We start from the raw sequence: 43,607 nt of genomic DNA, 5'->3' as shown, positions 1-43,607 counted from the left end.
GCAAGAAAAAACACAATAACTGAAAAGGATTTTAAAACCTTCAAAGAGTATAACAATATTGAAGATTATGAAAAAGAAGCAAAGCAAGCTGTTTATGCAACAACAATAAGCAAAACTCTTTTTGAAAAATGCCAATGTCTCATAACATTAAGAACAATGCTTGAATCCCTACACACTGATTATGAAAAATATGAAAAAGTAAATCCGTTATTAATGGAGCTATTACGCAAAAAATTTACTTTTACATACTCCGCTTTCATTACTATCTATCCAGAACCCATCGAAGAAAGCGGGCTAGAACGATTTAGTTTAATTAATACAAAAAAATACTGTCCAGAACATGTATGGAAACATATTCTCAAATCCGCTATTTATACCAATGAAGAATTGGATGACTATTTTGGGTCGCAGGAATTACCCCCACTGGAGCGGATGTGTACAGATATGGATTTATATAACGAGTTTAAAGGCACGGTTTTATTTGATGAAGTGATCGGGTGCTATGTTAATGAAGAAAACGAAGGATCTCAAATTTTTGATAATGAGGTTTATTCTGTTACCGAAGAACAGTTACGCCAGTGGCTAGATGAAGAGCTTGCATTTCTGAGTTATGTCACTGAAGGTCTTTTGAATATTTGTATTGAATACATAAGAAAAGAGAATGGAATTATAAGGGTTTGAAGTGATGGACAAAAACAAACTTAAAAATCTTAAGTTTTTTTGAAAATACCCCATTGGTTCAGCATTTGAATTATTCCCTTTCTGAAGATGAGGAAAGAAATTAAGTGTATTATGAAAGTCTGAACTTTCGGGCTGGGCTATATCAACTATATTGTTGATATAACAACCTTAATCTTTCAATAGAATTAATTAGATTATTATTTATTTTATTGCGATAATAACTTAACAAACTTTCTTTTTATATCACTACTATTATGGTCATACGTCCTAATCAACACTGGTTTTTTCGGTTATTTGATTGGCACGGTTCAGTGCTATCAAAAATAATCTTTCGCTTATGTCTTAATATTGCAATGTCTATTATCGCTATTTTGGTTTATCAATAGTATGAATTATTAGGTATTCATTTAACTGTTGCCCCATTTAGTTTATTAGGTATTGCTATCGCAATATTTCTTGGTTTTAGAAATAATGCAAGTTATAGCCGACTTGTGGAGGCAAGGACATTATGGGGAAATATGTTAATTACCCATCGCAACATATTAAGAAATATAAAAGCCTTATTACCGGAAGATAAACAATTTAATCGTGACTTTTCCAATCTACTTATTGCTTTTAGTTGGAGTCTAAAACATGAGCTAAGAAAAACAAACCCAATGGTCGATCTCTATCGCCTCTTACCCCGACCTTTATTTGATGAGATAATGAATAGCCCTTACCCCACTAATCGGATTTTATTACATATTGGCCTAAAAATTGGCGAATTGCGAGATAACAAAGTAATAAGTGATGTTATCTTTCAATCAATTAATAAAGATATTAATAACTTATCTGATGTATTGGGTGGCTGTGAACGTATTTCAAATACTCCTGTACCTTTTGCCTATACGCTCATATTGCAACGTACGGTATATCTATTCTGTGCTCTGCTACCTTTTGCATTGGTTGCCGATCTCCACTATATGACGCCATTTGTTTCCGTATTTATCTCTTATACTTTTTTATCTTGGGACTCATTAGCTGAAGAGTTAGAAGATCCATTCGGTGTTTCTGCCAATGACTTACCATTAAATGCAATATGTAACACCATAGAAAGGAATTTATTAGAGATGCAAGATATCACCCCACTCCCCATCAAAGTTAAACCCGACCAATATTATAATTTATTGTAATTAATAAAATAAAAACAAATAAAAAAGACAGTGTTAATTAATAACACTGTCTTTTTTATTAATAATACATCTTTTATGTTATTAATGCGCTCTCATTCCTGCGCTGTACATTAATAATTTAAATAATGAGGCGATAATCGCAAGACTTAATACACTTAAAGACCAAATAATTATCATCCATCCGATTTGTTGATACCAACGAGTTTTCTTTTTCGTTGGTTTTATTGTTAAAAAATGACTAATGATAACTTTCATTGGCATTTACCTTTCCACGAAATACATAATAACTCCAACTGGTATAGGCTAATATCACAGGAATAATTATAACCGCCCCAACTAACATAAATTGCTGACTTAAAACAGGAGCTGCCGCCTGCCAAATCGAAATAGAAGGTGGAATAATATAAGGAAAGATACTGATCCCTAATCCTGCAAAACCAATAAGTACCAATAAAAGTGATAATAGAAAAGGCTGATAATGACCATAGTTATAGGCACTACGAACAATGCCCCAAGCACAAGCCAATACGAGCAACGGAACAGGTAATAAAAAGTATAAATTAGGTAAACTAAACCAGCGTTGTGCAATATCTGCATGTGTAAGTGGTGTCCATAAGCTTACTATTGCAATCACCACCAGCAATATAATAGCCAGATACACCGTTATAGTGCACATTTTACGATGCAGTTGATGCTCTGTTTTCATAATCAACCATGAACTGCCTAACAATGCATAAGTGACTAACAAAGCAAAACCACAGAAAATAGGGAATGGTGTTAACCAATCCAATGCCGAGCCACTGAAATGGCGCTCTGTCACATTAAAACCATTAATAACTGCACCTACTGTGATCCCTTGGCAAAAAGTAGCAAGAAAAGAGCCACCAATAAAAGCTGAATCCCAAAATAGGCGATGTTTAGGAAGTGCATTAACGCGAAATTCAAATGCCACACCACGGAAAATAAGCCCAATAAGCATCAATGTCAGTGGTATTGTTAACGCATCAATAATAACTGCGTAGGCAAGAGGAAAAGCACCATAGAGCGCAGCCCCTCCTAATACTAACCATGTTTCATTGCCGTCCCAAACCGGTGCCACACTATTAATCATGGTATCTCTTTGTATTTTATCTCGGGTAAAAGGTAAAATAATGCCAATCCCCAGATCAAATCCATCTGCGATAATATACATAAGCGTGGCAAAAATAATGATCGCAAACCAAATCATCGAAAAATCAATATTCATTATTTTTCACCCTGTGTTAATTGGTCGGATTTAAGCACTACAGGGCCTTTTTTCATCAGATGCACCATATAAAAATACCCGATGCCAAATACTGAAAAATAAACCAAAATAAAGGCCAATAAGCTCAAACTCATTTGAATATCACCATGAGCAGAAACGGCATCTTTGGTACGTTGTAGACCATAAACAACCCAAGGCTGACGGCCAATTTCTGTGGTAAACCACCCCGCAAGGATCGCAATCAGCCCTGTAGGCCCCATTAATAAAGCAAAGCGTAAGAAAAAGGGTGAGTGATAGAGTCTTTTCTTCTTACGTAAAATAATACTCAACAAACCTAAACAAATCATCAGCATACCTAATCCTGCCATGACTCTAAATGACCAAAATATAATGGTAGAATTAGGTCTATCTTCCGGTGCAAAACTTTTTAATGCCGGAATTTGCTTATCTAAACTATGGGTAAGGATCAGGCTACCTAAATAAGGAATTTCAATCGCATATTTTGTTTTTTCTTCTGCCATATCTGGGATGCCAAATAAAATCAGCGGAGTCGCTTCTTTCGTTGCATTATCCCAATGCCCTTCTATAGCTGCGATTTTAGCCGGTTGATGTTCTAGTGTATTTAATCCATGAGCATCACCTACAAACGCTTGTATGGGGGCAATAATTAGTACTAACCATAAGGCCATAGAAAACATTTTTCGTACAGGTGCTGTATTTTGTCCTTTTAATAATAACCACGCGGCACAAGAGGCGATAAATAAAGCACTGGCTAAAAAAGCCCCAATAGACATATGCAATAAACGATAAGGGAAGGAAGGATTAAACACGACCTGTAGCCAATCAACAGGCACGACAACACCATTTTCAATAGCATAGCCTTGTGGTGTTTGCATCCAACTATTGGATGACAAGATCCAAAAAGTAGAAATCAATGTGCCAAGCGCTACCATACAAGTTGCAAAGAAGTGAAGTTTTCGCCCCACTTTATTCCAACCAAACAACATAATGCCAAGAAATCCCGCTTCTAAGAAAAAGGCGGTCAAGACTTCATAAGTTAGCATCGGCCCTGTGATACTACCGGCAAATTGTGAAAAACCACTCCAGTTAGTCCCGAATTGATATGCCATCACTAACCCTGATACCACACCCATACCAAAGTTTACGGCAAAAATTTTTATCCAAAACTGATATAAAGAAAGGTAACTTGGTTCTTTTGTTTTTAACCATAAGCCTTCTAATAGGGCTAGAAAGCTAGCTAATCCTATGGTGATAGCAGGGAATATAATATGAAATGAAACGGTAAACGCGAATTGTATTCTTGCTAGGTGAAAAGCATCTAATCCAAACATAATGCCTCTCTCGATATAAATCTATATTCTATAAATTTATTCATTTTCTATTATCCTAATTATATTTTTCTCACAAAAATCTTATTTATTTTTTATTATGAATGCTGATTAATTTCACTTTATGTTCAGAAAGTAAAAACTGAAAATAGTGAATTTATATAGATATACTATTTAAATTCCCCTCTCTTAATTACTAAAAAAGAGAACAACAAAAAATCATTACGCAATAAATCACATAACGATACCATGGTAGCCAACAAACTGTTATTTCGTCATTTTTTCAATAAATCAAGTTTAAAAAACTTGTCCATTAGCGTATTAACATTTTTAACCAAGTAATAACAGAGAGTCAAATAAATTGATTTTATCACACGATAGATATGCTCTATCATCATATAAAATAAAGTTATAAAGCGTCATTTAGCCTATTTTACTCATTGACAATATAATTACATTATTTTAACTTCTTAAGTAACAGAAGAATTGCAGATTATATAACTTTAATACCAATAAATTATTATTTATCGGTATTAATAAGTCTAAATATATCCTTTATTTCTAGTAAGAAATATATTTTAAATTATATAACCTTATTGCTTTTTATATTCACCTGCCAACTATTCATCATTAAATATTATTATTAACGTTTTAGGAATGTCTATATGAGTAAGAAAAAATCACCTATTCCTGGAGTGAAACCCTATAATGGACCCGCAGGAGGATGGGGGGCATTAAAAGCAACAGCAATCGCGGTACGCACTCAAATGGATGCTTTTATTGCACCTAAAACATTGCTTAATACTAATCAGCCTGATGGTTTTGATTGCCCCGGCTGTGCATGGCCAGACAAAGAGCATCATTCTACTTTCCAATTTTGTGAAAATGGAGCTAAAGCGGTCACATGGGAAGCAACAAAAAAAAGAGTCACACCTGAATTTTTAGCACAACATACCGTAACAGAATTGCTGACAAAGTCAGACTTCGAATTAGAAGGCTACGGTCGTTTAACCCATCCTCTCGCTTATGATGCAGATACTGACACTCTTCGTCCTGTGACTTGGGAGCAAGCATTTACTCGTATTGGTGAACTATTAAGAAATATGCCATCACCTGATAGTGTTGAATTCTACACCTCAGGTAGAGCTTCCAACGAAGCCGCGTATCTATTCCAACTGTTTGCGCGAGAATATGGCACCAATAATTTTCCTGATTGCTCAAATATGTGTCATGAACCGACTAGTGTAGGCTTACCTCAATCGATTGGCATAGGTAAAGGCACAGTTTCTTTAGATGACTTTGATAATACTCAACTCATTATTGCCATTGGACATAACCCTGGAACTAATCACCCAAGAATGATGGGAACACTGCATGAAGTAGCTCGTCGTGGTGTACCTATTGTTGTATTTAATCCATTGAAAGAACGTGCTTTAGAGCGATTTACCGACCCTCAAAGTGTTATTGAGATGGCGACTTATAGCTCAACCAATATCGCCTCATCTTATTATCAAGTCAAAGCCGGTGGTGATGCTGCGGCGTTAAAAGGCATTATGAAAACCTTAATTGAGTGGGATAATGAGCGTGGAAACATTCTCGACCACGATTTTATTGCTGAGCATACACTAGGTTTTGAAGCCGTAGTTGAAGATCTTAAACAAACTTCTTGGCAAGATATTGAAAGTGAAAGTGGCCTTTCGCAAGCAGATATTGAGAGTGTCGCACTCCTTTATGCCAATTCTCCGGCCACCATTATTACCTATGGTATGGGGATCACCCAACATAACAAAGGTACAGCGAATGTGCGTCTGATTGCTGATTTGTTATTAATGAAAGGGAATATTGGTAAGCCGGGTGCTGGCATATGCCCATTACGTGGGCATTCTAATGTGCAAGGTAACCGAACTGTTGGGATCACAGAAAAGCCATCTGTCGAATTTTTACAAAAAATAGAACAAACTTTTGGTTTTAAACCACCTTATAAACATGGTCACGATGCAGTTAACGCAATGCAAGCGATGGTTGATGGCAAAGCAAAAGCGTTAATTTGTTTAGGGGGTAATTTTGCCGTGGCATTACCCGACCCTCAACAGTCATTTGCTGCAATGAGAAAGCTTGATTTAAGTGTACACATCGGCACTAAATTAAATCGCTCACATTTATTAACGGCAAAAAATACCTTTATATTACCTTGCTTGGGGAGAACAGAATTAGATGTACAAGCATTAGGTCGTCAATCCATCACGGTCGAAGACTCAATGTCAATGGTGCATGCCTCTTCTGGTAAATTAACACCCGCTTCACCATTATTAAAATCAGAGCCTGTCATTGTTGCAAAAATGGCTGCTACAACACTGACAGATAGCAAAACCCCATGGCTAAGATTTACGGAAAGTTATGATCTTATTCGCGATATGATTGAAAAAACCATTCCCGGATTTGATAATTACAACCAACGAATTCGTATCCCCGGTGGTTTCCGTATGCCACTCCCTGCCGTTGAGAGAGTTTGGAATACCCCCACAGGTAAAGCCATGTTCTCGGTATTTAAAGGTGTGAAAGAGAATAAAATGGTCATGGGTGATGATGTTCTTCGTTTAGTCACTATTCGTAGTCATGACCAATATAATACGACCATTTATGCACTTGATGATCGCTATCGTGGCATCTTTGGTAGACGCGATATACTGTTTATGAATAATGTCGATATGATAGCAAGAGGCTTAAACGAAGGTGATAAAGTCACCATTGAAACGGTCAGCGAAAATAGAAAACTACAGCTTGATAATATAACTGTTGTTTCATTTAGCATTGCTCCTGGCACAGTGGCCGCTTATTACCCAGAAGCCAATGTCCTTGTACCATTAGATTATATTGATAAAGAGAGTGGAACCCCCTCTTATAAAGCAATACCTGTCAGAATTTATGATAAAAAAATACAAGTCGCTTAATCATAATTCATACGCAAAACAAAAAACAAAGGCGAGCTATTTATTAATACTCGCCTTTTTATCTCTATCCATCTATAGACCTGTACTTTCTAAGTAAGTACGCATTTGTGCAAAGCATTTTTCAATTAATATAGAGCGCGGCTCTTCTTTGCGGATCACAATCCCCAATGGGGCATTAATGGTTGCATCAACAATAGGTACAACATCTAGATCTTGGCTGAGATTTTCCATACCTTTAGCAATAGGGACAATCGAGGCGCAAAACCCTGCATTAACTGATTGTATAAGATGTAATGTAGAACTACTTTCGACCAACACCTTGGGGTGTAAGTTATAACGCTGAAAAGCTAAATCCACGGATTGCCTAAAGTGATTCTCTTTATTTAATAAAGCCAATGGTTGTTTAACCGCTTCATGCCACGAGATAGTTCTTGTTGAAGGCATAAAGTGATTGCGATGAAATAAAAGCCCTAACTCCGTTTGTTTTAATGCATAAATTTCATGCTGTTGAGTATTCGCTTTTTCCAAATAGCAGATACCAATATCAAGACTATTACTATTAAGTCGATCTATAATATTTTCACTATTCGTTGAGAGCACTTGAAAACTTATCTCAGGGAATAGTGCCGATATTTTCTGCAACATCAGCATAGGATTTAAATTGGTTAAAGGCACAATACCTATACGCAGTTGCCCAAATAGTTGCTGTCGAAAGTTAGCGGCTTCTGCTTGTAATCCATCGTAAGCAGATTGCATAGTTTTCGCCCATTTTAATATTTTCTCACCTTCTTCGGTAAATCCCTCAAAGCGAGAACTACGCTTGATAAGAACCACATCAAGCTCTTTTTCTAAATTACGTAATCGCATTGATAAGGTAGGTTGTGTAACATGGCACATCTCGGCAGCTTGACCAAAATGTTGCGTTTTATCCAAAGCGATTAAATAAAATAACTGTTTAATATCGATACGCAATAACCTCGTCATTTGCAGGTGAAGGGAATAGTTATCTGTTTTTATATTGCACTATTAACAACACTAAAGTTTGCGCTGTCTATAATTATTTTTCAATAATAAACGAAGAGAAAAGAAATAATCGCCTTATCGATTAGCCATAAAATAAAAAAACTCACCCTAATATTTCAACTAAGGTGAGTTTATTTTTACTAAAATATTAATGTATTAATTAAAGATAAGCTTATTCTTTGATTTGAAAAACTGATACTTTATCGGTCAGATTTTGTGCTTTTTCATCTAACATCATGGTTGAGGTGGCTCCTTGTTCTACTAAAGCCGCATTTTGCTGAACCACAGAATCCATTTGGTTTATCGCGACGGCTATTTGTTCAATTCCCACTTTTTGCTCTTCCGATGCAATGCTAATTCCCTGCATAATATCGCTTACTTTGGTAATTGAGGTGACAATTTCTTGTATATGCTCACCGGTTTTATTAACCAGTTCACGACCATGTGCGACATCCGCCACAGAAGCTCGAATAATCTGATTAATTTCACGAGCGGCTTCCGCACTTCTGGCCGCTAAATTGCGAACCTCTGTTGCAACAACTGTAAAACCCCGCCCTTGCTCCCCTGCACGAGCGGCTTCCACTGCCGCATTCAACGCAAGAATATTGGTTTGACTGGCAATATTGTTTACCACATCATTGATTTCAGCGACTTTTAACGTACCGACTTCAATTTTTTTCATCGAAGTAATAGCATCATTCATAATGCTAGCGCCATCGATAGCCAAATCACGCGTTTGTGCTGTGATAGAGTTTGCTAATACGGCATTATTAGTATTATTCACTACCGCAATTTTTATCTCTTCCATGCTGGCTGCGGTTTGTTGCAATGCACTCGCTTGCTCCTCTGTACGAGAAGAGAGATCTTGATTACCCGCTGCGATTTCTGCTGAACCGCTTTTGATCACTAATGCTTCTTCTTTCACCAAACCAATAGTCGATGTCAGTGCATTTTGCATATCACCGACATGAGAAAATAGTGTACCAAACTCATCTTTTCTATTTTTGGGTAACGAGAAGTTTAAATTCCCTTCTCCCACTTTTTGCAAAATGGCAGAGAGCGTATTGAGGTTAAAGAGAAAGGTTTTATTAACCCAACGGATCACTAAATAAAGCAGTCCAATCAGTATCACTAAAGCAATACATGTAGTGTAAATAAAGAGTTGAAACATCCATTTTTGTTCGTCTTCAATTTGATCATTAACATTTTGAGTTATCACTAAGTATTCATCAAACAACTCAGCAAGTTTTGAAAAATCTTTCGATAAATCAATATTTTCATAAGCTAGCGTATCAATAGGCGCAATAATAGTATCGACGAGTTTGATAAATAGTGCCGATAATTGTTCTGAGTTTCTTTGTGCGTCAGCACTGATTTTGCTTTCCCTTTCCCAAGCGTTAATTGTCGCTTTTGATTTAGCCGCTAATGTTTTAGCTTCAGAAACTAATCGAGCTTTGGTTTCTTGCATATCTAAATTTTCATGACCAATATTGACTAAAAAGTTAACATGAGAGCGTATGGTTGCTAGTTCATATCTTGCCTCTTGTACATTATTTAATCTCGTGGTTAACGAGTTTAATGAAGCAAAATTATCCTGCATTTGATAAATAAAAAACGATGATAAAGCTGATGTCACTAAGAAAATAGCTAATAGTATAATAGAGCCTACTTTCGCTGTTCTTTCAATACTCATGAAATAATCCACCCCGGTAATTAAATAACATAAATGTATTCATATATCGGCAGTGGATAGATTTTATTTACTCATTAATCAGAATTATCGACACAAATGTTTTACACACACCACCCTCAGTGATAAAAGATGATGTTTTATACTATTATGGTAGTTTATTCTTGTTCATTGATTAACTCTTGTTTCTGCTCTGGCTCTTTTTCAAGATCGTCAATATTAAAGACTGCGACATTATCCATCAGTACTTGTGCTTTATCGTTTAACATCATGGTAGAAGAGGCGGCGAGATCGACCAAAGAGGCATTTTGTTGTACTACCGTATCCATTTGATTAATTGCTACTGCAATTTGTTCGACACCAAGACGTTGCTCTTCAGACGCTAAACTAATCCCTTGCATGATTTTGTTTACTTTTGAAATGGAAGAGACAATCTCTTGCATGCACTCACCGCTTTTATTCACTAAATTTGTACCATAGGTAACATCATTGATAGATGCTTTAAGAACTTGGCTAATCTCTTTTGCTGCTTCAGCACTTTTTGCGGCTAAGTTCCGTACCTCAGCTGCCACAACGGTGAACCCACGCCCTTGTTCGCCTGCTCTTGCTGCTTCTACGGCGGCATTTAAGGCCAAAATATTAGTTTGATTGGCTAATTTATTAATAACATCATTAATTTCCCCAACTTTCACTGCACCTTGTTCTATTTTCTTCATCGATAACACGGCTTCTTTCATGACATTAGCGCCATCCATAACAATGTCAGTAGATTGATTAATAATATTATTTGCTTCAATTGTGTTATCGGTATTGTTAGCAACGGCTATTTTGATCTGCTCCATACTGGCAGCGGTTTGTTGTAACGCACTGGATTGTTCTTCTGTACGAGATGAAAGCTCTTGATTACCAGAAGCAATTTTAAATGCGCCCCCTTTTATATCCATAGCCTCTTTTTTGACAGAAAAGATTGTCGAGGTTAATGCTTTTTGCATATCACTGACACGGGAAAAAAGTTTACCAAACTCATCATTTTTTACTTGTGGTACAGAAAAAACCAAGTCTGCATTACCTACTTTATTTAATATCTCAGACAATGTATTAAGATTAGAGACAAAGGTTTTATTGATCCAATGAAGCACAAAGTACAAAACAATTAATAAAATAATTAATGAGATAATTGTTGAGTAGATAGAAAACTCAACCATTGAATCTTGTTTATGAGTAAGGTAGAGACTATTTTTATTTCTAGTCTGAATATATTTTTCAAATAATTGATCAAGATGTTCAAAATCTTGATCAAATTGATTAGCTTTTATCTTTATTGTCGCTAATTTATTAGGATCTAAAACTAATTTATCTATCAGATTATAAAATAACGTCGAAATATCATCAGCATTTTTTTGTGCTGCAACAGTCATTTTCTTCTCTTTCACCCATGTTTCCATGGTGTTTTTAGCCATGATAGCTAGCTTTTTATTTTGCTGAATAATTTTGTTACGATCTGCGACACGACTATCTTTGTCTTGTAATAGATAATTGACATTAGAACGCATAATAGCCAGTTGATAACGAGCCATCAACACATCGTCATAACGTGCAGATAAGACATCAACTTGAGTAAAATTGTTTTGCATTTTATAAATAAAAAATGAAGATAAGGCAGACGATAGAATAAAAATCAATAACAGTAAAGAAGAGCCTAATTTTACGGTTCGTTTAATACTCATGATAAAAATACCTATATGCGCATATCGATAAGATTTATTTTTTATCGACACAATGATATTTTTATTTAATTATTAGAGATAACACTAGGTCATTGATTTTTATTTTAAATAAATTTTTATATCATAAACAAAATAAGTTATTTTTAATAACTGCTATAATTATTGGTATATTATAAAATAAAACAAACCAATTCTTTTAAAACATAATCCGCTATCAATTAGTGCATTCTTCTTTATGCTCAATATCAATTTTCATTTTATATGACTAATATCATCAACGATTAAAAATAAAAACCTTATTTTTTCAATAAGATACTGATGATACTATCTCATTTTGAGAACAATGATATAATAGGCGCTTTACCTCATAAACTCTGATGATTTACGGAGCTCAATATTTATGCAACCACAATTTGAAAACGCAAAAAACACCGTAAAAACATTATCAGTGTTTGATTTTGATGGTACTTTAACCTATCACGATAGCTTTATCCCTTTTCTAAAGTTTGCCTTTGGGCGTCGTAAATTTGCTCGTCGTATTATCAAAATGGTATTCCCCACATTACGTTGTTTTAGACGTAAACTGACTCGTGATGAATTAAAAGAAGTGCTGATTAAAACTTTTTTAACCGATATCAAAGAAGAATGGCTCAAAGAAAAAGCCGAAGCCTTTTGTAAAGCTTACTGGACTAAGTTAATGCGTCCTGCAGGTTTATTAGCCGTTGCTGAAGAGATTAACCGTCATGCTGAAGTGACCATTTGTTCAGCTTCTCCGGCTATGGTGTTGCAACCTTTTGCGGATCGACTCGGTATAAAGTTAATAGGAACAACACTTGAAGTGGTTGATGGTGTGCTGACAGGAAGAATCATTGGCAATAACTGTCGTTGTGGCGAAAAAATCAAACGATTAGAGCGTGTCTATGGCGATCTTACTCAATACCACTTAAGGGCGTGGGGCGATTCACGTGGTGATCATGAATTACTCTATGCTGCACAAGATCCACATTGGCGCTATTTCCACACAGGAAGTAATAAGTCAAAAAAATCACCTATTAAAATAACGCTTAAAAAAGACTCATAAGTGATTATATAAAAATAAAGCGGGAAACGTATTTTCCCGCTTTATCCATAAACTAACTATTTATCTAGCCATCTTGGCGCTTTTATTAGCGAAAGATTAAATATTGACGCCATGTTGTGCGGCTAGTGCGCCTAAACCACCCGCAAAACCTTGGCCTACTGCTTTAAATTTCCAATCTGAACCATGACGATAGAGTTCACCAAAGATCATCGCCGTCTCCGTAGAGGCATCTTCAGAAAGATCAAAACGTGCAATTTCAGTGTTATTGTCGTTATTATAAACGCGCATAAAACTGTTGCTCACCATACCAAAGTTTTGTTTGCGGTTTTCAGCATCGTAAATAGTGACAGCAAAAACCAGTTTTTTCACTTCAGCAGGAACTTTGGATAAAGTGATTTTGACTTGTTCATCATCACCTTCGCCTTCTCCAGTACGATTATCGCCTTGGTGTTCAACACTACCACATTGGCTCACTTTATTATTAAAGAAGATAAAACTTGCATCTGAAAGCACTTTTCCATCTTCACCGACCATGAATACTGACGCATCTAAATCAAATTCAGCGCCATCTGTCACGCGGGCATCCCATCCTAAACCAACCATAGCCACCGTCATGGTTGGTGCTTCTTTAGTTAGCGAAACATTACCACCTTTAACAAGGGAAACAGCCATATCAAAGCTCCTACTGTGTTGAATAAACTGACAATTAGGAATAACTGCCAGTAATTTGTGATTTCATAACATACGATTAAGAGGCGTTAATACCATATTGCGCACATACTGAGCCTAAGCCCCCTGCATATCCTTGGCCTACAGCACGGAATTTCCACTCACCGTTATGACGATATAACTCACCAAATAACATCGCCGTTTCCGTTGATGCATCTTCCGTTAAATCATAACGAGCAACTTCAATTTGGTTGTCATCATTAACTAAACGAATAAACGCACCAGATACCTGACCAAAGCTTTGACGACGCGCTTGCGCTTCATGGATAGTTACTACAAAGATAATTTTTTCGACATCACTGGGGATGGTATCTAGTTTGATTTTTAGTGCTTCATCATCACCATCACCTTCACCTGTTCGGTTATCACCAGTGTGAACAACAGAGCCGTCGGCAGATCTTAAGTTGTTATAAAAAATGAAATCGGCATCGCTACGTACTTTTCCATTAGCGGCTAACAGAAATGCAGATGCATCTAAGTCAAAATCTTGACCATCTGTAGAACGGGCATCCCAACCAAGTCCGACTAGGACGTTTTTCATCGTTGGGGCTGCTTTGCTTAAAGAAACATTACCACCTTTAGAAAGAGAAACGCTCATCTTCAACCTCTTCAATTTATGTTGCGATATTCTAATTTCCCAAGAATATCGGTTATCATTATTTACCTTATTTATTCTTTTTTTCTGGGAATACAAAACTTGCCAGAATACCCAGAGCAAGAACACCAAGCACTACGAATAGGCTGGTTGTCGCGGAAATGCTATATCCATGCTGCCAAATATGATCTGTTGCATTAAGCCCCAGCTTTACAGCAATAAAGAACAGCAATGCAATAACCGCTTTTTCAAGGTGAATCAGATACTGTTTTAATGCCTCTAACACAAAGTAGAGAGTACGTAAGCCCAAAATAGCGAACATCATTGCACTATAAACAATCAGTGGCTCACGACTAACGGCAATGATTGCAGGCACCGAATCGAAAGCAAACATCACATCAGAAAGCTCTACCACCGCCACACACAACATAAGCGGTGTCGCATATAACGCAGCTTTTGTACCTCGCCCGATAGTTATGTCTTTGTTTTCCGGTTTTGCTAACTCTGCATCAACCTCTTTTTGTGTTAATAAGAAGGCATGTCCAGTAATTTTTGGCCATATAGGGAAAAATCGTTTTACTAAGCGATAAGCAAGATGCTGTGAATAGTCTTCAATTTCTTCACTATCATTCCCACTTCTCAGCATCATTACGGCTGTCCAAGCAACAATCAGAGCAAAGACTATCTCAACGTAAGGCCCTAAACTTAATAAGCCGGTACCAATAGCAACAAAGATCGCACGGAATACAATGGCACCAATGATCCCCCAATACAGAATGCGGTGACGGAAACGATCAGGAACCGCAAACCAAGAGAAAATCGCCATCATGACAAATAGGTTATCGACAGACAGTACTTTCTCTAATGCATAACCCGTCACGAATAAGCTTGCAACTTCTGCACCATGGTGGACGTATAAAAAACCCGCGAATGCCATGGCAACGACTACCCAGAATATTGACCAAAAAACAGCATTCTTTAACGTTATCGGCTTATCTGCACGATGCATAAATAAATCGATAAAAATAGCGCCTATCGCAAGTACAACAAAAACAATGACAGTTTCTGTCGGAAAACCAATATGTGTGGATACCATAATTATTCCTAAACGGTTCCCTATATAAAATTAATTACAAATCAAACTCTGCGGGCTCAAAGCCTAATGCAACGGCAATAGCACGCACCGCCTCTTTTTCGTCATTGTCAAAATCACCATCACTTTTCGCAACAGCAATACCGACACGGATCGCTAATTGTGCAGCTTCTGGCTGATCTTTCATTGCCAGAATATACTTCATCGTTTCACCTTTACCGACTTCAGTATCAAATTCAAAACTGCTAATTAGCTTATTAAAGAATTCGATCACCTCGGAGGTATCAAAGACTTTAAGCTCTTCTGATGCTTTTAAAAAACCGAGCATCTTCTGCTTTTCTTCAGAACTCACACCATCGCTGGCAATAGCGATACGAGCACAAACTGCGACCGTACCTTGCATAAATTTTTTGTTTTTAAAACGACTGACTTGCTTAGTTAACTCCGCTCGCCCGGAATTAAAACCTTCTTTTAATTTATTGAAAAAACTCATTTTTATTCTCCTTATTTCGTGTATTCACTTAGATCCAGCAGTCCAGCGAAATCCCCATCCGTAGGCATTATCCATATCGCGATGGCCTTTAAAAAATTCATTGAGACGTTCAACTTTGATTGATCCGTTTTCATTAACAAGTCGTGCGATGGCACACATAGCTCGACCATTATTACCATCCGTTAAACGTGTTTCGATAGGTGGTTGCTCGGGAACATGAATAGTGACCACACCATCTGTTTTACTCCAGTTAGGAACCCCTTCATAAATAAAAGTAAAAATAAGCACTTGCTTGATATTTTTCCATTCACGTCCATTGATAAAAATCCACTCGCCACCCGCTACATCACCAGTGCGATCATCACCTTGTAACTCAACATAAGGCATGCGATTAAAATCACCGAATCCATTTCCTAAGGCTTGGATCACTGACTTATAACCATCTTGTAGTTCAACAAAGGCGCCAATATCTAAATCAATACCTTTGTTACCACCAAATAATCCACCTAATAACCCGGAACCACCGCTTTTACTTTCTCGATGCCAATCGAGGTTAATGCGGATTTTGCCGAAATCATCCTTTTTAGTTAAGCTAATTGCCGGTTTCTCTTTAGTTAGCGAAACCTTGCTTAAGTTCACTGAGCTCGGTGCTGGTGCTGGTGCTGGTGCTGGTGCTGGTGCTGGTTCAGGATCAGCAATATCAACACCAAAATATTCCGCCAATGGTTTTAATCCACCGTTAAATCCTTGTGCAATAAACCGAAATTTCCAGCTTCCATTGCGACGGTATAGCTCACCTAAAATTAATGCCGCTTCAGTGCGTCCATCGATATCAACATGGCCGTTCGCAACGACATTATTGTTAGCATCAACTTGAATAGACAAATGTTGTAGATGAGCAATGGTTTGTTGCCCCTCACAAGTAGCTGTAAAAGCAATTCTATCGACATCAGGACGTAAGCGAGTTAAGTCAACCGTAAACGACGTGCTATTACCTGCTGTTGCATAAATAATAGTACGATCATCATTAGTGGTTTGACCATAAAACACCATATCAGCATCACCGTTCACTTTTCCTGAGGCATAAAGCCTAAATGCAGATACATCAACAAGTGAGCCTGAGTGAATACGCACCATTAACGTTTGATCAGGTACGGATATATTTCCGCCAGGTGTTAGGGTCATTTATCGCACCACCGTCGCCAAAATATCTGGCATCATCTCGTCAATGACAAGCCCTTTACAAGGTGAGCCAAAAGCCGTGAAATCCCATTGTCCGTGATTACGTTGTAAAGCGGCAATCACGATCCCTGTATGAGCGCCTTGTTCCGTTAATTTGTAATGAGCAAGCTCTTTATTGGTTGTTTTATCGACAACTCGACAAAACGCATTTTCAACTTCATTAAAAGTCTGCCCACGGAAACTATTGACAGTGAAAACCAAATATTCAACCAATGAAGGAAGACGATTTAAATCAACAAAAATAGTTTCATCATCACCATCACCCTCTCCTGTTAAGTTATCTCCTGAGTGAATAACGGACTGACAAGTTGATTTTAGTTTACGAAACCAAATAGTATCGATTTGTTTACCATTTACATCGAGTAATACACAACTTGCATCTAAATCTATCGAATTATTACCACCAAAGAGTCCACCGAGAAATCCCTTTTTCTTAATAGGATCCCAGCCTAAACCAAACATTAGGTGACTCAGTGCAGGGGCTTGTTTACTGAGAGAGACTGTCTGATCCTTGCGTAATGAAACCATAATTAACTCCCTTCAAAGGTAGAATGAAACAACAATATCACTTGCATATAAATACAAATTATAAATCATCATATCATGATGAAGTAGTTCGGCAAGTCTATTTTTATCAACTTACTTCAATAGATTGTAAACATATTGAAATAAAAGAAATTTTTATAGACAAACACAATTAAAACTTAAGTTAAAAACAAAAAATACCGCATTAACCTAATTATTTTAAATTAAAGTAAAATAGATCACATTATGATTGACATGATTAAATAGAAACTTCATGATGAGGAAACAGGTTTTAGCTTAAACATTCACAGTATGTGACGTTATGTTCAACACGGCTTAGCTTATACCCAGATAAATGCACTTAAAAAACTAATTAGTACGGATAATAAAGAATAATGAATAGTTTGATTGGCTCTTCTGTTTATCGTCGCCAACTCACTTGTGGCACATTAAGCGTAACGCCAAATTGCTCATTAGAACATCTTGATGAACTTTTTGATATTGCGGAAAGACGCAACCCTAAGCGCGCTTTTTTGTTTGTCAGTAAAGTATTAGGGCGCCATATTCCTGTTTCACCGAAGAAAATGCGTGAAACTTATCAACAAATGGCCAAACAATTTCCTCAATCACTCGAAGGCCCTATTCTTTTTATTGGTATGGCAGAAACTGCGGTCGGTTTAGGTGCGGGGATTTTTGATGAAGTAAGAGATCGCTATCCTCAAGCGCTCTATCTTACTTCAACGCGCCATCCTATTGCTGATAGTGAATTATTCTGTAAATTTAAAGAAAATCACAGTCATGCAACTGATCACCTACTTTATTTGCCTCATAACCTAGAACAACGCCAATGGATCCAGCAAGCGAAAACCATTGTGTTAATTGATGATGAAGCAACCACAGGTAATACCTTTCTTAACTTGCTGTCTGCATTACGTGAAGAAGGTAAGTTAACACAAATTAAGCAGATTATTGCTGTCACATTAACCGATTGGAGTGGTGATGCTCTGCAAAAGCGTTCACCATTACCCATAACAACCTTCTCTTTAGTGCAGGGAAAATGGCAATGGCAAGCCAATCCCGATGCACCATTACCTGTTATGCCAAATGTCAATATTACTGCTTCAGGACAGGTTGCTATCACAGGGAAACAAAGCTGGGGACGCTTAGGCATGACAACCCCTGCTAATGATCTTGGCCTATTTATTCATGTTTCTGAGGGTGAAAAAATATTGGTTTTAGGCTCTGGTGAATTTGTCTGGGAACCCTTTTTATTAGCAGAACGCTTAGAAAAACAAGGGGCTATTGTAAAATATAGCTCGACGACTCGCTCACCTATTGCCACTAATTTTGCTATCCAATCAGCGATAACTTTTACTGACAATTACGGATTAGGCATTCCTAACTTTGTCTATAACGTGGCTCATCAGCAATTTGATCGCATTCTGCTTTGTTGTGAAACCCCTGCCGAAAGTATTGATAGTCAACTTATTAAGGCTCTCTATAAAGTTGCCCCTATTGTTGAAGTAATTAGCTATGACTAACCCTGTTATTTTAGCCGATCTTGACGATACCTTATTTCAAACTCGTCGCAAAATGGTGGATGAGTTAGCGCTTGCACCCTATAAAACTGGTGCGTTGGATAGAAGTTTAGCGCCACGTAGCTTTATGACTCAAGAGCAAGCTATGCTGGTTGATTGGATGCTAGAACATGCTGATTTAATTCCAGTCACAGCACGTGGAACGGAAGAAATGAGCCGTGTCACTATTCCTTTTCATTCATGGGCTATTACCACACACGGTGCTGTTATCTTAACCCCAGAAAAAGTCGCAGATGAACAATGGCAACACCATATCACACAAAGCTTAACACCTTATAAGCAACCTTTACTTAGGTTACAGCAATCTATTACCCAATTAATGGCTGAACGTAATATTGATGGTTGGGCGAGAATTAACTATGAATATGATGATTTACCCATTTATTTAGTGATGAAGCATAACGATAGCGCTCGATTAGATGAGCTATATGCTATCGGTGATGAGATAGAAAAAATATTCTCAACCAAAGGTTTTTATATTCATCGTAACAGTAACAATATTGCTTGGTTACCTGAGCCAATTGAAAAAGGTAAAGCCGTCACTTATTTGCTTAATAAATTAAAAGCAGAACGTGGCGTTTTTCCTGTAATTGGTTTCGGCGATAGCCTAAGTGATCATCGCTTTATGAAATTATGCAATTGGTATGCTATCCCCCGCCAAAGCCAATTCGCGAATGCGATCAACACAAAAATTTTTGGAGAATAAACATGATGGATCATCAGCCTTTTTCAGGCTCTTATCTACTGGGTGATGTTGATTTTTTACTGCAACCCGTCAAGATTGAAATGACACCTGTTGAGTTAAAAGAAGAACTTATACAGTCTGGTAAACGTCACTATTCTGATATGTTAAGCCAAGAGCCAGAACCCACAACCTGGCATCTTGAACTGTTTGAAAAAGCACTGGCTGCTGGCGCAACACGTTTAGCAACACAAGTAATTATGCTAGCAAAATCACTTATTGCGCATTTTGGTGACACCCCTATTATTCTGACAAGTCTTGTGCGTGCGGGTGTTCCACTTGGCGTGATGTTACAACAGACCTTGCGCAAAATGGGAAAAACGTCTTATCACTATGGTATTAGCATTATTCGTGATAGGGGTATTGATAACGAAGCGCTTTCATGGATTGAGCAACGCCATGGGACAGAAGGTATTGTATTTGTTGATGGGTGGACAGGAAAAGGCGCTATCACAAATGAGTTAATTCGTTCATTGGCGGGACGTGAAGGTTTTCCTGCACAACCCCATCTTGTCGTCCTTGCTGATCCTTGTGGTTGCGCTTGGTTAAGTGCCAGTGATGAAGATTGGCTAATCCCTTTTGGGATTATGGGAGCGCCCGTTTCAGGATTAATTTCACGTTCAATTTGGACAGAGCAAGGCTTCCATGGTTTTGTCGATTGCCAACATTTAAAACAATATGAATGTAGTCGCTATCTTGTTGATACTGTGGGAAAAATAGTTGACGCCTTAATAGATAACGATATTCCACTCGCCACATTTAAACATCAACCGTCAGACTTAAAAAAACTGAGCGAAAATGTCGTTAGTTTACTTGCCAACAAATATGACATTTCAAATATCAATCGTATAAAACCCGGTATTGCTGAAGCAACTCGCGCCGTTTTACGCCGTGTACCTGAGCATATTCTGGTAAAAGAAATTGCAGATCCTGATGTTGCATTACTGATTTATCTTGCTAAACAAAAAAATATTACTGTAACCGAGGCAGATAAAGCATTAGGACAATATCGTGCCGTTACTATCATTAAAAAGGTGCAATAATGATTGAACGATTATCCCCTTGGAATTTAGGGGCAACGCTGTATATGCCCGCAACACGAACCGATATCGCCGCAACAATTATTGATCAAAAAATTGATGGATTACGTTCATTAATTATTTGTTTAGAAGATGCCGTCAGTGATACTGATATTCCACAAGCATTACAAAATCTAGCAACATTATTAACCACATTATCAGACTATAAAAAGCATCATGATTGTACTGAATGGCCGTTGCTATTTATACGCCCCCGCCATACAGAAATGGCGCAATGGCTGGTTGAGCATGTAGATTTAACCGTGATTGACGGCTTAGTATTACCTAAATTTACCCAAGCTTCATTACCCCTTTGGTGGCGTATCATCAAACCCACCCATTTATGTATGATGCCAACATTGGAAACAGAAGAAGTGTTCGACGTTCTTCAAATGACCTCACTGGCAGACTTGCTACTAGCCCACCCTTGCCATAAGAGAATTATTGCCTTACGTATCGGTGGAAATGATTTAATGAATGTTATTTCTCTTAGACGTAATCGCCATTTAACACTCTATGATGGACCTATGGGATACGTGATAAAAATGTTGGTTGCTGTATTTGGTGCTCGTCAGTTTGCGCTTACCGCTCCTGTTTGTGAGCATATTGATGATCAACAAATTATGGATAGAGAATTAGCCCTCGATATTGCCAATGGTTTAGTGGGTAAAACCGCTATTCATCCCAAGCAGATAGACAAAATAGAACAGGCATTAATGGTATCTCAGTCTGACCATTCCGATGCGTTGCGCATCTTAAATTCAACACAAGCCGTATTTAAATCTCATGGTGCCATGTGTGAACCGGCAACACATCGCCGTTGGGCATTAAGTATTTTAACTAGAGCAAAACTGTATGGCATTATTCCCAATTCAAAAAATAGTGTTCAACGATTTAATACACCATAAGTTTAAATATTCGTTTTTATATTTACTATAAGCATTTTTTTATTTATTAATATTTTAAACTTAGTCTCTAGTTGAAGAATAATATCTTTAACTAGAACTTCTATTTATAAAACTTTAACATATTATTTAACAATATTTTTATTTCGGTTGTTATTTTATAAAATCTTTAATATTTGACATTATTTCAGATATACTTGTAGAAAAATAATACAGACACAATAAAAGCTGGGTCTAATTTCTTAACACACAATTGACAGATACGTGGTAACCAAACATGCAATTGAGCTCTCGCCAAATCAGAGTTTTTAAGCTGGCTATACTTTTAAGTACAGGGAAAAAAGTCCCCACGATTAAGATTATTTCTGCTCTTGAATGCTCGGAGCCAACGCTCACCCGTGTTTTAAAAGAAATAAGAGAGTCTTATAGTGCTGAAATTAAGTACAGTAAATCATCCAGATCGTATCAAATGACTGAACGAGGTCAGCTTGATAATAAAACATTACGTCGTATGCGAGAGGCATTATCTTCGAATGAAGAACTACAACATAGTGGCACAACGAGTCGTGTTTATTTAGATAAAGATAAGAAAAAATCAGTATCACTATCTTTAAAAATGTCAGCACTACGAAAAATAGATAAACTTTCGTTTTTAAGAAGTACAACCCGAAGTCAGACGGTTGAGTTTCTTGTTGATAATTATGTAGAACATTTAATTCAAGTTGCTCTCCAAGATAAAAAATAAATAGGGTAATTATATGAAATAACTTGGTATTTAATATCGAGTTATTTCATTGATATTTTTCAATAATCCTGTACGGATAATTGTCATTCCCCCTAATGGTAAAATAATGTTTATACATTATTTATTTTATTCATTTAATGTGATTGATTAAATCCGTTATGTTTCACATTTTCTAATCTGAATTGTATAACCACTTTTAAATCTTTAGCCGGTTTACCTGATTCGTATCGCCAATGCTTCATCGCCAGTGAAACAGAAGGAGCAAATATCGCTGCAATAGGATCATCTGATATCCTAATATTTTGTACGTTACCATTTTTATCCACATCAAACCTAACCTCTACATCGCCTTCAATATTAGCGGTTTTAGCTCCTGTAGGATAATAAGGAAATTGTCGTGATACTATTTTCGGTTTTTCGACAGAAACTACAGTAGCTTCTTTTTGCATATCCAAAGGTATCGTTTTTATTGCATGAGCAACAAACCCAATTAATAAAAGAATACCGCCAAATACCCCCAAAAGAATAAATTTTATTTTCATAATTGTTATCAGAGTAATTTTTAAGACATTAATAATTCTAATGATAATTTGCTAACTTAAAAAGAGTATAGCGATTTTAAAAAAATACTCTACATATTAAAATTCAAGATTACGAATAAAACGATAATCCGCAGACGACTTCTTAAGTCGATAGAGACTAGCAGGGCGTCCCTTCTCAGCACGTTTTTCTCCGGTATCAATTAATAAGTCGGCTTGTTCAATCCGTCGTCTAAAAGATTTTTTCTGGATCTCTTTACCTATCAATATCTCATGCACATGCTGCAATTCAGGCAAAGTAAACACTTCAGGTAACGCAAATCCTGGCACAATAGAATAAAGCGATTTTTGCTTTAATCGCTCTCTCGCTTGCGCAATCAGTTCATTATGATCAAATGCCAGATTTTTCTGTGCTACTTCATCAATAGGTAACCACATCACATGATCCACACTATCAATATGCGCTTTACATGCTTGGTGAGCAATTAACGCCGTGTAACATACAGTAACAGACCAACCTCTTACATCGCGCTGATTATTTCCCACTGAGCAGAGTTGTTCAATGTACGGCGGGATCACCCCTGTTTTCTCTTTTAATTTTCTAAGCACAGTATCTTCTAGGCAGCTGTCTTGTGTTTCATCAACAAAGCCACCAGGTAATCCCCATTTTCCTTTTTCAGGATGATTAGCTCTTTCCACCAAGAGCACTTTTAACTGCCCTTCATGGTAAGTGAATAGTACTGAATCAACAGTAATAAGCGGCGATAAAAAATCACGGCGATTGTAATTTGCTAAAAAATTTTGTTCGTTCATGGTCTGCACTTTGTAAAAAGATAATGAGTTTATTTTAATGTTAAACACATGAAAATCAAATTTTGTCATAAAGACACTAAATGACTTGACACCAATAGTGTCCATAAGACAATATATAGTTAATGTCATAAAGACACTAACTGGAGAAGACTATGTTTAACTTAAATTATTTCAAAGCAGACTCATCAACATTTATTATTAAATCGGTCAACGGGAAAGTGCGCCAACAAGGTAAAGGCTTAAGTTTTTGGTATAATTCGGCGACAACATCTATTGCAGCACTGCCGTTAAATGCACAAGAAGCCCCTTTTATCTTTAACTTCCAAACTGCTGATTTTCAGGCACTACGTATTCAAGGACAAATTTCATTCCAAGTCACATCACCTGAAAAAGCCGCTGAAGTCCTCAACTTTAATTTAAGTAAGAATGGCAAATCTTACGCCAGTGAAGATCCCCTAAAGCTCAACGATCGCGTGGTGCGTATTGCTCAAACCCTGATCCAAGCCAAGATCCAAAGTACCCCTTTACGAGAAGCACTACAACTTAGCCAATCCTTGGTTACTTTAGTGATGAAACAACTTACTGAACACCCTTCATTAGAGGCCTTAGGTATTACTATTTTAGATGTTTCTATTGCGGCCATCTCACCCTCTCCCGAAACGCTTAAAGCATTAGAAGCTGAGGCGCGGGAATCCTTACTCAAAGAGGCTGATGATGCAATTTATGCACGTCGTAAATTCTCAGTAGAGCAAGAGCGCACCATTAAAGAAGCTGAATTAGAAACAGACTTATCTATACAGCGTAAACGACAAGAAATTGAAGAAGCTCGTTTAGAAAATGAACGTACCCTATTACGTGAACAAGCCGAAATAGAAAAAGAGCGTCTTGAAGCCAAAGTCAATGCCGAAGCAAAACGTAAAGAATTAGTCGCGTTAAGTGCGGAAAATCAACGCATACAATCTGATGCTGATGCTTATGCTATTGAAGCAACTATGCGAGCTTACCGTGAGTTGCCCGTTGAAAATCTCAAAGCAATGGCTCTAGCAAAAATGGACTCACAACAATTAATGGCAATGGCATTTGAAACTTTAGCGCTTAATTCAGGAAAAATTGGTGAATTAAATATCACTCCTGATTTATTTAGCCAATTTATGAAAAAAAGAGGATAACCTATGAAAAATAATACCGATTTTCGTTTCATATTAGTGATGCGAAAAAGTCGCCTACAAGAATTAATTGAGCGTTTTAACACTTGGTCACAAGCCAAATTCTATTTAGAACATAACCATGTTGAGGTAACAGATTATCTTAATGAACATAATCTCTATCAAAAACAACTCACAGAAGCTGAGCTTATTTTAAAATCATTTGGACGTTTTCAGCTCTTGGAAAGAGGATTATTGCCTAGTTATCAATTTTCCTCTCATGATATTGTAGTGGTAATAGGTCAAGATGGCCTCGTCGCTAATACTCTGAAATATCTTAATCAACAACCCGTTATTGCCATCAATCCAGATCCTTCAAGATGGGATGGTAAGCTCTTGCCCTTTGAAATAGGGCAATTGAAAGAGATTATAATTAATACAATAAATCACAAAATGCCTTTTAATTCGGTCACTTTTGCACAAGCAAAAACCAATGATGGTCAATCACTGTTAGCGGTTAATGACTTATTTATTGGCCCTAAAAGCCACACTTCCGCACGTTATATCTTACAATGGGGAGACTCTCAAGAAGTGCAATCCTCATCAGGCATTATTGTATCAACGGGACTTGGCTCTACAGGGTGGTTTCAATCTATTCTTGCTGGAGCCATGGCCATCACCGGAAAAGCATCACACCCTCTTTTACAAGGGTTTAGCTGGAGTGATAAAAAATTACAATTTAGTGTAAGAGAGCCATTTCCTAGTAGAACAACAGGCACCGCTTTAACTTTTGGCACGATTGAGCCGGACTCTCCATTGCAATTAGGATCTTTAATGCCCGAAAATGGTGTTATTTTCTCAGACGGCATTGAAGAGGATTATTTACATTTTAATGCTGGCTGTATTGTGCAAATCAATATCGCAGATAGACAAGGGCAACTCATCGCCCCTAAGGGGCGTCAGCCTATTCAATGATGATTATTTAGCACTGTTTCTAGCCCTGAAATCATCACATCGAGCACAAAAAGGAATGCAGCTTCACCATTATCACTATCCATAATATCAATAGCTTGTGTTAATAATGGTGGGTAATTTATCTCTGTTTTTGGCACTTTTTCTCGCTCTTTTTGGCTCTCTTGATGTTCTTGGGTTTCAAGCACTGAACCAAGTGTAAAATGCGCGATGGAACTTAATGCATAAACAGCTTGCGTTAACGTAAAGCCAGCATCGCACAAAAATTGCAATTGTTGCTCTGATGTCTCAAATTGATTGGCTGATGGTCGTGTGCCTGCATGGATCTTTCCACCATCACGATACATTAATAGCGCCTGACGAAAACTTTTTGCGTTATTACGCAAAAAATCCTGCCAACTTTCATTCGCTAATGGCAAAACATGATGATGATGCTTTTGTAAAATAGTCTCAGCTAAAGCATCTAATAACGCACGTTTATTCTTTACATGCCAATAAAGTGTCGGTTGCTCTACCCCTAGTTTTTGCGCCAACTTACGTGTTGTTAACCCTTCCATACCGACTTCATTTAATAAAATCAATGCGTTATCAATAACCTGTTCTTTATCTAATTTTGCCATTTGCGTCCTCATAATAAAATATTCTTGACAATCTATCACTGATAGAGATATTTTTCACCTCTCTATCAGTGATAGATTTTTAGGATACTTATGAATAAATCAATTATTATCATACTGCTTGTCACAGTATTAGATGCCATTGGTATTGGCCTTATCATGCCAGTACTACCAACACTATTAAACGAGTTTGTGAGCGAAAACAGACTCGCCAATCATTACGGTATATTATTAGCACTCTATGCGACGATGCAGGTGATCTTCGCACCTATTTTAGGAAAATTATCAGATAAATATGGCAGAAAACCTATTTTATTATTTTCGCTATTGGGTGCGGCATTAGATTACCTATTAATGGCTTGCTCTACCTCATTATGGATGCTCTACATTGGACGCATTATTGCGGGTATAACAGGAGCCACTGGTGCAGTATGCGCATCAGCAATGACTGATGTTACTCATCCTCATGAAAGAACACGTTATTTCGGTTTTTTGGGTGGTGCATTTGGTGTGGGTTTAATTATTGGCCCCATGTTAGGGGGATTACTGGGTGAGATCAGCGCCCATACGCCATTTATCTTTGCGGCTATTTCTCATTCGTTATTATTTATATTTTCATTACTTTGTTTCCAAGAAACTCAAACCACAAAAATATCGACTGAAATATCCGCATTAAATCAGGATACAGCGCCTCACTCTGCCACTGGTTTTATTAAAAAGAGTCTCTGTTTTTGGCTTATTGCCTATTTTATTATTCAACTAATAGGGCAAATTCCGGCCACTATTTGGGTGCTATTCACACAAGTGCGTTTCGCTTGGCACACTACTGAAGTAGGTTTATCTCTTGCATTTCTTGGTGTATTACATATTTTTTTTCAAGCGGTTCTCGCAGGAAAACTGGCGCAAAAATGGGGAGAACGCAACACGGTTATCATTAGCATGTCTATTGATGCATTTGGTTGCTTATTATTAGCCTGGATAAGCCATGTTTGGGTTATGCTCCCCGCTTTAATCTGTTTAGCTGCGGGAGGAATGGGACAACCTGCTTTACAAGGATATTTATCAAAATCTGTTGATCATCATGTTCAAGGACAATTACAAGGAACGTTAGTAAGTCTAACGAATATAACTGGGATTGTCGGCCCGTTACTCTTCTCTTTTATTTATAGTTACAGCGTTGAATATTGGGATGGCTTATTGTGGTTTATTGGTGCAATGCTTTACAGTGGGTTACTTGTAGCCAGTTATTTTAAACAGAAATCACCAATATTAAAAAAATTTCCCTCATAACATACTTGTCATTAAACAGGTTGAAGATCAAGACTGGCTTCCTTGCAGACTTGATCTTCATTTATCGTGATAAACGTTCCTTGTCTCCACGTCGCGCAGTCTCGATACTCATCTTGAGCAACCCAATTTACGCTACTTGCAATCCATACCAATCAATAGCGCTATTGGATATCACTTAATTCCCTATGATGCGAAACCACACAAATATCATAAAATACAAATATAACGCTCAACTTATTGATTATTGATAATTAATCATTGGTCACTTAGTTTTTCTTCCGTGAAAATAGCTCATTTCCTTTTTTCCTTAGCCAAATTTCGACAAGTTGATAACCGGCGATCCCCAGGGCAGAGCCGATCCCCATAACCGCAATAGGATGAATACCCGGCCATAAAATCAACAGAGCACCTGCCACAACAGAAACCGCTGATCCTAGGATGATCCTGCCAATAAATAGTCGTAATGTGATAACTTCATTAGCAACTAGCATCTTCCCTAATGCAATAAAAGCGCCAACAACTACCAATGATACTAGTGTGTGATCATATTCATCCATGAATATACCTCGCATTCGCTTACAGTATTTAGCCGTAAAAAGAACCCTCACCTCCTAGTATCAATCAGATAATCTGTATGGAATATGCAAGATCCTTTTGCTCAAGGATAAATACAACGTCCTTTTGTACTATCCTTGCCCACTTCCTTGTTAATTTGTAATAGGTTATCCATTACCTATTTTTCTCCACATATTAGTCATTACAACAAATTAAATAATATTTAAATTCAATACGTTGCATCTCCACATGTAGGTTTAACGTGAAATCATTATCTATAAATTTTGTATTTTATACTAGTAACTTTGTTCGGCTATTGTCGGTTAATGGTGTTTAACCGAGGTTAACCGAATTATTTTTAGTTAAATAAACAAATAAACTTGTTTTTAATGATAAAAATCAGTTAACAACAAATTAAAATACAAAAAAACAATAATATTACTGGTGATTGTACAAACTTAGGCTAATATAGAAGGTGGTGATAGATTGATAATCAAGAGAAAATACCATGCGTGTTTTAACAATTTACTGTCCTGAATGTGGTGAAAAAGCGATGATAAAGAAAAGTAATCGCAAGCATAAAGAGTTAACAGATCTTTACTGTGCCTGCCGTGATCCGCTTTGTGGGCATACCTTTGTGCTAAATCTTACCTTTAGTCATACTCTAAGTCCCAGCGCCAAAAAACAAGATGCCCTTTTATTAGCAATGATAAAAAATCTCTCGCCACAGCAACGAGAAAAAGCCTTAACCTTGTTACAAGAGATATAACGCTTTTTTACTTACTCTATTTTGCCTTGATTTTATGATCCTGCTCCCATTCTGGCAGGTAAATAAGTTAACTGGTTCTTATATAACCATAAATGATGTAGATTTAATTTAATCCAACAGAAACATTCTTATATCGCTTATTAAAGCAACATAGCAATTCAACAACCACAGAACGCGGTTTTGATTAAAAAAGCCATAAAATGAGTCATTCCTTTAATCAGAATTTGTCGAAATCTTATGTAACAGCATTCTGTTACATAAAATTTCAATACAAGTTTCAAATGGAGTATATAGATGAAAAAGCTTATTAATCGTGTTGATGATGTTTTATCAGAACAACTGCAAGGTTTTGCTAAAGCCCACCCTGAAATCAATCTCCATCCCTCTTCTTTTTATGTCACCCGTCATGATGCCCCCGTAAAAGGTAAAGTAGCCCTTTTATCTGGAGGTGGCAGTGGACATGAGCCAATGCATGCCGGTTTTGTTGGAAAAGGCATGCTTGATGGGGCATGTCCTGGTGAGATCTTTACCTCACCAACCCCAGATAAAATGTACGATTGCGCAAAAGCAATTGATAGCGGTGAAGGTGTATTAATGATCGTTAAAAACTACACCGGTGACGTACTCAATTTTGAAACTGCGACAGAACTACTACATGATGAAGGTGTAAAAATTGCTACAGTATTAGTTGATGATGATGTTGCGGTTAAAGATAGTCTGTATACCGCCGGTCGTCGTGGTGTAGCGAATACCGTATTAATGGAAAAATTGCTAGGTGCGGCGGCTGAGCGTGGCGATACACTCGATGATTTGGTTAAGCTAGGTCATCAAATTAATAATAATGGTTTTTCTATTGGTATTGCACTACAGGCTTGCACCGTACCTGCTGCAGGAAAACCCTCTTTTACTCTCCCTGAAAATGAAATGGAATTTGGCGTTGGGATCCACGGAGAGCCAGGAATAGACCGTCGCCCATTTACTTCATTAAATGATACCGTTGATGCAATGTTTAATACTCTAATTGAAAATGGTCACTATCAGCGCACCATTCGCAGTTGGGATCGAGTCAATGGTGATTGGATTGAAGAGACACAAGAAAAACAGCCACTAAAATCAGGCGATCGTGTTATAGCCCTAGTCAATAATCTTGGCGCCACTCCCCTTTCTGAATTATATGGTGTTTATCATCGCCTTGCCCTGTGCTGTGAAAACTTTGGTCTTAACATCGAACGTTCGTTAATTGGCTCTTATTGTACCTCGCTCGATATGTCGGGGATCTCAATTACCTTATTAAAAGTAGATGACGCGCTACTTACTTTGTGGGATGCACCCGTTGCTACACCTGCGATGACAAAATAAGTTTTCCTATAACGATAACTAAGGATCAGAAAATGGTATTAACTCATCATCAAATTATTCTTTGGCTACAACAATGCGCTCAACTTTTTGAACAAAACAGTGACTATCTCACCGATCTTGACCGTGAAATTGGCGATGCTGACCACGGCTTAAATATGAATAGAGGCTTCAAAAAGGTAGCGGAGAAATTACCTGAATTTGCCGATAAAGATATTGGTTTTATCCTTAAAAATACCGGTATGACATTACTGTCTAATATTGGTGGTGCCAGCGGTCCTCTTTTTGGCACCTTCTTTATTCGTGCCGCTAAGCCCACCGCATCATTACAAAGTCTCGATGTAAATCAACTTTATGAAATGACTAAAGAAGGTGTTGATGGCATTGTCAGTCGCGGTAAAGCACAACCAAATGATAAAACTATGTGTGATGTTTGGTGGCCTGTGGTTGATAGTTTAAAGCATGCGAATGACCAAAGTTTATCTATAGAAGATGCTATTGATAATGCACTGAAAGTTGCAGAAAAAGCGGCGGAGGAAACTATTCCTATGCAAGCGAAAAAAGGCCGTGCCAGTTATCTTGGTGAGCGCAGTATAGGACATAAAGATCCCGGCAGTGCCTCTGTGGTATTGATCCTCCAAGCGCTGTCTAATGCTATCCACGCATAATCATTCACAATATAATCAAGAGAGGTCTGCCATGATTAATATCGTGATTGTTTCTCATAGTAAACATCTTGCTGAGGGTATTGAGGCGTTGGCGAATCAAATGCTTAACCCAACGCATTGCCGATTAGCCATTGCCGCAGGTGTTGATGATGAAGCGCACCCTATTGGTACTGACGCTGTTAAAATTATGACGGCGATTGAATCGCTCGCCGAAGCTGATGCCATTATTGTTATGATGGATTTAGGTAGTGCCATACTCAGTACAGAGACAGCAATTGAACTGCTTGATACAGAATTAGCGCAAAAAGTGACACTATGCTCAGCTCCGCTGGTAGAAGGAACATTAGCCGCTGTTGTCGCAGCGTCATCCGGAGCTAGCTTAGAAAAGGTTCTCGAAGAAGCCAACCATGCACTAACCCCTAAAAAGATGCAATTGGGTGAAAACATGGGTGGCTCAGAGCCAAATGATGTCACGCCTTCTATTCAAATGCACGGCAAAGAAGCTCATTGGGTGGTAAAAAATCCTCATGGTTTACACGTTAGACCTGCAGCGACACTGGTTGAGCTACTGTCAAAATTTCGTGCTGACTATCAATTAATTAAGGGAGATAGACGCATTAATCCCCTTAGTTTAAATCAACTTTCTCTTATTCAAATTCGCCAAGGTGATGAAATAACCTTAATTGCTTCAGGGGAACAAGAAAATGAGGCTATTGATGCCTTTTTAGCACTGGCTAAACAAGGTTTTGGCGAAGCATTACCGGATGAACTCACGGAGCAAAGTTTAACCGGTACTCTCGTACCCGCTTCCCCCATCAAGGGACCGGCTTTTATTTGGCATGAGCTAGAATTAGCTCCTATTGAAAATTTATCTGCACCACTCGATAGCACAATACAAATTGAGCAATTTAATCAAGCGATAAAAGATACACTCAATGATTTGAAGCACTATGCTGAAAAAGCCAATCACACATTAGGTGAACAAATAGGCGCTATTTTTAACGGCCATATCATGATGCTGGATGATGAAGAATTACTCACCAATGTTATCGATCGTATTAAAACAGATAACGTTAGCGCTCAGCAGAGTTGGACGAATGAAATGAAAGAACGTATCCAACTCTACCGTACTCTCAGTGATCCTTATTTGAGAGCACGGGAGTTAGATCTTCGTGATCTGCGCAATCAAGTTCTTTACCATTTACAACAGAAAACGCCTCCTAAATTTACCCCATCACAACCCTCTATTTTAGTGGCTAAAGAGTTATTCCCCTCGACATTAATTCAGTTTGATGCGACTCAATTATTAGCCATTACCTTAGCTGAAGGGGATAGTTGTTCTCACAGTGCCATTATCGCCACGCAGATGGGGCTACCTATGTTAGTTCATTTAGGTGATGGATTATTAAAAATAAAAGAAGCACAAGAATTAACCCTTGATCTCAAGAGTAGTGAATTAATTATTGGATCAATAAATTAATGTGCTAATGCAATAAGCGCCAAATGGCGCTTATTGATAACTATCAAACCTTAGGTTTATAACTCTCTTTATCCAGTTCATGCTTTTTCATGCGTAAATAGAGTTTTTTACGTGGGATACCTAAATAATCAGCCACATCGCTCACACGACCAGCAAATAAATAGAGTGCATCTTCAATTAAGCGACGCTCATAATCATCAACTAAGTTATCTAAAGGCCCTTCAGGGGGGATAATGGCACGATGTTGCTCACTATCAACCATTTTCACAATACCAACAGCATAGAGTTCAGCGACATTCCGTAGCTCACGAATGTTTCCAGGCCAATCATAACGTTTTAATATATCGAGATAATTACGATCAATTTTTGGTACGGCGATCCCAAGCCGCTGAGCACTTTGCCGTAAAAAGGCTCTAAATAGAGGAATAATATCCGGGCGTCTTGCGCTTAATGGCGGCAAAGAAAAAGTTATTTGCGAAAAGTAGTAATAGAACTCAGGTATCAATCGCCCTTCAGTGACTAATTGCTGGGTATTATTTTCTAAAATCGCGATCGTTCTAAATTGGCGCTTACCCTGCCTTTCCATATCTAATAGGTAAGCACTTAACCAACGTTGTGCACCAGAAGGTAAATCATAAGGGGAGCGTAAAATAAGTGTGCCGACTTCCTCTTGCTCTATTTGAGCAATCAGTGGCTTAATATCTACTAAATTTTGACAATCTACCGTAGTCACCGCTTTATCGCTGTGAGGACTTAATTCATGTAATAACTGAGCGAGTAGATGTCGCCCTGTCCCCATCTCACCTTCAATCATTAAGTCTTTATCAATATCAGCAATTTGCTGTACTTGCTGTCTAATGGCGGTAATTTGTGCACTATCGCCAACTAAACGCTCTTGAGTGGTGGTGATCATCGTTTTTCTAAGTGAAAGAAGTGATTTTCGCTCTTTATGCGCTTTAGCAACTAACTCTAAAAATAGCGGTGGATTAATGGGCTTTTCAATAAAATCATAAGCGCCTTTTTTAACGGCCTCTACAGCAAGGGGTATATCACCGTGGCCGGTGATCATAATCACCGGAATACGAGGATCAATTTGTTGAATACGCGCTAAGACTTCCATGCCATTCATCGCAGGCATGTAAATATCTAACACTACCGCACCTTCATATTCTGGTGTCAGCAGACTCAATGCTTTTTCTGGCGAATCAGTCACTCTGGCAACCATTCCGGCAAGATTAAGCAAATGACGATAAGATTCGAGAATATCCTCATCATCATCAATTAATAGTACATCAATATCAGACAGCAGTGACTGTGTCATGAGTAAACTCCAAAACAACCATCGCACCGCAATTTAATGCCGATGCTAAGTAAATTTCATAACCAAACCGTTGCATAATAGAACGGCAAATCGATAGCCCTAACCCTAGCCCAACATCTTTGGTGGTGGTAAAAGGGGTGAATAATTTTGGTAAAACATCAGCATTAAATCCTTTGCCACTATCGGTAATGCCCACTCGTTGATATTTCGCTTCATCCGATAATAGGTCGACGCTGATCTGACTTTCGCCCATTCCTGCGACCGCATCCATTGCATTAACAAACAGGTTAACTAAGACCTGCTCTATTTGTGTTGGATCGGCACAAATATTCAGTTCACTGGGGATATTATTGATAATGGTGCACTGCTCTCGTTTAGAGCGCGATTCCACTAATACCATGGCACTTTCCACCAGCCCCTGTAACGGCGCTGAAACATAACTGACTTCAGATGAGGATTTTTTAGAAAAATTACGTAATGCCGTAATGATCCTATTCATACGAGCACATAATTTTTCAATACGCTCAATGGGATCAGGAAGTTGGTCATATTTCTCCATCTGTAGTGTTAATTTAACGCTATATAAGTAGGTATTAATGGCTGAAAGCGGTTGATTTAATTCATGTGCAAGACTGGTCATTGCTTGTCCTACTACAGCCATTTTGGCCGCTTGCACTAACTCTTCTTGTGTCTGAATTAAGTGTTTTTGTGCTTGTTCACGACGCACAATTTCTTCATTTAATTGTTGGTTCTTTTCTTGTAAATCTTGGGTTTTTAATGCCACAAGATGTTTTAATTCTAATCGACTTAATTCTTGGCGAGTAATATCCGTGATCGTCACAATATATTTATGCTCGTCTTTATGAGGATATTCGCGAATATTAAATTGCAGAAAATGAGGCTTTCCTTGTTTTACCATGCTCACAATAGACTCACTTTGCCCAAACAAATAAAGCGGACTTGTGGGACTAAACTGCGCTCTTAATATCGTATTGGCTTCACCACTAAATAATAACCATAATGGTTTATTGCTCTGTTCATGACCAATACCTAATAAAGTAGCAGCACTGGGATTGACGGTTTCCATACGTCCATCATGATGACAAGTAATTAAACTGGCATCGGTATTATTAATCAGATTCAGGGCATTCGTGGCTTCAACTTCTTTCATTTGACGCCAAAAGCGCCGCAAACGGCGACTTAATAATCCAATTTCATCTTGCCCTTCAATTAATACAGGCTCTGTTAAATGACCTTTAGCAACATGGGCGAGATCATCACTCAACTTATTTAATCTAGCAATCAGTCGCCTATCTATTAAGATTTTCATGACAATAATGCTGAGCAATAGTGAAGCAACGACAATTAAGATAATGACAATTTTTCCCGTTGCCATCAGTTGTCGCGTATTATCATTGAGCTTATTCAATGCTTCACTGGTGGCAAGCACATTACTTCTTACTGCATTATCAAACTGAGATAATTTTTCATTTAATTTAGGGGTAAGTGCTTTAAGTTTTTTTTCGGTTTCGACATCATCAATCAATGTTTGATAGATATCACCGTCAAAACGAGTGATCGCAATAATTTCTTGCAATACTTGGCGATGAGCAATGGTAGAAGGATAGCTTTTTAATTTTTGATTTAAAGCGATAATTTCATCAATTTTGACACTTATATAGTGAAATGCGACATCAATATCACGGCTATAGCGTTGATGTGCAATTTCTTCCACTAAGCTAATTAATTCATTTTCTGTAGTGAATAACTCTTGAAGTAACGTTGATTCTAAAAGCAGTTGTAAGCTATTTTCCTGTACATTTTTTTCATTAAGCATTTGGCTGACATGCCACTCAATTTCATTAAGTAGAGGCTTAATATCTTCACCTACCGCATCATGCATCCAAGCCAATTGACCTAAAAGCTGTGCTAACCTATTTTCGAGTTCACGACGTTTATCTAATAAAATATCTTGCTGCTCAATTAAGTTTGATAAGTCATCCACTAATTGATTATAAAAAGTGCGTTGTGATTGTTGCTCAATCGGAAACTCGCGCAGATTATCTAATAGTTGATAAATTTGCTGTTTTTGTTGTTCTGAAACTGATTTACGTTGTGTTTGCTCACGCTCTTTTAATAGCATCTGTAAATTAGTGCTGTAACGCTCCATATTATAGCTGGTGGTTAACATAGGTAAGGAGTCACCAACAGACGCATTGATTTGAGTGGCTAATTTTCCCCACATAAAAAATATCACCCCACCAATCAATAAAGTGAGTAACGAACTAAAGATAAACGCCAAATAAAGGCGTCTACCGAGTTTGCCCGATTGCTTAGGCATTAATATCTGCATCCATCATACCTTTCAAAAAAACAGTATTTTCAACTGTATATCTGAACCACAAGGCGGTTAGGGAGATTTAGTTTCTTTCAATAAAACTAATGCTTGTTCAAGTTTTTCCGCTTCTAATGTACGCCATTGGTACAATACGGCTAACGCTTGATCTGAATATTCCCGCTGATCGGCTTCTTTCATAAATAAGGCTTGTAATGTCGGTGAATTAGCTTCTTTTTCGCTAATTAGTACTGAACTGGCTATTTTTCGGGCTTGATTGGTTGCTGCGATCCGTTCTGGTGATCGATTTTGTTGTTTTTCTGCCTCGTGGATCTCATTCCAAACTTGGCGCATTAATGGAAAATTATGGGTGATCATTTGATCAAAAAGAACATTGACCACTTCGCTACGGCGATAAGCTTCATTACTGTTTAAAATAAACTCAGTATTATTAGCAAGCTCATCATTATTACGTAAAATTTCTTTGCTGAGGGGGATCTTCGCCATATCACTTTTATAGATAATCTCTTGTCCTTCATCCGATAAAAGAAAGGCGATAAATTTGGCCGCAGTATCTCTTTTACTGCTTTCAGCCACAATAGCGACATAAGCAGGTAAAATAATTGATTTATCAAAATAACTAAAATCAACAAAATCAAAGCGTTTTTGGTGGTTAAAAGCGTAATTATCAATAATAGGCCCCGCCCCCACAATACCTCTGGCAATAGCGTCACTCACTCGTGAACTACGTGCCGATATCGAAGAAAGGTTACCACTGGTTTCTAGTAAAATTTGCCATCCGCGCTCCCAACCATATTCTTGCAGCACATTTTCAACCATCAGTTGCATCGTGCCAGAGTTGGCTGGTGTCGTCATAGTTAAGTGCCCTTGGTAAATCGGATCACTTAAATCAATCCAACTTTTAGGTGCCGGAATACCTAACTTTTGCAAGTATTGTCTGTTACTCATGATCCCAATACCTGAATAACCCACCGTGGTTATTTTGTCATTTAAGATATCACTATGACGAGTTAGCCATTTTGGTGTTTCATAGTTAATCGGTAAGCGCGCGAGTAGTCCTTCTCTATCTAAATGATGAAAAAAATTAGCCGAAGAGGACATCACTATATCAACAGGTTGCGTAGGATACTGCTTCATCATCCGTGTAGCGATCGCAACACGCCGATAAACCACTTGTACCTTAGTTTCAGGATAACGAGCACTAAAAGCTTCGGTAAGTGGTCGCATGGGTGTATCTGAAAGTGTCGTCAGTATAACCAATGGCTGCTCATCACTTTTTGCTGGAGTGATAAACAGCCAACTAAATAATAGTATGAGGCTAAAGATTATTTTTATTCTCATGACATACCCCTGATTTTGTGTTGAATAAACCTAAAAATGTGTTGAGCATCAACTTTCTGATATTTAGCAATATTTATTATTTTCAGTGAATGAGTCCTTAATGACCCATTTTCGATGATGATACGACGATATATTCACTCATTTTTAGTCCAACACCTAATAGCAATGTTACAAATTTGACTCACCGATTCAGCAGAATGTGTCAGCTCTGACTCAAATTAGCGCTTTTGCCCTCTGATGGCCTAAATGAATAGCATCTGCCCTGAAAAACAAAATCAGCTTCAGGCATGAATAATATTCGGAGTCATCTCTATGTTAAGTTTCTTTAAAACCAGAAAGGATCTGCCGCTAATCGAAGCGTCCAATGAAAAGATCCGCTCAATATATAAAAAATATCAGTGGCAGGTTTTTCTTGGGCTAGTACTAGGTTATGCCATGTTCTATGTGGTACGTATGGCACTTGGTGTCGTTAAAAAGCCGATGCTAGATGCCGGTATTGTGACCACTGCAGAACTGGGTTTAATGGGGTCGGCGTTCTTCTTTACCTATGCCTTTGGTAAGTTTTCCAATGGCTTCTTGTCGGATTATGCCAATATTGGCCGCTTTATGTCCATCTCGCTGATTGCGTCCTCTTTTGTTTGTATCTTTATGGGAATGTCGACTGCGAGCCTATTCTTCATCTTATTGTGGGGAATTAATGGTTGGTTCCAATCGGTAGGATCTGCCCCTTCTTGTGTGTCTATTTTCCAATGGTTTTCTCCGAAACAGCGCGGTACAGTCTATTCTATCTGGGGTGGCTCACGTAATATCGGTGAAGCAATCACTTGGATATTAACTGCGACCATAGTGAGTTTCTTTGGCTGGCGTGCCGGTTTTATCGGTGCAGGTATCGCGGGTATTGCAGCAGGTATCATCTTACTGATGATCTTAAAAGATCGTCCTCGTACTTATGGTCTACCTGATCCTGCCAGTGCGTATGGTGAAGAGTCAGAAGCCGTTAAATCAAGTGATCCAAAAGAAACTCGCCGTGCTCAATTATTTGTCCTAAAACAACCTACCGTATGGATCATCGCTGCAGCTTGCGCTGCCATGTATATTTCACGCTACGCAATCAGTTCATGGGCGGTGCTTTATCTACAAGGCTCAAAAGGCTATTCACTGATTGATGCTGGCTTTGCTATGTCAACTTACCCTATTGCCGGCTTCTTTGGCGCCATCTTAGCCGGTATGGCCTCTGACAAACTATTTAATGCTAATCGTCATATCCCAACACTTATTTATGGTATCGCCAATATTGCCGGTTTCGCCCTCATGTTCTGGGGACCACAAAGCCGTGTTATGGATGCCATTGCATTAAGTATGATTGGTTTTGCTATGGGCGGACTGGTGGTGTTCTTGGCGGGCTTAACGGCTTGCGATCTGATGCCAAAAAACGCAGTAGGTGCAGTAAAAGGCTTTATCGGACTTTTTGCTTATATTGCCGCATCTGCTCAAGAGCTTGTTTCTGCCTCGCTGATCAAAGTCACGCAAGTCGGTGATATCACTCACTATGATTTCACAACGGTACAGTATTTCTGGATTGGTTCTGCCATCGTGTCCATGATCTTAGCTACGCTGGTCTGGAATGCGAAAAAAGTCACCATGGATTAATAAATTAAGTTGTTATCAAGGGATACTTTTCAGTATCCCTCTTTAAAAAAGAGAATGTCACTATGCGTAAGACAAAAATTGTTGCGACTCTTGGCCCTGCTAGTTGCTCAGAACAGATGATTGAAAAACTGATTTTAGCTGGCGCTAATGTATTTCGTTTAAATTTTTCACATGGTACTCGCGAACAGCATCAGTCCACAGCCGCAACTATCCGTCAGGTCGCAAAAAAACATCGTGTATTTATCGGCATTTTAGCTGATCTGCAAGGCCCTAAGATCCGTATAGCGAGTTTTAAAAATAATGCTATTCAATTAACACAAGGGGATAGTTTTATCCTCAATGCAGATTTAGACAGCACACAAGGCGATGAACAACAAGTGGGGTTAGATTACCCACAACTTGTACAAGAAGTCACACCAGGGAATATTCTGTTACTTGACGACGGTAATATCCAATTAAAAGTCCGTGCAGTAAATAATAATAATATTGAGACAGTGGTCACTGTCGGTGGAAAATTATCTAACCGTAAGGGAATTAATTTACTCGGCGGCGGTTTATCCGCACCAGCCTTAACGGACAAAGATAAGCAAGACATACACACAGCAGCCGCTATTCAAGCAGATTATATAGCCGTTTCTTTCCCTCGTAACGGTGCTGATATTGAATATGCCCGTCGTTTAATTGTTGCTGCTGGCAGTCAGGCAAAAATTGTTGCCAAAGTAGAGCGTGCAGAAGTCGTTTCATGTCAAGCCAATATGGATGACATTATTAAAGCATCGGATGTCATTATGGTAGCGCGAGGGGACTTAGCGGTTGAAATTGGCGATGCCAGTCTCCCTGGTGCACAAAAACAGTTAATTGCTCGTTGTCGTGCTCTAGGTTGCCCGGTTATTACAGCCACCCAAATGATGGAGTCCATGATTGAAAATCCCATGCCTACCCGCGCGGAGGTGATGGATATCGCTAATGCAGTAGGTGATGGCACAGATGCGGTGATGCTTTCTGCAGAAACAGCCGCAGGTAAATATCCTGAAGAAGCCGTTCGTGCAATGGCTCGTGTTGCAGAAGGTGCAGAGCGCTCTTTTGCCGCCAATGCCGAAAACCCATGGCAATCCCCTTCTTACTATTCACAAACAGGCCGTTGGATTGCTTTAGCGGCGACCACAGCAGCTTTTCATAATGATAAACATCTGAGCGTTGCTGCTTTAACTGACAATGGTCAATCAGTCACGCTTCTATCGCGCTTTATGCCAAATAACAATATCTATGCATTAACAGATAACCCCGCACTTGCTGGTCAGTTGACTGTATTACGTGGTGTAACGCCTGTCACTTATCAACGTCAAAATAATAATGATGGTGATGAAAACATCATGCAAAAACTGCAAACAGAAGGATTATTAACAGATATTCACTCACTCTTAATCACCCGTTTATCGACCTTTGAAAAAACCGGTGAAAGTGACTGTTGTCATCTGGTTCCGGTAAAACAAGTTACAACAGCTTTAACTTAATTGTCTGTTATCAAATAGCTTATGAGAGAGGCAACCTGAAGAGGCCAATAACAAGAAAAACAGTATAGCCAATTATTTTAGCCACATGGAACGTGGCTATTTTTCTTTTTAATGCACCTAACCATCATTATCTATTAAAAAATAGTGCTCCTAGCTGTTGTTTTTTTCGACAGCATCCCAATATTAATTCCTATATTCACTGTATTAATAGGAGAATATGATGGCAAGTGGATGGGCAAATGATAGTGCTGTTCAAGAACAAATTGATGCCACTATTGATGATGCCATTGCAAGAGCGCGTAACCAAATGACTCAGGGAGAAAGTGCTGAGTTTTGTGATGAGTGTGGTGAAGCAATTCCATTAGCTCGGCAAAAAGCGATTCGAGGGGTTCGCTATTGTATTAACTGCCAAGAAACGATAGATAAAAAATATAATACCTTTAGTGGCTATAATCGCCGTGGTAGTAAAGATAGCCAACTCAGATAATGAGCACACTTCTTATACAAAAAACTGTACCTTATGTAAGCTTACTCAATCAAGGTACAGTTTATTTTATTCAATCAACTCACGAGTTAAATCTTGCTAACTTTCTTAGCACTTAAACTATGGCTCATTTCAGTGATTATCTTTAAGAAATTATCAATATGGGAACGTTCCGTATTCGGGTTCATAAAGACAGCTTTTTCCCCCGGAATATAAACATAGCGATTATTTTTTGCATACTTAGAGCAAGCAATAGAATCAACCCAGTTGGTAAATAATCCCTTTTTACCCCGTTGTAAGAATAATTTTCTATGCCATTGTGCATTATGAACCATAAAGTCATAGGCTTCTTTATCTGTCGCACAGGTTGATTCTAGATCAAAGGCAACATTAGGATCAGAGACTAAGTTTGGATCATATAATTTAAACCCAACACTTGGGCCTTGGTTTTGAGGCACTATGACTTTGGCATTCCCCATAGCAAGTAATTGATGGCGCATATAGTTCGCGTTTTGTAGGCAATGGGCAATGATGGTTTGATAGCCTTCAATCCCCATATAATGCATTGCAGAATAAGCCCCAAAAATACCAACCCCACTACGTGTACATTCAATAGTTGATTGTAAATGGGTTTGACCTTCTAATTCATGTTCAAAGTAAGTGAAGTTTTCCGGATCATTTTCAAGGGCAACAAAGTCATTACCATTTTTCACTAACACTAAACTTGAGGTATAAGGTACATATCCCCACTTATGGAAATCGATAGTAATTGAATCAGCATATTTTAGATGTTTAAATTTCGCCACATTTTGGCGTAAACCTTCTAAAGTAATATCGTTGATAGCCAGAGGGTTGCTATTAAAATCATAATCTAAGAAGAAAATAATTGGCCAACCTACTGCTGCATCGACGTGAATATGTGGTTTAACCGCGATTTCAAATTCTTCACACAGACGATCTCTTAATTCGCAAACGCCTTTAACATCATCAACACCAAAGGTGTCCGTCGTCCCTGTCGTCAGCATAATAGTTGGTACTTTACACTTAACAGTAAAACAAGCTCTTAATTCACGCTCTAAGTGTTCTAAATTAATCGTATTATCTTCGGACACCTTAATGCGGATAGTCTTGTTATTAACATCAACCCCTAATAGCGCCAAGTTGGTCATATTAGAATAATGACCCCCTTGAGAGTTAATAATACGATAATCCTGATCGGCTGCCATGCCTAAATGTTTAGAATTAGGCATTGATTTACGTAAACCAAATAGATAACCATATAAGTTACACATGATGCCACCCTGGGTGAAAACCCCAGAGGCAACTTCGGGATCGTACCCTACTAATTTAGCTACTTTTTTAATGGTGACTTTTTCTAAAACATCAGCAACACCAGAGTATTCACAATAAACCATATTAGGATTGCCCATTAATCCTAATATTGAGCCATAAACACCCGGATCGCTTGGCATCGCAATGACATTCTCAACCGCTAATGGATTTTCCCAGTTTTTGCATAACGTCGACACTAACATGAGTAACTCGTTAGGATCATTCTCTGGGTAATTAATATGTTGCTGGATCTGCCCATCAGCCATTAAACGGTCAAATAACGCCTGCCCATTCTCATAACGCTGTAATTGATCCTTATCATTCGTCATGGTCTTTCTAAACTGTGTAATAGACTGAATGGTTTTATCCTGAAATATCGGCCAATACTGCGGATCACGGCTGAAAAAGTGAGCAATAACATCACGGTACTTCTTCTCAAATTCAGCATTTAGAATGTTAGCAGAAGATAAACCCAACAAATCTTGACTTTTCACTATATTCTCCAAATAAAAACCGACAATAGCTTAAATAAACTGAATAGCAATACTATACATTTTCTTATTAAAATAGTTAGTGATCTATATATAACAGTTGTTATTTAAATAGTTAACTAATAATTTATTTTATTTAAAATATATCAATAAGATAGGGATAAATGGCAAGCTATATTGACAGTCATTGCACTCCTACCCTTGCTTTTATGTGACTGACATCACAATAAAAATAGTCTCACTATTAG

The 43,607-nt window shown here is 38.0% G+C and carries 38 protein-coding genes and 1 pseudogene; 19 read left to right on the top strand and 20 right to left on the bottom strand.

Translation table 11 applies throughout. From position 1 onward, the window contains the following. Together AACU98_RS17700 and AACU98_RS17695 are read left to right on the top strand one after the other, a co-directional pair. Positions 1-681, top strand: a 681-nt coding sequence (locus AACU98_RS17700; RefSeq protein WP_161735287.1) for a DNA-binding protein, incomplete at its 5' end; no start/stop codon positions are given. 254 nt (positions 682-935) lie between these two features. Next, positions 936-1,853: pseudogene (locus AACU98_RS17695) on the top strand (bestrophin family protein). An 81-nt stretch (positions 1,854-1,934) separates the two neighbouring features. Here the strand turns inward: AACU98_RS17695 and AACU98_RS17690 are convergent. Genes AACU98_RS17690 through AACU98_RS17680 form a run of 3 tightly spaced genes read right to left on the bottom strand, consistent with a single transcriptional unit; the run spans position 1,935 to position 4,451 of the window. Continuing rightward, positions 1,935-2,114 (bottom strand): DUF2474 domain-containing protein, encoded by a 180-nt coding sequence (locus tag AACU98_RS17690; RefSeq protein WP_161735285.1) that lies wholly within the window; start codon positions 2,112-2,114, stop codon positions 1,935-1,937. Next, positions 2,092-3,099 carry a cytochrome d ubiquinol oxidase subunit II gene (gene cydB / locus AACU98_RS17685; RefSeq protein WP_161735283.1) on the bottom strand — a complete coding sequence of 336 codons (1,008 nt, stop codon included), beginning with the start codon at positions 3,097-3,099 and terminating at the stop codon, positions 2,092-2,094. Before cydB ends, AACU98_RS17690 begins: the two co-directional genes overlap by 23 nt. Then, positions 3,099-4,451, bottom strand: coding sequence for a cytochrome ubiquinol oxidase subunit I (locus tag AACU98_RS17680; protein ID WP_161735281.1), 1,353 nt, complete (start codon positions 4,449-4,451; stop codon positions 3,099-3,101). Before AACU98_RS17680 ends, cydB begins: the two co-directional genes overlap by 1 nt. Positions 4,452-5,113: 662 nt before the next feature. Between AACU98_RS17680 and AACU98_RS17675 the strand changes: the two genes are divergently transcribed. Further along, complete coding sequence (locus tag AACU98_RS17675; protein WP_060961197.1) at positions 5,114-7,399, top strand: FdhF/YdeP family oxidoreductase; 2,286 nt, start codon at positions 5,114-5,116, stop codon at positions 7,397-7,399. A 72-nt stretch (positions 7,400-7,471) separates the two neighbouring features. Here the strand turns inward: AACU98_RS17675 and AACU98_RS17670 are convergent, their stop codons facing one another. The 3 genes from AACU98_RS17670 to AACU98_RS17660 all read right to left on the bottom strand — a co-directional run bounded on the left by AACU98_RS17670 (position 7,472) and on the right by AACU98_RS17660 (position 11,839). Then, the gene (locus AACU98_RS17670) at positions 7,472-8,371 is read right to left on the bottom strand and encodes a LysR family transcriptional regulator (RefSeq protein WP_020946213.1); all 900 of its coding nucleotides are present in this window, start codon (positions 8,369-8,371) and stop codon (positions 7,472-7,474) included. Between the two features lie 223 nt (positions 8,372-8,594). After that, positions 8,595-10,115: a methyl-accepting chemotaxis protein gene (locus AACU98_RS17665; RefSeq protein WP_004249448.1), complete on the bottom strand. Its 1,521-nt coding sequence runs from the start codon at positions 10,113-10,115 to the stop codon at positions 8,595-8,597. A gap of 155 nt (positions 10,116-10,270) precedes the next feature. Beyond that, positions 10,271-11,839, bottom strand: a complete 1,569-nt coding sequence (locus AACU98_RS17660) for a methyl-accepting chemotaxis protein (RefSeq protein ID WP_004245601.1) — start codon at positions 11,837-11,839, stop codon at positions 10,271-10,273. Between the two features lie 400 nt (positions 11,840-12,239). Between AACU98_RS17660 and AACU98_RS17655 the strand changes: the two genes are divergently transcribed. After that, entirely contained in the window at positions 12,240-12,920 is a 681-nt protein-coding gene (locus AACU98_RS17655) for an HAD family hydrolase (RefSeq protein WP_049217363.1), read from the top strand. A gap of 96 nt (positions 12,921-13,016) precedes the next feature. Here AACU98_RS17655 and AACU98_RS17650 read toward each other — a convergent pair whose 3' ends face one another. The 6 genes from AACU98_RS17650 to AACU98_RS17625 form a co-directional block, all read right to left on the bottom strand. Then, positions 13,017-13,592: a TerD family protein gene (locus AACU98_RS17650; protein WP_004245603.1), complete on the bottom strand. Its 576-nt coding sequence runs from the start codon at positions 13,590-13,592 to the stop codon at positions 13,017-13,019. Between the two features lie 76 nt (positions 13,593-13,668). After that, the gene (gene terD / locus AACU98_RS17645; protein ID WP_004249446.1) at positions 13,669-14,247 is read right to left on the bottom strand and encodes a tellurium resistance membrane protein TerD; all 579 of its coding nucleotides are present in this window, start codon (positions 14,245-14,247) and stop codon (positions 13,669-13,671) included. Between the two features lie 67 nt (positions 14,248-14,314). After that, positions 14,315-15,340, bottom strand: a complete 1,026-nt coding sequence (locus tag AACU98_RS17640) for a TerC/Alx family metal homeostasis membrane protein (protein WP_004249445.1) — start codon at positions 15,338-15,340, stop codon at positions 14,315-14,317. A gap of 34 nt (positions 15,341-15,374) precedes the next feature. Further along, on the bottom strand, positions 15,375-15,830 hold the full coding sequence (locus AACU98_RS17635; protein WP_004245607.1) for a tellurite resistance TerB family protein: 456 nt from the start codon (positions 15,828-15,830) through the stop codon (positions 15,375-15,377). Between the two features lie 24 nt (positions 15,831-15,854). Further along, positions 15,855-17,015 (bottom strand): TerD family protein, encoded by a 1,161-nt coding sequence (locus tag AACU98_RS17630; protein WP_161735279.1) that lies wholly within the window; start codon positions 17,013-17,015, stop codon positions 15,855-15,857. Further along, positions 17,016-17,600 (bottom strand): TerD family protein, encoded by a 585-nt coding sequence (locus tag AACU98_RS17625; RefSeq protein WP_004245609.1) that lies wholly within the window; start codon positions 17,598-17,600, stop codon positions 17,016-17,018. It abuts the gene before it with no gap. A gap of 392 nt (positions 17,601-17,992) precedes the next feature. On the opposite strand from AACU98_RS17625, the gene AACU98_RS17620 reads away from it, so the two are divergent. From AACU98_RS17620 to AACU98_RS17600, 5 genes are all read left to right on the top strand, one after another. Then, on the top strand, positions 17,993-19,138 hold the full coding sequence (locus AACU98_RS17620) for a phosphoribosyltransferase domain-containing protein (protein ID WP_049212248.1): 1,146 nt from the start codon (positions 17,993-17,995) through the stop codon (positions 19,136-19,138). Then, positions 19,131-19,901, top strand: a complete 771-nt coding sequence (locus AACU98_RS17615; RefSeq protein WP_049217433.1) for an HAD family hydrolase — start codon at positions 19,131-19,133, stop codon at positions 19,899-19,901. The genes AACU98_RS17620 and AACU98_RS17615 overlap by 8 nt, the downstream gene beginning before the upstream one ends. A 2-nt stretch (positions 19,902-19,903) precedes the next feature. After that, positions 19,904-20,980, top strand: coding sequence for a cysteine protease StiP family protein (locus AACU98_RS17610; protein WP_049217431.1), 1,077 nt, complete (start codon positions 19,904-19,906; stop codon positions 20,978-20,980). After that, the gene (locus tag AACU98_RS17605) at positions 20,980-21,924 is read left to right on the top strand and encodes an HpcH/HpaI aldolase/citrate lyase family protein (protein ID WP_004245614.1); all 945 of its coding nucleotides are present in this window, start codon (positions 20,980-20,982) and stop codon (positions 21,922-21,924) included. The genes AACU98_RS17610 and AACU98_RS17605 overlap by 1 nt, the downstream gene beginning before the upstream one ends. A gap of 274 nt (positions 21,925-22,198) precedes the next feature. Beyond that, complete coding sequence (locus AACU98_RS17600; protein WP_004245615.1) at positions 22,199-22,666, top strand: hypothetical protein; 468 nt, start codon at positions 22,199-22,201, stop codon at positions 22,664-22,666. A 134-nt stretch (positions 22,667-22,800) separates the two neighbouring features. Here AACU98_RS17600 and AACU98_RS17595 read toward each other — a convergent pair whose 3' ends face one another. Both AACU98_RS17595 and AACU98_RS17590 read right to left on the bottom strand, forming a co-directional pair. After that, the gene (locus AACU98_RS17595; protein WP_004245616.1) at positions 22,801-23,208 is read right to left on the bottom strand and encodes a TonB family protein; all 408 of its coding nucleotides are present in this window, start codon (positions 23,206-23,208) and stop codon (positions 22,801-22,803) included. Positions 23,209-23,304: 96 nt separating this feature from the next. Then, the gene (locus tag AACU98_RS17590; RefSeq protein WP_161735277.1) at positions 23,305-24,018 is read right to left on the bottom strand and encodes an NUDIX hydrolase; all 714 of its coding nucleotides are present in this window, start codon (positions 24,016-24,018) and stop codon (positions 23,305-23,307) included. 152 nt (positions 24,019-24,170) lie between these two features. On the opposite strand from AACU98_RS17590, the gene AACU98_RS17585 reads away from it, so the two are divergent. After that, on the top strand, positions 24,171-25,187 hold the full coding sequence (locus AACU98_RS17585) for an SPFH domain-containing protein (protein WP_004245618.1): 1,017 nt from the start codon (positions 24,171-24,173) through the stop codon (positions 25,185-25,187). 3 nt (positions 25,188-25,190) lie between these two features. After that, the gene (locus AACU98_RS17580) at positions 25,191-26,138 is read left to right on the top strand and encodes a sugar kinase (protein ID WP_017628544.1); all 948 of its coding nucleotides are present in this window, start codon (positions 25,191-25,193) and stop codon (positions 26,136-26,138) included. Here the strand turns inward: AACU98_RS17580 and tetR(J) are convergent. Continuing rightward, positions 26,132-26,755 carry a tetracycline resistance transcriptional repressor TetR(J) gene (gene tetR(J) / locus AACU98_RS17575; RefSeq protein WP_004249435.1) on the bottom strand — a complete coding sequence of 208 codons (624 nt, stop codon included), beginning with the start codon at positions 26,753-26,755 and terminating at the stop codon, positions 26,132-26,134. The genes AACU98_RS17580 and tetR(J) overlap by 7 nt on opposite strands. A 90-nt stretch (positions 26,756-26,845) precedes the next feature. Between tetR(J) and tet(J) the strand changes: the two genes are divergently transcribed. Continuing rightward, positions 26,846-28,042: a tetracycline efflux MFS transporter Tet(J) gene (gene tet(J) / locus AACU98_RS17570; protein WP_004245621.1), complete on the top strand. Its 1,197-nt coding sequence runs from the start codon at positions 26,846-26,848 to the stop codon at positions 28,040-28,042. Between the two features lie 266 nt (positions 28,043-28,308). On the opposite strand, the gene AACU98_RS17565 is transcribed toward tet(J), so the two are convergent. Next, the gene (locus tag AACU98_RS17565) at positions 28,309-28,599 is read right to left on the bottom strand and encodes a phage holin family protein (protein ID WP_004249433.1); all 291 of its coding nucleotides are present in this window, start codon (positions 28,597-28,599) and stop codon (positions 28,309-28,311) included. Positions 28,600-29,105: 506 nt separating this feature from the next. Here AACU98_RS17565 and AACU98_RS17560 point away from each other — a divergent pair. From AACU98_RS17560 to dhaM, 4 genes are all read left to right on the top strand, one after another. Next, positions 29,106-29,366: an ogr/Delta-like zinc finger family protein gene (locus AACU98_RS17560; RefSeq protein ID WP_004245624.1), complete on the top strand. Its 261-nt coding sequence runs from the start codon at positions 29,106-29,108 to the stop codon at positions 29,364-29,366. Positions 29,367-29,660: 294 nt separating this feature from the next. Further along, the gene (gene dhaK, locus AACU98_RS17555) at positions 29,661-30,725 is read left to right on the top strand and encodes a dihydroxyacetone kinase subunit DhaK (RefSeq protein ID WP_004245625.1); all 1,065 of its coding nucleotides are present in this window, start codon (positions 29,661-29,663) and stop codon (positions 30,723-30,725) included. 32 nt (positions 30,726-30,757) lie between these two features. After that, positions 30,758-31,390, top strand: coding sequence for a dihydroxyacetone kinase subunit DhaL (dhaL, locus tag AACU98_RS17550; RefSeq protein WP_004249430.1), 633 nt, complete (start codon positions 30,758-30,760; stop codon positions 31,388-31,390). Between the two features lie 31 nt (positions 31,391-31,421). Next, entirely contained in the window at positions 31,422-32,870 is a 1,449-nt protein-coding gene (gene dhaM / locus AACU98_RS17545) for a dihydroxyacetone kinase phosphoryl donor subunit DhaM (RefSeq protein WP_004250192.1), read from the top strand. Between the two features lie 43 nt (positions 32,871-32,913). On the opposite strand, the gene AACU98_RS17540 is transcribed toward dhaM, so the two are convergent. The 3 genes from AACU98_RS17540 to AACU98_RS17530 form a co-directional block, all read right to left on the bottom strand. Beyond that, entirely contained in the window at positions 32,914-34,191 is a 1,278-nt protein-coding gene (locus AACU98_RS17540; protein ID WP_004245628.1) for a sigma-54-dependent transcriptional regulator, read from the bottom strand. After that, a complete protein-coding gene (locus AACU98_RS17535; protein WP_273816517.1) occupies positions 34,169-36,532 on the bottom strand; it encodes an ATP-binding protein in 2,364 nt (787 codons plus the stop codon). Before AACU98_RS17535 ends, AACU98_RS17540 begins: the two co-directional genes overlap by 23 nt. Positions 36,533-36,601: 69 nt before the next feature. Continuing rightward, complete coding sequence (locus AACU98_RS17530) at positions 36,602-37,888, bottom strand: ABC transporter substrate-binding protein (protein WP_004245630.1); 1,287 nt, start codon at positions 37,886-37,888, stop codon at positions 36,602-36,604. Positions 37,889-38,200: 312 nt separating this feature from the next. Here AACU98_RS17530 and AACU98_RS17525 point away from each other — a divergent pair, with 312 nt between their 5' ends. From AACU98_RS17525 to AACU98_RS17515, 3 genes are all read left to right on the top strand, one after another. Beyond that, positions 38,201-39,538, top strand: a complete 1,338-nt coding sequence (locus tag AACU98_RS17525; protein WP_004245631.1) for an MFS transporter — start codon at positions 38,201-38,203, stop codon at positions 39,536-39,538. Positions 39,539-39,600: 62 nt separating this feature from the next. Then, complete coding sequence (gene pyk / locus AACU98_RS17520) at positions 39,601-41,052, top strand: pyruvate kinase (RefSeq protein WP_087741087.1); 1,452 nt, start codon at positions 39,601-39,603, stop codon at positions 41,050-41,052. A 220-nt stretch (positions 41,053-41,272) separates the two neighbouring features. Then, positions 41,273-41,539, top strand: coding sequence for a DksA/TraR family C4-type zinc finger protein (locus AACU98_RS17515; protein WP_004250189.1), 267 nt, complete (start codon positions 41,273-41,275; stop codon positions 41,537-41,539). Between the two features lie 86 nt (positions 41,540-41,625). On the opposite strand, the gene AACU98_RS17510 is transcribed toward AACU98_RS17515, so the two are convergent. Beyond that, positions 41,626-43,362, bottom strand: coding sequence for a pyridoxal-dependent decarboxylase (locus tag AACU98_RS17510; protein ID WP_161735273.1), 1,737 nt, complete (start codon positions 43,360-43,362; stop codon positions 41,626-41,628). Positions 43,363-43,607: the final 245 nt, after the last annotated feature.

The sequence above is a fragment of the Proteus sp. G4380 genome (genome assembly GCF_963885725.1).
GTDB lineage: Bacteria > Pseudomonadota > Gammaproteobacteria > Enterobacterales > Enterobacteriaceae > Proteus > Proteus mirabilis.
The sequence above is the reverse complement of the archived record's forward strand: the minus strand, read 5'-3'. Positions and strand labels throughout refer to the sequence as shown.

Bases quoted from the DNA above. Each gene is read 5' to 3' on its own strand.
- AACU98_RS17565 (WP_004249433.1), bottom strand. From the start codon at position 28,599: ATGGATGAATATGATCACACACTAGTATCATTGGTAGTTGTTGGCGCT.
- AACU98_RS17590 (WP_161735277.1), bottom strand. From the start codon at position 24,018: ATGAACGAACAAAATTTTTTAGCAAATTACAATCGCCGTGATTTTTTA.
- AACU98_RS17610 (WP_049217431.1), top strand. From the start codon at position 19,904: ATGATGGATCATCAGCCTTTTTCAGGCTCTTATCTACTGGGTGATGTT.
- AACU98_RS17580 (WP_017628544.1), top strand. From the start codon at position 25,191: ATGAAAAATAATACCGATTTTCGTTTCATATTAGTGATGCGAAAAAGT.
- AACU98_RS17635 (WP_004245607.1), bottom strand. From the start codon at position 15,830: ATGAGTTTTTTCAATAAATTAAAAGAAGGTTTTAATTCCGGGCGAGCG.
- AACU98_RS17605 (WP_004245614.1), top strand. From the start codon at position 20,980: ATGATTGAACGATTATCCCCTTGGAATTTAGGGGCAACGCTGTATATG.
- pyk (WP_087741087.1), top strand. From the start codon at position 39,601: ATGCGTAAGACAAAAATTGTTGCGACTCTTGGCCCTGCTAGTTGCTCA.
- AACU98_RS17660 (WP_004245601.1), bottom strand. From the start codon at position 11,839: ATGAGTATTAAACGAACCGTAAAATTAGGCTCTTCTTTACTGTTATTG.
- AACU98_RS17615 (WP_049217433.1), top strand. From the start codon at position 19,131: ATGACTAACCCTGTTATTTTAGCCGATCTTGACGATACCTTATTTCAA.
- AACU98_RS17585 (WP_004245618.1), top strand. From the start codon at position 24,171: ATGTTTAACTTAAATTATTTCAAAGCAGACTCATCAACATTTATTATT.
- AACU98_RS17525 (WP_004245631.1), top strand. From the start codon at position 38,201: ATGTTAAGTTTCTTTAAAACCAGAAAGGATCTGCCGCTAATCGAAGCG.
- AACU98_RS17535 (WP_273816517.1), bottom strand. From the start codon at position 36,532: ATGCCTAAGCAATCGGGCAAACTCGGTAGACGCCTTTATTTGGCGTTT.
- dhaM (WP_004250192.1), top strand. From the start codon at position 31,422: ATGATTAATATCGTGATTGTTTCTCATAGTAAACATCTTGCTGAGGGT.
- AACU98_RS17560 (WP_004245624.1), top strand. From the start codon at position 29,106: ATGCGTGTTTTAACAATTTACTGTCCTGAATGTGGTGAAAAAGCGATG.
- AACU98_RS17680 (WP_161735281.1), bottom strand. From the start codon at position 4,451: ATGTTTGGATTAGATGCTTTTCACCTAGCAAGAATACAATTCGCGTTT.
- AACU98_RS17530 (WP_004245630.1), bottom strand. From the start codon at position 37,888: ATGAGAATAAAAATAATCTTTAGCCTCATACTATTATTTAGTTGGCTG.
- cydB (WP_161735283.1), bottom strand. From the start codon at position 3,099: ATGAATATTGATTTTTCGATGATTTGGTTTGCGATCATTATTTTTGCC.
- AACU98_RS17690 (WP_161735285.1), bottom strand. From the start codon at position 2,114: ATGCCAATGAAAGTTATCATTAGTCATTTTTTAACAATAAAACCAACG.
- dhaL (WP_004249430.1), top strand. From the start codon at position 30,758: ATGGTATTAACTCATCATCAAATTATTCTTTGGCTACAACAATGCGCT.
- dhaK (WP_004245625.1), top strand. From the start codon at position 29,661: ATGAAAAAGCTTATTAATCGTGTTGATGATGTTTTATCAGAACAACTG.
- terD (WP_004249446.1), bottom strand. From the start codon at position 14,247: ATGAGCGTTTCTCTTTCTAAAGGTGGTAATGTTTCTTTAAGCAAAGCA.
- AACU98_RS17675 (WP_060961197.1), top strand. From the start codon at position 5,114: ATGAGTAAGAAAAAATCACCTATTCCTGGAGTGAAACCCTATAATGGA.
- AACU98_RS17625 (WP_004245609.1), bottom strand. From the start codon at position 17,600: ATGGTTTCATTACGCAAGGATCAGACAGTCTCTCTCAGTAAACAAGCC.
- AACU98_RS17540 (WP_004245628.1), bottom strand. From the start codon at position 34,191: ATGACACAGTCACTGCTGTCTGATATTGATGTACTATTAATTGATGAT.
- AACU98_RS17600 (WP_004245615.1), top strand. From the start codon at position 22,199: ATGCAATTGAGCTCTCGCCAAATCAGAGTTTTTAAGCTGGCTATACTT.
- AACU98_RS17640 (WP_004249445.1), bottom strand. From the start codon at position 15,340: ATGGTATCCACACATATTGGTTTTCCGACAGAAACTGTCATTGTTTTT.
- AACU98_RS17655 (WP_049217363.1), top strand. From the start codon at position 12,240: ATGCAACCACAATTTGAAAACGCAAAAAACACCGTAAAAACATTATCA.
- AACU98_RS17650 (WP_004245603.1), bottom strand. From the start codon at position 13,592: ATGGCTGTTTCCCTTGTTAAAGGTGGTAATGTTTCGCTAACTAAAGAA.
- AACU98_RS17595 (WP_004245616.1), bottom strand. From the start codon at position 23,208: ATGAAAATAAAATTTATTCTTTTGGGGGTATTTGGCGGTATTCTTTTA.
- AACU98_RS17620 (WP_049212248.1), top strand. From the start codon at position 17,993: ATGAATAGTTTGATTGGCTCTTCTGTTTATCGTCGCCAACTCACTTGT.
- AACU98_RS17515 (WP_004250189.1), top strand. From the start codon at position 41,273: ATGGCAAGTGGATGGGCAAATGATAGTGCTGTTCAAGAACAAATTGAT.
- AACU98_RS17665 (WP_004249448.1), bottom strand. From the start codon at position 10,115: ATGAGTATTGAAAGAACAGCGAAAGTAGGCTCTATTATACTATTAGCT.
- AACU98_RS17630 (WP_161735279.1), bottom strand. From the start codon at position 17,015: ATGACCCTAACACCTGGCGGAAATATATCCGTACCTGATCAAACGTTA.